General features: G+C 61.8%; 58 protein-coding genes and 1 riboswitch. Of the genes, 19 read left to right on the forward strand and 39 right to left on the reverse strand.

The features are described 5' to 3' along the window. From HGO38_RS03335 to HGO38_RS03400, 14 genes are all read right to left on the reverse strand, one after another. Positions 1-658, reverse strand: a 658-nt coding sequence (locus HGO38_RS03335) for a tyrosine-type recombinase/integrase (protein ID WP_250954520.1), incomplete at its 3' end; no start/stop codon positions are given. Between the two features lie 294 nt (positions 659-952). Further along, on the reverse strand, positions 953-2,515 hold the full coding sequence (gene guaA / locus HGO38_RS03340; protein ID WP_250954521.1) for a glutamine-hydrolyzing GMP synthase: 1,563 nt from the start codon (positions 2,513-2,515) through the stop codon (positions 953-955). An 84-nt stretch (positions 2,516-2,599) separates the two neighbouring features. Beyond that, positions 2,600-3,238 (reverse strand): 5'-methylthioadenosine/S-adenosylhomocysteine nucleosidase, encoded by a 639-nt coding sequence (locus tag HGO38_RS03345; protein WP_250954522.1) that lies wholly within the window; start codon positions 3,236-3,238, stop codon positions 2,600-2,602. Further along, on the reverse strand, positions 3,235-3,684 hold the full coding sequence (locus HGO38_RS03350; RefSeq protein ID WP_250954523.1) for a PaaI family thioesterase: 450 nt from the start codon (positions 3,682-3,684) through the stop codon (positions 3,235-3,237). Before HGO38_RS03350 ends, HGO38_RS03345 begins: the two co-directional genes overlap by 4 nt. Before the next feature lie 70 nt (positions 3,685-3,754). Continuing rightward, positions 3,755-4,207 (reverse strand): TspO/MBR family protein, encoded by a 453-nt coding sequence (locus HGO38_RS03355; protein WP_250954524.1) that lies wholly within the window; start codon positions 4,205-4,207, stop codon positions 3,755-3,757. Positions 4,208-4,247: 40 nt separating this feature from the next. Beyond that, complete coding sequence (locus tag HGO38_RS03360; RefSeq protein ID WP_250954525.1) at positions 4,248-5,336, reverse strand: DUF1513 domain-containing protein; 1,089 nt, start codon at positions 5,334-5,336, stop codon at positions 4,248-4,250. A gap of 4 nt (positions 5,337-5,340) precedes the next feature. Further along, entirely contained in the window at positions 5,341-6,441 is a 1,101-nt protein-coding gene (locus tag HGO38_RS03365) for an imelysin family protein (protein WP_250954526.1), read from the reverse strand. Continuing rightward, complete coding sequence (locus HGO38_RS03370) at positions 6,441-7,976, reverse strand: di-heme oxidoreductase family protein (RefSeq protein ID WP_502941489.1); 1,536 nt, start codon at positions 7,974-7,976, stop codon at positions 6,441-6,443. The genes HGO38_RS03365 and HGO38_RS03370 overlap by 1 nt, the downstream gene beginning before the upstream one ends. Positions 7,977-8,018: 42 nt before the next feature. Next, positions 8,019-9,299: an imelysin family protein gene (locus HGO38_RS03375; RefSeq protein ID WP_250954527.1), complete on the reverse strand. Its 1,281-nt coding sequence runs from the start codon at positions 9,297-9,299 to the stop codon at positions 8,019-8,021. A 154-nt stretch (positions 9,300-9,453) separates the two neighbouring features. Next, positions 9,454-10,743 (reverse strand): RsmB/NOP family class I SAM-dependent RNA methyltransferase, encoded by a 1,290-nt coding sequence (locus HGO38_RS03380; protein ID WP_250954528.1) that lies wholly within the window; start codon positions 10,741-10,743, stop codon positions 9,454-9,456. Between the two features lie 101 nt (positions 10,744-10,844). Further along, on the reverse strand, positions 10,845-11,177 hold the full coding sequence (locus HGO38_RS03385; protein ID WP_250954971.1) for a septal ring lytic transglycosylase RlpA family protein: 333 nt from the start codon (positions 11,175-11,177) through the stop codon (positions 10,845-10,847). Between the two features lie 351 nt (positions 11,178-11,528). After that, positions 11,529-12,419 (reverse strand): NAD-dependent epimerase/dehydratase family protein, encoded by an 891-nt coding sequence (locus tag HGO38_RS03390; RefSeq protein ID WP_250954529.1) that lies wholly within the window; start codon positions 12,417-12,419, stop codon positions 11,529-11,531. After that, positions 12,410-13,576 carry a tRNA epoxyqueuosine(34) reductase QueG gene (gene queG, locus HGO38_RS03395; protein ID WP_250954530.1) on the reverse strand — a complete coding sequence of 389 codons (1,167 nt, stop codon included), beginning with the start codon at positions 13,574-13,576 and terminating at the stop codon, positions 12,410-12,412. Before queG ends, HGO38_RS03390 begins: the two co-directional genes overlap by 10 nt. Positions 13,577-13,588: 12 nt before the next feature. Beyond that, on the reverse strand, positions 13,589-14,281 hold the full coding sequence (locus HGO38_RS03400; protein ID WP_250954531.1) for a glutathione S-transferase family protein: 693 nt from the start codon (positions 14,279-14,281) through the stop codon (positions 13,589-13,591). Between the two features lie 153 nt (positions 14,282-14,434). On the opposite strand from HGO38_RS03400, the gene HGO38_RS03405 reads away from it, so the two are divergent. Next, complete coding sequence (locus HGO38_RS03405) at positions 14,435-15,241, forward strand: undecaprenyl-diphosphate phosphatase (protein WP_250954532.1); 807 nt, start codon at positions 14,435-14,437, stop codon at positions 15,239-15,241. A 52-nt stretch (positions 15,242-15,293) separates the two neighbouring features. Here HGO38_RS03405 and HGO38_RS03410 read toward each other — a convergent pair whose 3' ends face one another. The 3 genes from HGO38_RS03410 to HGO38_RS03420 form a co-directional block, all read right to left on the reverse strand. After that, entirely contained in the window at positions 15,294-15,458 is a 165-nt protein-coding gene (locus HGO38_RS03410) for a hypothetical protein (RefSeq protein ID WP_250954533.1), read from the reverse strand. 188 nt (positions 15,459-15,646) lie between these two features. Further along, on the reverse strand, positions 15,647-16,627 hold the full coding sequence (locus HGO38_RS03415) for a complex I NDUFA9 subunit family protein (RefSeq protein ID WP_250954534.1): 981 nt from the start codon (positions 16,625-16,627) through the stop codon (positions 15,647-15,649). Between the two features lie 114 nt (positions 16,628-16,741). Then, positions 16,742-17,029: a DUF1330 domain-containing protein gene (locus HGO38_RS03420; RefSeq protein ID WP_250954535.1), complete on the reverse strand. Its 288-nt coding sequence runs from the start codon at positions 17,027-17,029 to the stop codon at positions 16,742-16,744. A gap of 168 nt (positions 17,030-17,197) precedes the next feature. On the opposite strand from HGO38_RS03420, the gene HGO38_RS03425 reads away from it, so the two are divergent. Beyond that, the gene (locus tag HGO38_RS03425) at positions 17,198-18,226 is read left to right on the forward strand and encodes a NosD domain-containing protein (protein ID WP_250954536.1); all 1,029 of its coding nucleotides are present in this window, start codon (positions 17,198-17,200) and stop codon (positions 18,224-18,226) included. Between the two features lie 16 nt (positions 18,227-18,242). Here HGO38_RS03425 and pyrF read toward each other — a convergent pair whose 3' ends face one another. The 4 genes from pyrF to dnaN form a co-directional block, all read right to left on the reverse strand. Continuing rightward, a complete protein-coding gene (pyrF, locus tag HGO38_RS03430) occupies positions 18,243-18,941 on the reverse strand; it encodes an orotidine-5'-phosphate decarboxylase (RefSeq protein ID WP_250954537.1) in 699 nt (232 codons plus the stop codon). Beyond that, positions 18,938-19,528, reverse strand: coding sequence for a histidine phosphatase family protein (locus HGO38_RS03435; RefSeq protein WP_250954538.1), 591 nt, complete (start codon positions 19,526-19,528; stop codon positions 18,938-18,940). Before HGO38_RS03435 ends, pyrF begins: the two co-directional genes overlap by 4 nt. Before the next feature lie 17 nt (positions 19,529-19,545). Next, entirely contained in the window at positions 19,546-20,139 is a 594-nt protein-coding gene (gene pmtA / locus HGO38_RS03440; protein ID WP_250954539.1) for a phospholipid N-methyltransferase PmtA, read from the reverse strand. 198 nt (positions 20,140-20,337) lie between these two features. Next, positions 20,338-21,456: a DNA polymerase III subunit beta gene (gene dnaN / locus HGO38_RS03445; protein WP_250954540.1), complete on the reverse strand. Its 1,119-nt coding sequence runs from the start codon at positions 21,454-21,456 to the stop codon at positions 20,338-20,340. Positions 21,457-21,700: 244 nt separating this feature from the next. On the opposite strand from dnaN, the gene rsmI reads away from it, so the two are divergent. From rsmI to HGO38_RS03490, 9 genes are all read left to right on the forward strand, one after another. Beyond that, positions 21,701-22,624 carry a 16S rRNA (cytidine(1402)-2'-O)-methyltransferase gene (gene rsmI / locus HGO38_RS03450; RefSeq protein ID WP_250954541.1) on the forward strand — a complete coding sequence of 308 codons (924 nt, stop codon included), beginning with the start codon at positions 21,701-21,703 and terminating at the stop codon, positions 22,622-22,624. Next, positions 22,621-23,019, forward strand: a complete 399-nt coding sequence (locus HGO38_RS03455; protein ID WP_502941490.1) for a YraN family protein — start codon at positions 22,621-22,623, stop codon at positions 23,017-23,019. Before rsmI ends, HGO38_RS03455 begins: the two co-directional genes overlap by 4 nt. A gap of 146 nt (positions 23,020-23,165) precedes the next feature. Continuing rightward, complete coding sequence (locus tag HGO38_RS03460) at positions 23,166-24,464, forward strand: extracellular solute-binding protein (protein ID WP_250954542.1); 1,299 nt, start codon at positions 23,166-23,168, stop codon at positions 24,462-24,464. 173 nt (positions 24,465-24,637) lie between these two features. After that, the gene (locus HGO38_RS03465; protein WP_250954543.1) at positions 24,638-25,519 is read left to right on the forward strand and encodes an ABC transporter permease subunit; all 882 of its coding nucleotides are present in this window, start codon (positions 24,638-24,640) and stop codon (positions 25,517-25,519) included. 11 nt (positions 25,520-25,530) lie between these two features. Beyond that, positions 25,531-26,373, forward strand: a complete 843-nt coding sequence (ugpE, locus tag HGO38_RS03470) for a sn-glycerol-3-phosphate ABC transporter permease UgpE (RefSeq protein WP_168471538.1) — start codon at positions 25,531-25,533, stop codon at positions 26,371-26,373. A 17-nt stretch (positions 26,374-26,390) separates the two neighbouring features. Next, positions 26,391-27,506, forward strand: a complete 1,116-nt coding sequence (locus HGO38_RS03475; RefSeq protein WP_250954544.1) for a sn-glycerol-3-phosphate import ATP-binding protein UgpC — start codon at positions 26,391-26,393, stop codon at positions 27,504-27,506. A 121-nt stretch (positions 27,507-27,627) separates the two neighbouring features. Further along, complete coding sequence (locus HGO38_RS03480) at positions 27,628-28,128, forward strand: cupin domain-containing protein (RefSeq protein ID WP_250954545.1); 501 nt, start codon at positions 27,628-27,630, stop codon at positions 28,126-28,128. A gap of 95 nt (positions 28,129-28,223) precedes the next feature. Beyond that, positions 28,224-29,171, forward strand: coding sequence for a glutathione synthase (gene gshB, locus HGO38_RS03485; RefSeq protein WP_250954546.1), 948 nt, complete (start codon positions 28,224-28,226; stop codon positions 29,169-29,171). A 193-nt stretch (positions 29,172-29,364) separates the two neighbouring features. Beyond that, positions 29,365-30,894 carry a YifB family Mg chelatase-like AAA ATPase gene (locus tag HGO38_RS03490; protein ID WP_250954547.1) on the forward strand — a complete coding sequence of 510 codons (1,530 nt, stop codon included), beginning with the start codon at positions 29,365-29,367 and terminating at the stop codon, positions 30,892-30,894. A gap of 43 nt (positions 30,895-30,937) precedes the next feature. Here the strand turns inward: HGO38_RS03490 and HGO38_RS03495 are convergent, their stop codons facing one another. From HGO38_RS03495 to HGO38_RS03505, 3 genes are all read right to left on the reverse strand, one after another. Then, positions 30,938-31,930, reverse strand: a complete 993-nt coding sequence (locus tag HGO38_RS03495) for a DUF4118 domain-containing protein (RefSeq protein ID WP_250954548.1) — start codon at positions 31,928-31,930, stop codon at positions 30,938-30,940. A 252-nt stretch (positions 31,931-32,182) separates the two neighbouring features. Continuing rightward, the gene (gene cysK / locus HGO38_RS03500; protein WP_250954549.1) at positions 32,183-33,151 is read right to left on the reverse strand and encodes a cysteine synthase A; all 969 of its coding nucleotides are present in this window, start codon (positions 33,149-33,151) and stop codon (positions 32,183-32,185) included. Positions 33,152-33,286: 135 nt separating this feature from the next. Beyond that, the gene (locus HGO38_RS03505) at positions 33,287-33,904 is read right to left on the reverse strand and encodes a LysE family translocator (protein ID WP_250954550.1); all 618 of its coding nucleotides are present in this window, start codon (positions 33,902-33,904) and stop codon (positions 33,287-33,289) included. 175 nt (positions 33,905-34,079) lie between these two features. Here HGO38_RS03505 and HGO38_RS03510 point away from each other — a divergent pair, with 175 nt between their 5' ends. Continuing rightward, positions 34,080-34,712, forward strand: coding sequence for a LysE family translocator (locus tag HGO38_RS03510; protein WP_250954551.1), 633 nt, complete (start codon positions 34,080-34,082; stop codon positions 34,710-34,712). Here the strand turns inward: HGO38_RS03510 and HGO38_RS03515 are convergent. Together HGO38_RS03515 and HGO38_RS03520 are read right to left on the reverse strand one after the other, a co-directional pair. Then, complete coding sequence (locus tag HGO38_RS03515) at positions 34,709-35,011, reverse strand: NIPSNAP family protein (protein WP_250954552.1); 303 nt, start codon at positions 35,009-35,011, stop codon at positions 34,709-34,711. The genes HGO38_RS03510 and HGO38_RS03515 overlap by 4 nt on opposite strands. A 12-nt stretch (positions 35,012-35,023) precedes the next feature. Then, positions 35,024-35,923, reverse strand: coding sequence for a DMT family transporter (locus HGO38_RS03520; protein ID WP_250954553.1), 900 nt, complete (start codon positions 35,921-35,923; stop codon positions 35,024-35,026). Between the two features lie 108 nt (positions 35,924-36,031). On the opposite strand from HGO38_RS03520, the gene HGO38_RS03525 reads away from it, so the two are divergent. Then, the gene (locus tag HGO38_RS03525) at positions 36,032-36,496 is read left to right on the forward strand and encodes an Lrp/AsnC family transcriptional regulator (protein ID WP_250954554.1); all 465 of its coding nucleotides are present in this window, start codon (positions 36,032-36,034) and stop codon (positions 36,494-36,496) included. Between the two features lie 4 nt (positions 36,497-36,500). On the opposite strand, the gene HGO38_RS03530 is transcribed toward HGO38_RS03525, so the two are convergent. Together HGO38_RS03530 and dut are read right to left on the reverse strand one after the other, a co-directional pair. After that, the gene (locus HGO38_RS03530; protein ID WP_250954555.1) at positions 36,501-37,388 is read right to left on the reverse strand and encodes a GNAT family N-acetyltransferase; all 888 of its coding nucleotides are present in this window, start codon (positions 37,386-37,388) and stop codon (positions 36,501-36,503) included. After that, positions 37,388-37,861, reverse strand: a complete 474-nt coding sequence (dut, locus tag HGO38_RS03535) for a dUTP diphosphatase (protein WP_250954556.1) — start codon at positions 37,859-37,861, stop codon at positions 37,388-37,390. The genes HGO38_RS03530 and dut overlap by 1 nt, the downstream gene beginning before the upstream one ends. A gap of 90 nt (positions 37,862-37,951) precedes the next feature. On the opposite strand from dut, the gene HGO38_RS03540 reads away from it, so the two are divergent. Then, positions 37,952-39,535: a peptide chain release factor 3 gene (locus HGO38_RS03540; RefSeq protein ID WP_250954557.1), complete on the forward strand. Its 1,584-nt coding sequence runs from the start codon at positions 37,952-37,954 to the stop codon at positions 39,533-39,535. A 12-nt stretch (positions 39,536-39,547) separates the two neighbouring features. Here the strand turns inward: HGO38_RS03540 and HGO38_RS03545 are convergent, their stop codons facing one another. Continuing rightward, on the reverse strand, positions 39,548-40,222 hold the full coding sequence (locus tag HGO38_RS03545) for an HAD-IA family hydrolase (RefSeq protein ID WP_250954558.1): 675 nt from the start codon (positions 40,220-40,222) through the stop codon (positions 39,548-39,550). A 140-nt stretch (positions 40,223-40,362) separates the two neighbouring features. After that, a riboswitch (TPP riboswitch) is annotated at positions 40,363-40,459 on the forward strand. A 139-nt stretch (positions 40,460-40,598) separates the two neighbouring features. On the opposite strand from HGO38_RS03545, the gene thiD reads away from it, so the two are divergent. Further along, positions 40,599-41,411, forward strand: a complete 813-nt coding sequence (gene thiD / locus HGO38_RS03550) for a bifunctional hydroxymethylpyrimidine kinase/phosphomethylpyrimidine kinase (protein WP_250954559.1) — start codon at positions 40,599-40,601, stop codon at positions 41,409-41,411. A gap of 14 nt (positions 41,412-41,425) precedes the next feature. Here thiD and HGO38_RS03555 read toward each other — a convergent pair whose 3' ends face one another. From HGO38_RS03555 to HGO38_RS03570, 4 genes are all read right to left on the reverse strand, one after another. Beyond that, positions 41,426-41,956, reverse strand: coding sequence for a flavin reductase family protein (locus HGO38_RS03555; protein ID WP_250954560.1), 531 nt, complete (start codon positions 41,954-41,956; stop codon positions 41,426-41,428). 126 nt (positions 41,957-42,082) lie between these two features. Beyond that, a complete protein-coding gene (locus HGO38_RS03560; RefSeq protein ID WP_250954561.1) occupies positions 42,083-42,661 on the reverse strand; it encodes a tyrosine-protein phosphatase in 579 nt (192 codons plus the stop codon). A gap of 95 nt (positions 42,662-42,756) precedes the next feature. Beyond that, positions 42,757-43,161: a GFA family protein gene (locus tag HGO38_RS03565; RefSeq protein WP_250954562.1), complete on the reverse strand. Its 405-nt coding sequence runs from the start codon at positions 43,159-43,161 to the stop codon at positions 42,757-42,759. 90 nt (positions 43,162-43,251) lie between these two features. Then, the gene (locus HGO38_RS03570; RefSeq protein WP_250954563.1) at positions 43,252-44,163 is read right to left on the reverse strand and encodes a pirin family protein; all 912 of its coding nucleotides are present in this window, start codon (positions 44,161-44,163) and stop codon (positions 43,252-43,254) included. A 251-nt stretch (positions 44,164-44,414) separates the two neighbouring features. Here HGO38_RS03570 and HGO38_RS03575 point away from each other — a divergent pair, with 251 nt between their 5' ends. Next, a complete protein-coding gene (locus HGO38_RS03575) occupies positions 44,415-45,230 on the forward strand; it encodes a class II glutamine amidotransferase (protein WP_250954564.1) in 816 nt (271 codons plus the stop codon). 16 nt (positions 45,231-45,246) lie between these two features. Here HGO38_RS03575 and coaBC read toward each other — a convergent pair whose 3' ends face one another. The 6 genes from coaBC to ubiE all read right to left on the reverse strand — a co-directional run bounded on the left by coaBC (position 45,247) and on the right by ubiE (position 52,173). Continuing rightward, positions 45,247-46,467: a bifunctional phosphopantothenoylcysteine decarboxylase/phosphopantothenate--cysteine ligase CoaBC gene (gene coaBC / locus HGO38_RS03580; RefSeq protein WP_250954565.1), complete on the reverse strand. Its 1,221-nt coding sequence runs from the start codon at positions 46,465-46,467 to the stop codon at positions 45,247-45,249. 107 nt (positions 46,468-46,574) lie between these two features. Next, positions 46,575-47,609 carry a sensor histidine kinase gene (locus HGO38_RS03585; protein ID WP_250954566.1) on the reverse strand — a complete coding sequence of 345 codons (1,035 nt, stop codon included), beginning with the start codon at positions 47,607-47,609 and terminating at the stop codon, positions 46,575-46,577. A gap of 15 nt (positions 47,610-47,624) precedes the next feature. After that, positions 47,625-48,062: a response regulator gene (locus tag HGO38_RS03590; protein WP_250954567.1), complete on the reverse strand. Its 438-nt coding sequence runs from the start codon at positions 48,060-48,062 to the stop codon at positions 47,625-47,627. 4 nt (positions 48,063-48,066) lie between these two features. Beyond that, positions 48,067-49,554 carry a sensor histidine kinase gene (locus tag HGO38_RS03595; RefSeq protein ID WP_250954568.1) on the reverse strand — a complete coding sequence of 496 codons (1,488 nt, stop codon included), beginning with the start codon at positions 49,552-49,554 and terminating at the stop codon, positions 48,067-48,069. 205 nt (positions 49,555-49,759) lie between these two features. Continuing rightward, positions 49,760-51,334, reverse strand: a complete 1,575-nt coding sequence (gene ubiB / locus HGO38_RS03600) for a 2-polyprenylphenol 6-hydroxylase (protein ID WP_250954569.1) — start codon at positions 51,332-51,334, stop codon at positions 49,760-49,762. 62 nt (positions 51,335-51,396) lie between these two features. Beyond that, positions 51,397-52,173 carry a bifunctional demethylmenaquinone methyltransferase/2-methoxy-6-polyprenyl-1,4-benzoquinol methylase UbiE gene (ubiE, locus tag HGO38_RS03605; RefSeq protein ID WP_250954570.1) on the reverse strand — a complete coding sequence of 259 codons (777 nt, stop codon included), beginning with the start codon at positions 52,171-52,173 and terminating at the stop codon, positions 51,397-51,399. A gap of 149 nt (positions 52,174-52,322) precedes the next feature. Between ubiE and mutM the strand changes: the two genes are divergently transcribed. The 3 genes from mutM to rpsT all read left to right on the forward strand — a co-directional run bounded on the left by mutM (position 52,323) and on the right by rpsT (position 54,488). Then, the gene (mutM, locus tag HGO38_RS03610) at positions 52,323-53,213 is read left to right on the forward strand and encodes a bifunctional DNA-formamidopyrimidine glycosylase/DNA-(apurinic or apyrimidinic site) lyase (RefSeq protein ID WP_250954571.1); all 891 of its coding nucleotides are present in this window, start codon (positions 52,323-52,325) and stop codon (positions 53,211-53,213) included. A gap of 37 nt (positions 53,214-53,250) precedes the next feature. Next, entirely contained in the window at positions 53,251-54,024 is a 774-nt protein-coding gene (locus HGO38_RS03615) for an enoyl-CoA hydratase (protein ID WP_250954572.1), read from the forward strand. A gap of 197 nt (positions 54,025-54,221) precedes the next feature. Further along, positions 54,222-54,488 (forward strand): 30S ribosomal protein S20, encoded by a 267-nt coding sequence (rpsT, locus tag HGO38_RS03620; RefSeq protein WP_250954573.1) that lies wholly within the window; start codon positions 54,222-54,224, stop codon positions 54,486-54,488. Positions 54,489-54,697: the final 209 nt, after the last annotated feature.

Here is a 54,697-nt window from a genome sequence, read left to right on the forward strand (position 1 = left end):
CCCTATCACCCGCACCTGGTTCGCCCTCTGCAACCCCGGCCAGCGCCGGGCGATCCAGGTGCTGATCGTCAACATGGGGGTCAACATTGGACGCCGATATCGGGTCAAGTTTGCGTGCCGATTGACAGAGAATGGCGAAGCCGTAAATTTGCTTCAGGATATCCCTCACGTGGATGGCAGTCGCGGGCGCACCCCGTTCGACGATCTTGCCGCAGTGAGCGCGCAAGTCGTCAGGTGTGATCTCTGTCAGGAGACGATTCCGCCAGACGGGCATGAGTTCGCGTTCGAAGATGGAGCGACGCATCGCGCGAGTGCTGTCGGCCATGGTCGCATTGGTCAGCCATTTCTCGCCGAATTCGCCGAAGCTCTTTGCTTCCTTGATCCGTCGCTTCTCCCCCTGCTTCTCGATGGCGGGGGACCGCCCCTCGGCGATCGCCCGGCGCGCATCGATGCATAGCTCTCGAGCCCTGGCGAGCGATATCCCGTCACGAGCATACCTTCCGAGATAGACGGTCTCTCGCCTGCCGTTGAGCCGATAGTCGAGCCTGAATGAGATGGCACCCGACGGTGCGACGCGCACATACATGCCGTCACGATCGCTCACCTTGTACATTTTGGCTTTTGGTTTCAAGCACTTGAGTGCTGCATCGGTCAACATTTCGGGCCTCCTCGCGGAAAAGTACCGTCACGCGGTTTCTGGAGGCTAGCGGCGTCGAAAACACTTTTAGTTCAGCGCCTTAGATCAAAAAAAGTACCGTCACGAGCCTCGTTGCTCCTGACGGTACTTTCGTTTTTCCAGTTGATCAATGGGGGCGGGGGCCGTCAGCGAGGCCGCCGAACGCGATCTATGCCCACCGATAGATGTCGATAGGCATAGAAAGAATTTATTTTTATTTTCAGTGCGTTAGGTCGTAGTGCAGCGTGAATTCGGCGGCGTTCGGATGGGCCTGAATCACTCCCACTCGATGGTGCCCGGCGGCTTGCTCGTGACATCATACACAACGCGGTTGATGCCGCGGACTTCGTTGATGATGCGGGTGGCGGCGCGGCCGAGGAATTCCATGTCGTAATGGTAGAAATCGGCCGTCATGCCGTCGACCGAGGTGACGGCGCGCAGCGCGCAGACGAATTCATAGGTGCGGCCATCGCCCATCACGCCGACGGTCTGCACCGGCAGCAGCACGGCAAAGGCCTGCCAGATGGCGTCATAGAGGCCGGCCTTGCGGATTTCGTCGAGATAGATGGCATCGGCTTCGCGCAGGATGTCGAGCTTCTCGCGGGTCACGCCGCCGGGGCAGCGGATGGCAAGGCCGGGACCCGGGAAGGGATGGCGGCCGATGAAGCTGTCGGGCAGGCCCAGTTCCTTGCCGAGAACGCGCACTTCGTCCTTGAACAGTTCGCGCAGCGGCTCAACGAGCTGCATGTTCATGCGATCCGGCAACCCGCCGACATTGTGGTGCGATTTGATGGTAACCGAGGGGCCGCCGCTAAACGAAACGCTTTCGATGACGTCAGGATAGAGCGTGCCCTGGCCGAGGAAATCGGCACCGCCGAGCTTCTTGGCCTCGTCCTCGAAGGTCTCGATGAACAGGCGGCCGATGATCTTGCGCTTGGTTTCCGGATCGGACACGCCTTCCAGCTCGCCGACGAAGCGATCGATCGCATCGACATGGATCAGATGCAGATTGTAGTGTTCCTGGAACATGGCCACCACATCGGCCGCCTCATTCTTGCGCATCAGGCCGTGGTCGACAAGAATGCAGGTCAGCTGGTCGCCGACCGCTTCATGGATCAGCAGCGCTGCAACCGAACTATCGACGCCGCCCGACAGTGCGCAGATGACGCGCTTGGTCCCGACCTGGTCGCGGATCGCCTGGACGGCCTTGGCGCGATAGGCCGACATCGTCCAGTCGCCCTTGATGCCGGCGACATTGTGGACGAAATTGGCAATCAGCTTGGCGCCGTCCGGCGTGTGCACCACTTCCGGATGGAACTGCACGGCGTAATATTTGCGGGCTTCGTCGGCGATGAAGGCAAAGGGCGCGTTCGACGAGGTGGCCAGCACCTTGAAGCCCGGTGGGATGGCGGTGACGCGGTCGCCATGGGACATCCACACCTGGTGGCGCGAACCGACGGACCATAGCCCTTCGAACAGCGCGCATTCCTGTTCGATTTCCAGGAAGGCCCGGCCGAATTCGCGGTGATGGCCGCCTTCGACCTTGCCGCCGAGCTGCGCGCAGATGGTCTGCTGGCCGTAGCAGATGCCGAACACCGGCACGCCGCTGTCGAAGATGATCTGCGGCGCCCGCGGGCTGCCGTCCTCCAGCGTCGAGGCTGGGCTTCCCGACAGGATGATCGCCTTCGGCTTCAGGCGGTGATATCCCTCTTCGGCGGACTGGAAGGGGACGATCTCGCAATAAACGCCGGATTCGCGAACGCGCCGGGCGATCAGCTGCGTCACCTGGCTGCCGAAATCGATGATGAGAACACTGTCTGGAAGAGCTGTCTGGGTCATGACGAGCCTTTAATGAAATGTGCCCGGTCTGGCAATCTCAGAATTGTACCGATGCAATAATTTCAGCCGGTCCCTGGATGAGGATCAGAACCAGAAGACGCCGTCTTCAAGCGCGGTGAAGAGATTGTCGACGGCAAAGGACAGCTTGCGGTCGACGACATGCAGATATTCCTTCCAGTCGTCGATATGGTTGAGCGCGCTCTGCCCGTCGGAAATACCCCTGAGACCGATCAGCGGCAGGCGGTGCATCTGGCAGGCGCGCAGCACCGCAAAGGTTTCCATATCCACCATGTCGGCATCGATCGCCTCATAGGCGCTGCCCGAGATGATGTTGGCGCCGGTCGAGAGGCTCGCATCGGGAATGCCGGGAATGCGCAGCGGCAACTCGACCGCGGCCGGCAGGTCGAGAAACGGTGTGCGTCCCTTTTCAAAGCCGAGCGGCGAGGCATCCATGTCCCGGTAGGAGACGGAGGAGACCTGATAGACTTCGGTCTGCGCCAGGCGGGCGGAACCGGCCGAGCCGAGCGACACGACGAGGTCCGGCAGCTCGTCTTCCGCTTCGAGCTTGGACAGCGTGCGGGTCACCGTCACGGCCGCCTCGACCGGGCCGACGCCGGTGATCAGCGGTGCGATGCGCGAGCGTAGAAACGTGCCGTATTCCGCGTCCACCGCCATGATGAACAGGATGGATTTTCCCGAGATCGATTTCTGTTCGAATTTCATCCGCTGATGCCTTCTCGTCCGCGTATGACCATCATGGTGCTTGTCATGGAAGCAATGAGCTTTGCCGGCCCGTCGCTGATCGCATAGCCGCGCCCGTCGGCAACGATGATGGTGGATCCTGGCTTGGTGATTTCGCCGCGAAACAGAAAGCGTTCGCCACGGCCCGGCGACATCAGGTTGACCTTGAACTCGATCGTCAGCAACGATGCCTCCGGTTCGATCACCGTGTAGGCGGCATAGCTGCAGGCGGTGTCGAGGGCTGCGGAGATCACGCCCGCATGCAGGATGCCATGCTGCTGTGTGAGTTTCATGTCGAAGGCGAACTCGATTTCCACGACGCTCTGGCTGACCCGCGTCAGCTCCGCCCCGATCGTCTGCATGGCACCCTGGCGCGCAAAACTCTGGCGAATCCGCTCGTGAAAATCCCCGTAACTGCTCTCGTTCATGCCTGCTTCCCTCTGTCAGCGGGAAATTGGCATGCCGTTCAGGCTTCGGCAAGCAGGTGGCGCGGATAAATCAATTGAGCATGAAGATTGCCGCGTTCAGCATGGTCGCAAAGGTGACCCAGCCGGCATAGGGCACGAACAGCAGCGCCGCCATCTGGTCGATCCGGCGGGCCTTGACGATGAAGACGAGGATCATGGCCAGCATCGGCAGGATGACCGCCAGGCCCAGCGCCGGACTTTCCAGCCCGAAAAAAGAAGGCGACCAGAGCAGGTTGAGCGCCCATTGCGCAAACCAGATCTGCATGGCGACGGACGAGGGCGCTTTCAGCCAGATCCGTGCCCCGGCAATGCCGATCAGCACATAGAGCACGGTCCAGGCCGGCCCGAAAACCCAGGCCGGCGGGTTGAACCACGGCTTCTGCAGGGATTGATACCAGTCGCCTGGAATGTTGGTGATGCTCGCGAGCAGGCCCATGCCTGTGACGAGGACGATGAAAACGGTATAGACGATCACATTGCGCATTCCGGCAAGGTAGGGCCGTTTCGCGGAAAGCCAAGGCGTTTTATGCTTTTGCCAGCAGAACGATGTGCTGGTCAAAGGCGACATCGCTTCGGGTTTGGAGAAAGCGGCCGTCATAGGACGAGACCGCGAACCCGTGCGCTCCCGGTGCAATGCCGGCCGCATCCGGCACAGCCTCTTGGCCCAGCACGGCCCCCGTCCGGCCGTCCAGCGTCACAGCAAGTCCGCCCTTCGGCGAGGTGATGCCGACCAGGCCGTCCTGCCGGTTGACGGCGATCGCCCCGACATAGTTGGCAAGGCCCGCGGTCATGTCGTCGGGCAGCGGCACGAAGGTCAGGTCCTCGCCCTTCGCGAAATACCCGGCCAGCGGCGGCAGGTCGTTACGCGGCCCTTCATACTGGCAGGCAAACCAGATCCGGCCATCGGCGGCGGTGTCGATATGACGGGTCGACAGCTGCCGCAATTCGGCCGGCAGCCCGTGCCGCTCAATGAGGCTGCCGTTTTTGGCGTCGAGCAGCACCAGCGACGGCTCCATCCGGTCAAGGTTGAGCTTGGTTCGGCCGAAATCCGGATGGGTCTCGATGCCACCGTTGGCGATGATCAGGGTCTGTCCGTCATCGCTCACCGACATGTCATGGGTGCCGACGCCATGGGCGTCGAATTCGCCGATGCGCTGGAATCCGGCCTGCGCATCATAGAGGCCGATCATGCCACGATTGCCGTCGAAATCGTTCTCGCTGGCATAGAGCACACGGCCGTCCGGCGAGAAATGGCCATGCCCGTAGAAATGCCGGCCGGCCGGCGTGGCAATGATCACCGGTTCGGATCGGCCCTTCGGGTCGAAGACCACGGCAAAGGTTCCAGGCCGGCGGGCAAAGGCCACCGCCCGGCCGCTGACGGCGTCAAAGCTCAGGCCATGGGCGCGGTCTGGCAGGTCGATTTGGCTCAAGATCTCGCCGCGCTCGCTGATCAGCCCCACCCCATAGGATCCGTCGGGTGCGCGCAGACCCGAGGCATAGACGGCGTCGGCCCGCTCAAGGGCAGCTCCTGACCGCGGCGTCAGGCTGGCCAGAAATCCGACACCGGCGGCTTTCAGGAAATCACGCCGGTCGATCAGCGCGCTGCGCGGCATGGCATCAGTCCCCGTCGGAAAAGGAAAAACCGGCGCCAAGGCCGATGGCGCCGCCATAGCCGTCGTTGAGGCGCATGATCAGGTCCTTGCCGTTCAGCAGCAGGAAGTCGAGCTTGGAGCGCTCCTTGGCGTCGGTGACGGCCAATTCCACATCGGGCGAGACATTGTCGGCGACGCGGATCAGGGATTTTTCGACGAAATCGATCGAGGCCACCACGGAGCGCACGTCGTCATTCAGGAGTGACACCATGTCGGACTGGTGCATCAGGGTGCGCAGGCCCTCCAGATTGTCGGCAACCGAGACGAAGGTCAGACCCGAGCGCCAGTAGATCGCCTGACGCGGAAAGGTGTTCTTCTCTTCGCCCTTGTAGAAGGTCTCGATGCGCTGGTCGCGCACCGCTTCGGCACCGTGTACCAGAATGCCGAGCAAGGCGGTAATCGCCTCGCGACCGTCCCTGAATTCCGGATTGTCGGGACCGGGATGCTTCCAGGCATCCTGAATGCCGCCCGGCCGGTCCCACTCCGCGGTCAATTCTTTTGCCAGGCGCTCCAGATTGCCGGCAATGGCAGCACCATAGCGGCAGCGATGGCTGTCCTTCTCCTGGCCAAGCGTTTCGGCTCCGCTGCCGTAAAGCACGAATTCCAGAGCCCCAAGGCCCTGCATGGCAACGCTCTTGTCTTTGAGGCCGTCAACCGTGGTGGCGCTCTCGTCCTTGGTGGCAATGGCGGCCTGCACCTGCTTGAGACCGGTACTCTTGCGATCGGGATAAAACAGGATGCGCTCGAACCGGTTGCCCTCGATCACCGGGCCGACACGGACTACCTCGATGTTGGACCAGGCCGCAACCGTATCGCGGAACGCAGCCTCGGCGGCCTCGGTCGCCTCTGGCGAAGGAGCAGCGCACAGGGCGCTCATTGTCGTCTGCAAAACCGTGGTCGATTGGTGGAAGCGCTGATAGCCGGGGCGGATAAAGCCATCCACGGCCTTTTCCAGCACGGCCGGCACGGCGTCCAGGTGAAGGGTTGGCGGCGACAGGGTCGCATCCTGCGCGGACACGCTGAGGGCAAGGCCGAGGAAAGAAGCGAGAAACGGCAAGATCCGCATCAAAGGGACTCCAGGAATGTGATCAGCGACTGGCGATCGGCAGAGGGCAGGGCGGCAAAGGCGTCGCGGGCGTCTTGCGCTTCGCCGCCGTGCCAGAGAATGGCTTCGGTCAGATTGCGCGCCCGTCCGTCATGCAGGAAGAACGTGTGGCCGTTGACGGTTTCGGTCAGGCCGATCCCCCAGAGCGGTGCCGTGCGCCATTCGCGCCCGTCCGCCAGGCCGACCTGCTGCCCGTCCGCCAACCCGTCTCCCATATCATGCAGGAGAAAGTCGGAATAGGGCCAGATCAGCTGGAAGGAATGCGCCTTGTTGGCCGCATCCCGCCGCGTCACATATTTCGGCCGATGACAGGAGATGCAGCCGATCTCGTAAAAATGCTGCTTGCCGGAAAGCACCGCGGCATCGCCGATGTCGCGCCGCTGCGGCAGAGCGAGATTTTCCGAATAGAAGGTGACCAGATCCATCACCGGGTCAGGGGCTTCCGTCTCGCCGAGGCGTTTTTGCACGCCGGTCGGCATATCGAGGCATCTGGTCTGGGCAGGCGTGCAGTCGCCCCAGTGGCGCGGAGCATCGGGCGAGGAAATGCCGATGTCGCCGGCAAAGGCGCTGGCGCTCTGGTCGCGCACCGAAGCATTCTGCGCTTTCCAGCCGAAGCGGCCGATTTTTAGGTCGCCGGTTCGGTGGTCGCGGGCCTTGGCGACCTTGCCGGAAATGCCGTCGGCATCGCGATCATCCGGGTCGGCATTGGCGAGAATATCGTCGTCATGGATCGCCTCGACCAGACCGAGGCCCGGCATCGGGTTGGCGATGCGTGGCGAGAGCACCGTCTCGGGATCTAGCGGGCCATATTGCGGATCGCTGACCGCATACCGCGGCTTGCGCAGGCTGACGGTTTCGCCGCCGGCCAGCACGACCGGCTCCTCCGTATAGGTGACTTCCATCCGCCCTTCGGCGGCCATGCCGGGCACGGCCAGATCCTGCAATTGCGCGCCATAGACCGGATCGGGAAAATTGACGACCTTCAGATCGGCGAGTGCCTGACGCTCCGCATCGGTGCGCGCCGGCCGCGCCAGCCTGAGAAACATGGAGGTGGCATCGGTTCCGCCTTCCGGAGGATGACCCCGCCCGTCTTTCAGGTGACAGCTCTGGCAGGCCCGTGCGTTGAACAGCGGACCAAGTCCGTCGGAGGCTTGCGTGGAAGAAGGGGAAGACACCCAGAATTTTCGAAACAGCGCATTGCCAAGCTTGAAGGTCTCTTCTTCCTGAAAGGTGATGTTGGCCGAGAAATGGGAAAAGGCGTCGGCATTGATCGGTTGGGTCGAGGTGGCGGCGCCGCCCTGCATCACCTCAAAAAGTTCGGGCTTCGAAAAATCGCTGGCCGGCCGGGTGACCATCTCCACCCGCCTCCGATCCTTCGGCGTCAGGTCCGCTCGTTCACCGGCCGCGTCGCTGCCGTTTGCGGCAGTGAGGGTCATCATGCAGACCAGGGCCGGCAGAAGCGCCAGCCGCACAGGACGAGGAAACAGGGGATTCATCAGAACTCGGGCCGCCGGAGATGTCCGACGGCCCGCCTTTTCTCATTGGAAGACAGCGTTAGGATTATCCAGGCTGTCGGAACCTTCAAGCTCGATTGTGCCGAGATCCAGCGACGCAATGACGCGCTCGATGGTCTTGGTCTGGTCGATCAGCCCGTCGATGGCGGCCTGCACCGTGGCATTGCCCTCGGCATTGCCTTCGCCGATCATCTGGTCATAGGCCTCGACCGTTTCGGCTCTGCTGACCATGGCCGACATGGCGTCGATCGTCTTGCCGAGCTTGGCCTTCATTTCCGTGTCGAGTGCCGCATCCTTGGCCGCCACCAGTTCCGACAGCGAAGGGCCGGTCAGCTTGGTGCCGTCCGTGCGGGTGTATTCGCCGGTATAGGCCGAGACGATGCCGACGGCATCGTTGAAATGCGAGGCATGGGTGTTGTCGGAGAAGCAATCATGCTCTTCTTCCGGATCATGCAGCAGCACGCCGAGCTTCATGCGCTCACCGGCCAGTTCGCCGTAGGACAGTGAGCCCATGCCGGTCAGGATCGCGGAAATTCCGGCCTTGGGATCGGCTTCCACCGTCTTGGTGGCTTCGCCGGAGGGCTGCCAGGCAGCCACCATTTCCTGGAGATCGGCAACCAGCAGCGACGAGGCCGCCTTCAGATAGTCGGCGCGGCGGTCGCAATTGCCATTGGTGCAATTCTTGGTGTCGTAATCCGTATAGGAACGCGCGCCGGCGCCCTTGCCGGTGCCGTTCAGGTCCTGGCCCCACAGCAGGAATTCGATGGCGTGGTAGCCGGTCGCCACGTTGGATTCGACTTCGCCGGCTTCATGCAGGGTTTCGCCCAAAAGTTCCGGGGTGATCTTGGTGGCGTCGATCTCCTTGCCGGCGATCTTCAGCTTGGGATTGGCAATGACATTGGCGACATACAGCGCATTGCTGTCGCTCTCGGTGCCATAGGCCGGGTCGACATAGTCGATCAGACCTTCGTCCAGCGGCCATGCATTGACCTTGCCTTCCCAGTCGTCGACGATGGCGTTGCCGAAGCGGTAGACTTCCGACTGCTGGTATGGAACGCGCGCCTTGATCCAGGCGGCCTTGGCGGCCTTCAGCGTCTCGTCGCTGGGCGTGGCGATCAGCGCGTCGATGGCCTTGTCGAGATCCTTGGCGGTTGCCAGCGAATCCTCGTATTTTGCCTGGGCGAGCGCCGCATAGTGCTTGACGACGGCGGCAGCATCGGTCGCTGCATGAGCGGGAGCCGTCGTGAAGGCTGCAGACGCAACCAGAAGCGCCATGGCGGCGCGGATAATGGTTTTCCGGGACATTGCCTCTCCTCTGACGCCGCGGCGCCATTCCTTGAAACGAACAGGCCTGTCATGGAGCAAAAATAAACTGGTGTCAAACAATCCAGTATCGCTTGCCTTGACGGAAATTGGCTTCCGTCAAGATGCGAAGTTCGGCGGGTTTCCGGACTGCCGTTCAAGCCTTGCGGCGCATCCGGCAAAAGAAGAAACCGTCCGTATCGGTGCTGGCGGGGCTGAGGGTCAGGGTCTTGCCGTTCCTCGACAGAGGCCGCGCGCTGCTGGCGCCGAAAAGCTTGTCCCAGGTATCAAGGGCCGTGACGATTTCAAACTCAGGATGCGCCTCGCAAAAGGCATCGACCTGACGGTCGTTTTCCTCAGGCAGCACGGAACAGGTGACATAGAGCAATTCGCCGCCGGGCCGCACATAGGTGCAGGCATCGGCAAGTACGGCCTGCTGCTGCGCAATGCGCTCATCGAGATTGCGCTGGGTCAGCCGCCATTTCGTGTCCGGACGCCGGCGCCATGTGCCGGTGCCGGTGCAGGGTGCGTCGATCAGCACCTTGTCGATCTTTCCGACCAGCGACACCAGAGCCTTGGGATTGTCATGGACCTGGACATTGTGCGGGCCGGCGCGCTTCAAACGTTCGATGATCGGGGCGAGCCGCTTGCGATCGGAATCATAGGCATGCACCTGACCCTTGTTGTGCATGGCAGCCGCCAGCGCCAGGGTCTTGCCGCCGCCACCGGCGCAGAAATCCAGCACCTGGTCGCCGTCCTTCGGATCGACGAGTGCGGCCACGATCTGCGAGCCCTCGTCCTGCACTTCGAACCAGCCCTTCTGGAAGGACAGTTCCGCCGTCACATTCGGCAGCCGCGACGGTCCTTCGCCGGCAGGGATGCGGATACCGTTCGGCGCAATCCGGGCGGGCTGCACGCCGGAACGGTCGAGCGCTTTCAGCGTCTTGTCGCGGGTCGCCTTCAGCGTATTGACGCGAAGGTCGAGGCTTGGCCTTGCGCCAAGTGCCTTGGCTTCCTCAAGCCAGCTTTCGCCGAAGGCTTCCTCGAAGGAGGGTTGCACCCAATCCGGGATATCGCCCTGGACATGAAGCGGCGCCTCGTCGAGGCTGCGGCTCTGAAAGGCCGAGAGCTGGTCTTCCGACAGCGGCACGGGAGCGAAATGATCGCCCTCCAGCTCGGCCGCCAGCGTTTCAGGCGCCTGGCCCCACTGACGGAACATCACCGCATAGCCAAGGGCCGCCGGGCTGTCGTCATTCATCAGGTAGGCGTGCGACAGTCTTCTGCGCAGGGCGTCGTAGACGATATTGCCGATGGCCGCCCGGTCGCCGGAGCCGGCGAAACGGTGGGCAAGGCCCCAGTCCTTCAGCGCATCGGCCACCGGCCGCCGGCGTGTCTCGATATCGGCCAGAACTTCGATGGCACCGGCCAGACGTCCGCCCAAACGCATATGTCAAACTCCTTGAGGTTTCAGGTGTGCGTGGTAACGGCGAAAGTGCTCAAGAGCAAGCGTCCCGCCGCCTTAGGCGGCTGGGGAAGATCGTGCGGCGATCAGCCGATGATTTCGTAGCAGACCTTGGCGTGGCCGGAACGGACCATGCCGATGTCCTGGGCGGCGGCCTTCGACAGGTCGAGAACCCGGCCGCGGATGAAGGGGCCGCGATCGTTGATGCGAACGATGACGCTTTTGCCGTTGTTGCGATTGGTGACCTTCACCTTGGTGCCGAAGCGCAGCGACTTGTGGGCCGCGGTCATCAGCGACGGGTTCATGCGCTCTCCGGAAGCAGTCTTCGAGTAGAGGGCGTACCACGATGCACCGCCACAGGAAGAAGCGGCAAATGCTTGCAGGGGAGCCATCACGGAAACGGTCGATATAACTGCCATGGTGATAATAGAGCGGGTGGTGATCGCCAAGTTTAGTTTCCTCTATTCGCATATCCGGGATGGAATTTGCGTGAGGGGGCTTAAATCCGGCGAAAAGTGGCAAAAACGTGCCGATGGTGATCACGGAATGTTTCCAAGTGAAATATTCGTGATGCCAGGCATTTGAGACAAAGTGTACGTTCTTCGGAAGAATCTGTTTGGAATCAGGTATAAAAGGGAAAAATATTCCTGCCTGATCATGCAACATCAGTTCACGAAAATAATCGCAAAAAAATTGCGCAACACGCCATAATCGCTGCCACATCTGCGAAGATTTCATGGCAACGGGGTACGGTTTTGCGCTCAACGCTTCTAAAACGCTTGAGGCGGCCCTTTGTTCCAGGCGTTTTCGCTCCACATTTGGGCCAGCGAAACCCGATAATCGGGATAGCGGAAGACGAAGCCCAGAGCCGTCAGTCGGGCGTTCGCCACCCGCTTGTTTTCTCCATAGAAAGAGCGTGCCATCGGCGACAATTCGGCGGTCTCAAAGGCCTGTTCGGGCGGTGGCGCAACACCCATCAGCCGGGCCGCTTCGGTCACCACATCCTGCGGCGGACAGGGCTCGTTGTCGGTGACATTATAGAGCCCGTCCGCCAGCCGCGCGCCCAGAAACAGCGCCGCCGCGCCGATATCCTCGACACGGATGCGGTTGAACACCTGGTCCTTTTTGATCAGCCGGCGCGCCGTGCCGTTCGACAGGTTGACGAAGGCGTTGCGTCCAGGCCCGTAGATGCCGGACAGGCGCAGGATGGCCAGCGGAAGGCCGGCAGCCGCGGCCAAGGCCTGCCAGGCCTGTTCCGCCTCGACCCGCTCGACCGAGCGCACGGATACCGGCCGGCACGGCGTATCCTCGTCCACCCAAGCGCCGTCATGATCGCCATAGACCCCGACCGTGGAGAGATAGCAGATCCATTGCAGGCGGGGCATCAGGCTGCGGATGTCGCCGCCGGCCAGATGCACCAGCGGGTCGCCGTTCTGGCCCGGCGCAATCGACTGCACCAGATGGGTCACATCGTGAAGCGATGTTCTCAGCTCAGGCGATAGCGTCCCGCCGTCGAAGACGAAAGGCGTCAAGCCGACATCGGCCAGAGCCGACGCCTTATCCTTGGAGCGTGTCGTCCCGGCGACGGTGAAGCCTTGAGCGGTAAACTCGGCGCCAATCGCCTTGCCGGAATAGCCGGCGCCAAAAATCATCATCTGCATGCCGCATCTCCTGCCGCTGCCCACTCGAGGCGGACATCTGGATCTGTCTCGTCTTTATAATGGTCTGAAAGGCCTGCAAATGCCGGCGGGTCCATCAGCCGCGACAAAGCCCCCACGGCCATGCCGCGCACTTCGGCCGCCGGGGCGCCCCGCAGCGCGCTGCACGGCGCTACCAGTCCGGCTTCGCCCGAATTGCCGGCGGCAATCAGCGCATTGCGCACGAAGCGCACCCGGCCGATACGCTTGACGGGCGAGCCGCTGAAATGGGCGCGGAACTGGGCATCGTCCAGGGTCAGCAGGAAGGCGATGTCGGGCGCGCGCAGGTCGTCGCGGGCCTGCAGCTTCATTTCACGCGCCGCGGAGGCAAACTTGTTCCATGGGCAAGCCGCCAGACAGTCGTCGCAGCCATAGATCCGATTGCCGAAGGCGGGCCTGATGTCCCGATCGATCAGGCCCTTGTGCTCGATCGTCAGATAGGAAATGCAGCGCCGCGCGTCGATCTGGTAAGGCGCCGGGAAGGCATCGGTCGGACAGGCGTCAAGGCAGGCCCGGCAGGACCCGCAATGGTCCGGCTCGGCCTGATCTATCTCCAGATCGGCGGTGGTGAACAGGCTGCCGAGGAAGAGCCAGGAGCCGAATTCGCGGCTGACCAGATTGGTATGCTTGCCCTGCCAGCCGAGCCCGGCTGCCGCCGCCAGCGGCTTTTCCATCACCGGCGCCGTGTCGACGAACACTTTCACGTCCTCGCCGGAGCGGGCCGCAAAGCGCGTGGCGATCTCCTTCAGCCGGCCCTTGATCAGGTCGTGATAGTCGCGATTGCGCGCATAGACCGAAATCGCTGCCTTTTGCCGGTGCGCAAGGATCGAACGGGGATCGTCGTCTGGACCGTAGTTCATGCCGAACAGGACGATCGAACGCACCTCCGGCCAGAGGATGCGGGGATCGCTGCGCCGGTCGCGGGTCTCTTCCATCCAGGCCATGGTGCCATGGCGCCCGGCGGCCAGAAAGGCGTCGAGGTGGCCGGCTGCATCGGGAATGGTATCTGGCGTGGTAATCCGGCAGATGTCAAAGCCGAGGCTCGCTGCCTCTTGCTTGAGGAAACCGGTCAGCTTCGAGCGTCGCTTCGCTGCGGTATCGACGGCCTGCTTTTCGGGCATGGCCGCGCTCCCTCAGAAATCGAGATCGGCGTAGTGGGACACCGGCGTCATGCCGCGCACCCGCTCGGCCAGCAAAGGCCGGAACGACGGGCGTGACTTGATGCGCTGATACCATTCCTTGGCGATCGGCGATTCCGTCCAGTCGATCTCGCCCATATAGTCGAGAACCGAAATCGCCGAGGCGGCGGCAAGATCGCCATAGCTGAGCCGGTCGCCGGCCAGCCATTGCCGCGAACCGGCAAGCCAGGTCAGGTATTTCATGTGCTGGCGGATATTGCTGCGGGCGGTGCGCAGGATCTTCGAATCCGGTGCTCCGCCGCCAAGCCCGTTGGGGATCTGCAGCTTGTGGATACGCTCGCGCACCAAGGGCCGCGTCACATCCTGCTCCATCTTCTGCAGGAACCAGTCGATCAGTCGGCGGATCTCGGCGCGCTGGAACGGATCTTCCGCCAGAAGCCGGCGGTCGCGCTTCAGGACGCCGTGGGTCTCGTCGAGAAATTCGGAGATCACCGTCGCGCCGCACAGGGTGCGCATATTGTCATCGACATAGACGGGCAGGGTGCCGGCCGGGTTGAGCGTCAGGAAATCCCGGCGCTTTTCCCATGTCTGTTCCTCCACGAGGTCGACCTGGAATCCGTATTCGGACAGGATGAGCCTGATAAAGCGGGACGCGGTCGACATGGGGTGGTGATACAACGTGGGCATTGCTACTCGAATTCTGTGATCTTGGGATAGCCTCGTGTCGCAGGCCAAAGGCACATGCGACTGGTCACGGTGCCAGCATCCAAGCTATAGGTGCTTGGCCCCTTCAATACAAGCGAATCACTCGCCATTCCCCACGCTTGAAAAGGACTATCCATGGACGATCAATCGATTCTCAGCGCGCTTTTCCTTGGCCTGATCGAGGGATTGACGGAATTCATCCCCGTTTCCTCGACGGCCCACGTTCTGCTGGCCGGACATTTCCTCGGCTTCAAATCACCCGGAAACACCTTTGCCGTGCTGATCCAGCTCGGGGCAATCCTCGCCATCCTGACGGTCTATTTCCAAAAGCTTCTGGGCATTGCCCTGTCCTTGCCGACGGATGCCCGCAGCCGCCGCTTCGTGGTGGCGATCCTGCTGGCCTTCCTGCCGGCCGCCATCATCGGGGCGCTCGCCCACGATTTTATCAAGACCGTTCTGTTTGAAACGCCGGCGCTGATCTGTGTCGTACTGATCGCCGGCGGGCTCGTTCTGCTGTGGATCGACAGATTGAAGCTGACGCCGAAATACACCGACGTCATGGACTATCCCCCGTCGCTCGCCCTGAAGATCGGTCTTTGCCAGTGTGTTGCGATGATCCCCGGAACATCGCGCTCAGGCGCCACGATCGTCGGCGCCCTGCTGCTTGGTACCGACAAGCGGTCTGCGGCGGAGTTCTCGTTTTTCCTGGCCATGCCCACCATGGCCGGCGCTTTCGCGCTCGACCTCTACAAGAACCGCGATGCGCTGAGCTTCGATGACAGTGCGATCATCGCCATCGGCTTCATTGCAGCCTTCCTCTCAGCGCTGCTGGTGGTGCGGTCTTTGCTGGATTTCGTCTCGCGGCGAGGCTATGCGCCTTTCGCCTGGTGGCGTATTCTGGTGGGAACCGCCGGTCTGATCGGCCTCGCCCTGTTCGGGTAAGGCGACAGCCCATCCGGTCCGCACAACGGCGGGCCGGATGGCTGAAAAAACATTATTGTTTCGCGACGGCGCCGATCGAGCTGGTGCTGCAAGGGTCGACGCCATAGGCCGGAGCGCAATTGCCCTTGCGAGCGGCAACCGTGGTCGGCGCCATGAACGAACCTGCCAAAATCACCAGTGCCGCACACGCGAAAAACAGTGCGATAGACTTGCCCATGAACCGTAGCCCCTCAAGAAATGGTATGGCGTTCACACGCGCGGCACGGCGCAGGGAACGCCCGCAGTCTTTAACACCAGTGATAAAAACATCAATAGTAGATCTTGCTAAACCCGCGGTTAACGTCAGGAATTATGCGCCGCGTCTTTTGTGCAACGCTGGCACAGATCTACGATCGTGATGCTGGATCAGGCGGCCTTGCCGGTGCCGGTAAACTGGCCCTGCGGCCGGTAGTGGACCATGTAGGAGGGCAGGACCGAGCGCAGCTTCGTCGGCGTGATCCCCATGCCTTCCAGCGTGCGTCCCTCAGACCGGGCTGCATCCGAAACCACGTTGTCGCTCTTCAGCAAGGTCACCTGGTCGCTGGTCAACGGCGGCGCCACGAACGGGATGAGCGAGGCGATCTTGCCGATCAGCGATGCGATGCCGAAGGGCAGGCTGACCAGCGTGTTCTTGCGGCCGGTGATCTCCAGCATGGTCTCGAGACAGTCGCGGAATGTCAGCGTTTCGGCGCCGCCCAGTTCATAGGTCTTGCCGGGCACAAGCTTGCCGTCGACGGACAAGGCGACCGCCTCGGCAACATCTTCGACATAAACCGGCTGGAACCGGGTCTTGCCGCCACCGATCAACGGCAGAAATGGCATGGTGCGGGCCATGCCGGCGAATTTGTTGAAGAAGCCGTCTTCGGGGCCGAAGACGATCGACGGACGCAGAATGATCGCATCCGGCTTGATCTTGGCGATAGCTTCTTCGGCGTGACCCTTGCTGGCGGCATAAAGCGAAGCGGACTTGGCATTGGCGCCGATTGCGGAAACATGGGTGAGCGTGGCGCCGGCCGAGCGGGCCGCTTCAGCGACAGCGCGCGCGCCAAAATCCTGCACGGAATCAAAATTGTTGCGGCCGCTTTCAAACAGGATGCCGACGCAGTTGACGACATGGCTGGCGCCTTCGACAGCCTTGTCGACCGATGCCCGGTAGCGCAGGTTGGCCTGCACCAGCGAAATCTGGCCGAGATTGCCCAGCGGCAGCAGGAAACCAGCAAGATCGGGCCGCCGGACGGCCACCCGGATGCGAAAGCCGCGTTTTGCCAAAGCCCGCACCACATGGCGCCCGACGAAGCCAGACCCTCCGAACACGGTGACGAGCGGAGGAATATTGGACAAGGTCATGGCAGGCTCCCGGAGATAGGAATGGCGGATGGCATCTAGCTTGCTGTCTCTTAGCTGAATTGCCCCTCAAGGTGAAGTGCAATCACGCCGCAGCCGATGGGTTGAGCGCCGGGTTCACACGCCTTCCACAACCACCATTTCGGCATCGGCCACTTCCTGGCGGATTTTGGCGGCGATCTGGTATTCCGGCGAATTGTAGCAATCGACGGCGGCCTGCAGCGAGGGAAACTCGATGACCACATTGCGGCCGCGCACCTGGCCTTCAAGTGCTGTGAAATTGCCGCCGCGGGCGAGGAAATTGGCGCCGTATTTTTCAAAGGCGGGCTTGGCCGCCGTTACATAATCCTTGTAGCGTTCGGCATCGCGAACATCGACCCGTGCAATCCAGTAGCCCTTCGCCATCAAAACACCTCCTGTCGGATTGAAGCTGCCACGGTCATCCGGTAATTTCGCCAGCCGGTCAAGGTCGCCAGGGCGGGCCGAAGAGGAAACAGCACAGTGCAGGTCATGAACAACCGATCCCTATCCGTCTGTCGCCCGTCAGCCCTTGTTCTTGCAGCACTTGCATTCATGGCTGTCTGGGCATCGCTGTCTGGCCGGGCAGAGGCAGCCCCCTGTGGTCCCGAGATCTATCAAAGCCTCAGAGCACCGGCGGGCCAGATGCCGGAGGCGGTTCGGGTCACCTGTGATCTGGACCTCGATCCGTCCGACGTGATTGCCCGAAAGATCGTCTTTGCTGGCGAGCAGGCCTCCGGCAGCATGCTCGACTGCCACGGCGCCACCATCGGCACGGCGGACCTGAAATCGACACCGCGAGCCCCGACGATTGCCATCCGCTCCGTGCCGAAGGGCAGGGGCGAGGACCGGATCTGGAGCGCTCCTAGCGATATCACCATCCGCAATTGCACCATCGTCGGCAGCCTGCGGCTGATCGGATTGGGGCCGAATGGCGAAGCGGAGGCCGTGCGCCGGTCGTCGCTGACCAGGGATCACACCCGGAATGCGCAGAATGCTGCACCATCAGGGATCGTTCTCGACAGGCTCAAATTTCAGGCGACAGGCGGCATCCCGCTCTATTTCGGTCCCGGCGTCACACGAACGACGCTCCGTAATTCCCGCTTTCTCGGAAAGACCGCGAAGACGGCAATCTATCTCGACGCGGAATCGGCCAGCAACGATATCTCCGGAAATACATTCGCAATGAAATCGGTTGGCCGCGAACTCATCGCCGTCGACGGGTCGGCGCGAAACGTCATTGCCAACAATACGTTCCGCGATCCTGAGAACGGCGGAATCTATGTCTATCGCAATTGCGGCGAGGGCGGCACGATCCGCCACCAGAAGCCGCAATATAACGAGATCAGCGGCAATCGCTTCATCTATAAGGAAGCCCTGACGGCCCGTCCGGCGATCTGGTTGAACCAGCGGGATATCGGCAAGATCTTCTGCAGCACCGATCCCAAATATCCGTTCGGCAGCAGTCTTGATTCCAGCGATCAGGCCAAACACAACATCGTACGCAACAACCGGTTCGAAGGGCCGTGGTCGCTGCGCATCGTCAATTTCGACGACACCAACCGGATCGTCGGCAACAAGTGACCGGAAGGCCGCCGGCTCAGCCGCCGAGCGCCGCCGTCATCTCATCGAGGATCTGCCGGGCGGCGAGCTTGGGATCGGCTGCCTTGACGATCGGCCGTCCGACGACCAGATGGCTGGAGCCGGCCTTGATGGCATCGGTCGGTGTCATCACCCGCTTCTGGTCGCCCTTGTCCGCGCCGGCGGGACGAATGCCGGGTGTCACCAGGGCCATGTCGGGGCCGATGATTTTGCGCACGGCGGCCGATTCCTCCGCCGAGCAGACGATGCCGCCCATACCGGCTGCCAGCGCCTGTTCGGCCCGGCGCAGCACCAGCGTATGCGGATCGTATTCGTAGCCGGCGTCGATCACGTCCTGCTCGTCCATCGAGGTCAGTACGGTCACGCCGAGCAGGCAGAGACCGGAGCCTTTGGCAGCGGACACCGCGGCGCGCATGGCTTTCGGATAGGCATGCAGCGTCAGCATGGACATGCCCATCTTGACGATGTTCTCGACCCCGGATGCCACCGTGTTGTCGATGTCGAGCAGCTTCATGTCGAGGAAGATCTTCTTGCCATCGGCGGCCAGATCGCGGGCAAATTCCAGGCCGCCGGCAAAGGCCAGCTGATAACCGATCTTGTAGACCAGGATATCGTCGCCCAGCATCCGGACGATCGCTTCCGCCTCGCCAACAGTCGGAACGTCCAATCCGACAATGAGTTTGTCCCGTGCGCTCATGCTGCAAATCCTTGCCAGTCTTCGATGGGCGTCCAGTCGCACGAGACGGCGCGCCTCGCAAGATCGAAGGCGAAGAGATTTCCGCCGCCAGGGGCTTGGTCCCCAGAACGGGCGATCGGCCGACCTTCGAGATGGCATTTGAGCAGCGTGCCGACCCCGCCATGGCCGACAAATGCGATCGCTCCGGTCGGGTCGTGATCGGTAAGGATGGCCTCGACGGCGATGACAATGCGGGCTTGCGCATCGATCGCCCTCTCCCATCCCTGATAGCTCTGTTCGGGATGAGCAAAGAACCAGTCCGCGGCCTTCTCGAATTCCGGCGGCGGCAGGAATCCGGTCGCCGAACGGTCGTTCTCATGCAGAATCTCGACGGTCTCGAAGCCGATACCGGCGCCCTCGGCCAGAATGGCCGATGTCTCGATCGCCTTGACCTCGGCGCTGGAAACGATGCGCTTGAGCTGGCGAACCCAGTCCGCCCCTGCGGCTTTGCGGGTCCGCGCCGCGCCGAGATCCGACAGTCCCCATTGCGGAACGGGAACGGTTGCGTCGATCTTCACCTGCGGATGCGTGATGTAGACAGCGAACATCGCCGATCTCGAGGTTTCTAGCCGCGGCTATACGTCCAGAGCTGCGCCGGTGGGATATTGCGCACGATGAAATCGAAATGCTGGATGTGATAGCGATGCGGTTGCGCAATGATCGGCGAAACCGCGCCGTACGAGATCTGCATGACCGGTCGACCGGCCGGCAGGCGGTCGAGCAGGGACTCAAGCAGGCTGATGCGCTCCTCCATACGGAAATTCAGCAGTGGAACGGCTGAAATCACGCAGTCGAATGTCAGGTCTTTGAGGTCGCCGAGGGTCTTTTCAATGTCGAACGCATCGCCATTGATCAGTTGAACGCCCGGATAGGTCCGCTGCAGATGCTGGTAGAAGTCGGTGGAGTACTCGACGGCCACCAGACGTTCCGGCGGCAGGCCACGCGCCAGGATGGCCTTGGTGATGGCGCCTGTGCCCGGCCCAAGCTCCAGGACGGGCAGGCCAGAGCTGAGGTCGATGACGCTCGCCATCTTGCGCGCCGTGACGGAGGATGTGGGGATGATCGAACCAACGGTTTTGGGGCCGTCCATCATGCCCTTGAAAAACCGGATCTCGTCGTCGAACTTCTTTTCGAAACGCTGTTTCAGGCGAAAAACCATTGCCCGTCATCTCCACACGAGGTCGTAGACGCATATCATTTGCGTCCGATCATGTTGTCGAATTTTGCCGCAAAAACAAGGCAAAATGCCGTTTGCGACAAAAGTTTCGACACAGAGGCCCGTATTCGGCAATATTGGGCAATGCGGATGAAGGTCGAGCCTTTTGCCCTCCATCCGCACCAGGGGAGCCTTTGCGGGCTAGACCCGCATCGGCATCAGCACGTAGAGCGCGTCATCGCCGGAGGTCTCGCGGATCAGGGTCGGCGATCCGGCATCGGCCAGCAGGAAGATTGCATCATCGCCCGAAAGCTGCGCGGTAATGTCGAGCAGATACTTGGCGTTGAAGCCGATTTCCATCGCGTCGTTCTCGTAGCCGACCGCCACTTCTTCCGTCGCACTGCCGGAATCCGGGTTGTTGACGGTGAGTGTCAGGTGACCATCCGAAATCGCCAGCTTCACGGCCCGGCCGCGTTCCGAAGAAATCGTCGAGACACGATCGACCGCGCGGGCGAAGGACTGGCAGTCGACCCGCATTTCCTTGTCATTACCGGTCGGGATAACCCGCTGGTAATCGGGGAACGTCCCGTCGATCAGCTTCGATGTCAGGACGATCGAGCCGATCGTCATGCGGATCTTGGCGTCGGACACCTCGACAGTGACCACCATGTCGGGATTGTCGACCAGCTTCTGCAATTCGCCGACCGTCTTGCGGGGGATGATGATGCCCGGCATGCCTTCGGATCCGGACGGAGCCTCGACATCGGCGCGCGCCAGCCGGTGACCGTCGGTCGCCACGGCACGCAGTTTCAGCGCACCATTGTCCTCGATCGTGTGCAGATAGATGCCGTTCAGGTAGTAGCGGGTCTCTTCCGTCGAGATCGCAAACTGGGTGCGATCGATCAGCATCTTCAGGTCGGTGGCCTTCAGGCGGAAGGAATGGCTGAAGCTGCCGGCGGTCAGGTCCGGGAAATCCGTTTCCGACAGGCACTGCAGCGAGAATTTCGAGCGGCCCGAGGCAACCGTCATGGCCGCACCGTCCGGAGTAACCGCCAGCATCACTTCGGCGCCGTCCGGCAGTTTGCGGACGATTTCGTAGAGCAGATGGGCCGGAACGGTCGTCGCGCCGGCCTGCTCGACATTGGCGGGCGTCGCTTCGGTGATTTCAAGGTCGAGGTCGGTCGCCTTCATCGCAAGGCTGGCCCCTTCGGCCCGCAACAGCACGTTGGAGAGGATCGGGATCGTGTTGCGACGCTCGACCACCCGGTGCACGTGATTGAGGGACTTCAGAAGATTGGACCGTTCAAGAGTAATACGCATGGACGCTGCCGCTTTCGACCTTTGCGACCCGTGGCACGGGTCGGGCTATTCTCCTTCCGAGCCATAACATTGGCCGGACATTTGGGACGGGCAAAATGGCAGCAAACCGAAACAAAAAGCAAGGGCTTGGCGGGCGCAAGCCGCATCCTTTTGCGGGATTGTGCTGCGCTGCGCATAAATTGCGCCGCCCTTGCCCCCGGCGATGCGGTGAACCATAAAGAGACGCAGTCAGGAGAGCGTCCCCTTGGATAAAGTCACCGAAACACCGAAAAAGACCGATCCGGTGCCGCGCAGCTACCGGCTGAACGACCAGCCGGTGGTGGCACGACCGCTCGAGACCGCGCTCTATCTGGTCGCAACGCCGATCGGCAATCTTGGTGATATCACGCTTCGGGCGCTGGAAACCCTGGCCGGTGCCGATGTGCTGGCCTGCGAGGATACCCGCGTCACCCGTGTCCTGCTCGATCGCTACGGCATCGACAACCGGCCCTATGCCTATCACGAGCACAATGCCACCACGGTCGGCCCCAAGCTGATCGAGGCGCTTTCGCAAGGTCGGTCCGTCGCTCTGGTGTCGGATGCCGGCACGCCGCTGGTCTCCGATCCGGGCTATCGCTTAGGCCAGCTGGCGATCGAAGCCGGCTATCGCGTCGTGCCCATTCCCGGCGCCTCGGCGCCGCTGGCAGCCCTTGTCGGCTCCGGCCTGCCGAGCGACGCCTTCTTCTTTGCCGGCTTCCTGCCCACCAAGGACAAGGCCAAACGGGATCGGCTGGCGCAATTGCAGGCGGTCCCGGCGACCCTGATGTTCTTTGAATCGCCGCATCGCATCGGCGCGACACTGGCGGCTGCTGCCGATGTGCTGGGCGATCACCGTCCGGCCAGCGTCTGCCGCGAGCTGACCAAGACGTTTGAGGAATTCCGCCGCGGCGGATTGCGCGAACTGGCCGACTATTATTCTGACGACCGTGTCGTCAAGGGCGAGATCGTGCTGGTGGTCGGTCCGCCGGCCGCCCCAGAGGCGCCGAGCCAGGGCGATGTCGATACCGTCCTGCTAGCGCTTGCCGCCGCCCTGCCGATGGCCAAGGCCGCCACCGAGGCCGCCAGGCGCACCGGCCTGCCGCGCAAGGACCTCTACCAGCGCCTGCTGGAGCTGAAGGACGAGGGATGAAACCTCCGCCGCCGAGCGACAGCAAGCCGTCGGCCCGCATGCCGAATGCCGATCGGCGCAAGGCCGAACGCCGCGGCCGGATGTCGGAATATTGGGCGGCTCTCTACCTGCTGCTGAAGGGCTATCGCATTGTCGCGCTGCGCTACCGCACCGGCCTTGGCGAAATCGACATCATCGCCCGCAAAGGAGATCTGGCCGTCTTCGTCGAGGTCAAGGCGCGCCGCTTAGAGCGCGAGGCCGTCGATGCGGTGAGCTATACCGCGCAGGCGAGGATCCGCTCGGCCGGCGATCTCTGGCTGTCGCGCCAGAAAGACGCCCATCGCCTGTCGCTCAGATACGATATCGTCGCGGTCCAACCGGGCCGCTGGCCGCAGCATTTCAAGGACGCTTTTTAGAGCATCCGGCTCCGCCGCGCTTTTTCAAAGCAAGCCTTCTCAAAGCGTTATGAATTGTAATCTGTCTGTCACGAAAGGTTCAAGCCGGCGTCATATATCACGACTAATGCACTCCTCACCCCAATCTTGGTGGAGAGGATTTTACCATGTTCAAGAAACTTTCGATGGCCGCCCTGGCGGTCAGCTTCTCGGCCAGCTCGTCCTTTGCCGCGACCAACATCACCTGGTGGCATGGCATGGGCGGACGCAACGGCGAAGTGATCAACGAAGTCGCGACCAAGTTCAATGCAGCGCAGAGCGAGTGCAGCCTGACCCCGGTCAGCAAGGGCACCTATGAAGAAGCCCTGGCGTCCGGCATCGCCGCCTTCCGTTCGGGCGAACAGCCCAACATCCTGCAGGTTTTCGATGCGGGTGCTGCCACGATCATCAATGCCAAGGGCGCGACCATCGCTGCCGAGGACCTGATCAAGAGCGCCGGTTTCGATTTCAACCGCGACAACTTCATCGAGGGCGTCCGCTACTTCTACGCCGACAGCCAGGGCAAGTTCGTCGGCATGCCGTTCAACTCCTCGGCGCCGATCATGTATATCAACGACGAAGCCCTGAAGAAGGCTGGCGTCGAAGCTCCGAAGACCTGGGAAGAGTTCGAAGCCATCGCTCCGAAGCTGAAAGAGGCCGGCTTCATCCCGCTGGTTCAGTCGCAGCTCACCTGGGAGTTCACCGAGAACTTCTTCTCGCGCCACAACATCCAGTTTGCCTCCAACAACAATGGCTATGACAGCGTCATCGACACGACGATCAACGTCACCGATCCGAACCATGTCATGATGTATGACAAGCTCAAGGAATGGTATGACGCTGGTTATTTCGGCTATTACGGCGCCGGCTGGAGCGACAACCAGAAGCCTTTCGAAGAAAACAAGGTGGCTCTCTGGATCGGCTCGTCCGGTTCCTTCGGTGGCCTGCAGAAGACGGCCCAGATGCCTTTCTCGGCCACCTTCCTGCCTTACTGGAAGTCGGTCAACCCGACTGGCGTTCACACCTTCATCGGTGGCGCGGCCCTGTTCGCCATGTCCGGCAAGCCGGATGCTGAAAATGCCTGCACGGCAGCCTTCTTCAACTTCCTGACCTCGCCGGACCTGCAGAAGTTCTACCACCAGGCCACCGGTTACGTCGCCATCACCAAGGCTGCCTACGAGCTGGCCAAGTCGGAAGGCTATTACAAGGAAAAGCCGGCCGCCGAAGTCGGCATCCAGCAGCTGTCGCTGCCGGGCGGCGAATGGGACAAGGGCTATCGCCTCGGCTTCTATCCGCAGATCCGCTCGGTGATGGAACGCGAATACAACCGCATCTTCGCCGGCGAAACCACGCCGAAGGAAGCCATGGAAACCATCAAGAAGGAAGCCGACGAACTTCTCGCCCGCTTCGCCAAGACGGCCGGCTAAGCGTTCACGGGGCAATTGCCCCTCACCCCACCCTCTCCCCGCCAAGCGGGGCGAGGGAGTGCAGACGCTACGGACCCCCTCCCTTCTCCCCGCTTGGCGGGGAGAAGTTGCCGGCAGGCGGATGAGGGGCTTTCCTGATCCCCGAGAAAGCCGTCCTTTTAAATGAGACCATCATGAAGCGCGTCCAGTTTTCCTCGCCGATCCTGCCCTACCTGTTCCTGCTGCCGCAGTTGCTGGTGGTTTTCGTGTTTTTCTACTGGCCCTCGGTGCAGGCGATCCAGTCCTCTTTCTATATCGAGGACCCCTTCGGTTTCGGATCGAGCTTTGTCGGTATGGCCAATTATACCGACGCGCTGGCCTCCACCGAATATCAGAAGATTGCCCGCTTCACGGCTGTCTATACCCTTCTCGTCACCGGGCTTGCCCTGTCCATCGGTCTCGTCCTGGCGATGAAGGCAGACGCTGTCATTCGCGGCAGTTCTGCCTATAAAACCCTGCTGATCTCAGTCTATGCCATCGCCCCGCCGGTTGCCGGCCTGATTGGCATGATGTTTTTCGACCAGCATATCGGCCCCTTCGTCAAGTTCGCCGCGATGTTCGGCTGGCACATGAAGGTCGGCATCAACTATTTCGACACGGCGCTGGCGCTCGTCGTCGTCGCGGTCTGGAAACAGATCCCCTACAATTTCATCTTTTTCCTGTCCGGCCTGCAGGGCATTCCCATGGCCATCCGCGAGGCGGCGGCCATCGATTGCCGCTCGGGCACGCGCCGTTTCTGGACCGTCGTGCTGCCGCTTTTGGCGCCGACCGCCTTTTTCCTGCTGATCATCAACATCACCTATTCGCTGTTCGACACGTTTGCCGTCATCGACGTGATGGTGAAGGACAAGGCCGCCAACAATCCGATCACCCTGGTCTACAAGGTCTATATGGACGGCTTCCGCGGCAACGACCTCGGCAGTTCGTCGGCCCAGTCCGTCATCCTGATGATCGTGGTGTTTGTCCTCACCGTCATCCAGTTCCGCTTCATCGAGCGGCGCGTCCATTACGGCTGAGGAGAGCGACCATGTTCCGTACGAAATTCTTCGATCACCTCATCCTGATGCTGGGCGTGTTCTTCATGATCGGCCCGGTCGCGGTTGCCTTCATGACCTCGACCCATGCGGCTGCCGACATCCACAGCAATGGTCTGGCGCTGAGCTGGGGCGGCCATTTTGTCGAGACCTATGAAAAGGTGCTGACCCGCGAGGGCGGCTTCACCGGCCAGGTGACCGGCGCCCGCATGGTGCTGAACTCGCTGATCCTGGGGCTCGGCTTTGCCTCGGGCAAGATCGTGCTGTCGATGCTGGCGGCCTATGCCATCGTCTATTTTCGCTTCCGCTTCGCCACGCTTGCCTTCTGGATCATCTTCACAACGCTGCTGCTGCCGCTCGAAGTGCGCATCATGCCGTCCTACAAAGTGATGAGCGATCTCGGCCTGCTGAACACCTATACCGGCCTGATCGTGCCGCTGCTGGCCTCTGCCACCGGCACCTTCTTCTTCCGGCAGTTTTTCAAATCCGTGCCCGATGAGTTGCTGGAGGCGGCCCGCATCGATGGCGCCGGCCCGTTCAAATTCTTCATCGATATCCTGGTGCCCCTGTCGCGCACCATGATCGCCGCCGTGTTCATCATCATGTTCGTCTATGGCTGGAACCAGTATCTCTGGCCGATGCTGATGACCACGGACGAGAGCTTCTACACCCTGATGCGCGGCATCAAGCAGATCCTGCAGGTCTGGATCGGCTCGCAGATCCCCGATTACAACGAGGCCTTTGCCCTGGCGGTGCTCGCCATGCTGCCGCCCATTGTCATCGTCGTGGTCTTCCAGAGCTGGTTCATCAAGGGCCTGACCGAGAGCGACAAATAACTGAAGGTATTTTTCCCATGGCGTCCATAGACATCAACCAGGTTTCCAAGATCTACGACGGTAACGTCAGGGCTGTGAAGTCTGTCGATATACAGATCGAGGACGGCGAGTTCATCGTCCTGGTCGGTCCGTCCGGCTGCGGAAAATCGACGCTGTTGCGCATGGTGGCGGGGCTCGAGACGATCTCGGAAGGCACGGTCAGCATCGGCGGGCGCACGGTCAACGAGGTGGAGCCGGCCGATCGCGACATTGCCATGGTCTTTCAGAACTATGCGCTCTATCCGCATATGACGGTCTACGACAACCTTGCCTATGGCCTGAAGAACCGCAAGACGCCGAAGGCCGAGATCGAGGCGCGGGTCGCGGAAGCGGCCCGCATGCTGGAGCTGGAACCCTATCTGGCCCGCAAGCCGCGCGCCCTGTCCGGCGGCCAGCGCCAGCGCGTCGCCATGGGCCGTGCCATCGTGCGCAAGCCAGCCGCCTTCCTGTTCGACGAACCCCTGTCCAATCTCGATGCCAAGCTGCGCGTCTCGATGCGCGGCGAAATCCGCCGACTTCAGCGCCGCCTGTCGACCACCGCCCTCTACGTGACCCATGACCAGCTCGAAGCCATGACGCTGGCCGACCGCCTCGTGGTCCTGAACGGGGGCGCGATCGAACAGATCGGCACACCGCTCGAAGTCTACCATCGCCCCGCCTCCACCTTCGTTGCCAGCTTCATCGGCTCGCCCGCCATGAACCTGCTGTCCGGCAGCTTCGACAGCAACCGGTTGACCATCGGCCCGGCAACAATCGCTCTTGAAGGCGATGTCGCGGCCAGCGGTCCGGTGACCGTCGGCATGCGCGCCGAGGATCTCGACATTGCACGCGAGGGGGGCCCCTATCTGCCGTTTCGCGTCGAGGATGTCGAGGAACTCGGCGCTCATCGCCTCGTGCACGGCATGCTTGGCGACCAGGCCCTGACCGCAGTGCTGGGGCTCGACCGCGACATCACGACGGAGATGCGGCTGTCGATTGCCCCGGAGCGCCTGCACTTCTTTTCGAAGGACACCGGCCGCCGCGTCCAGACGTCGTTTGCCCAGCGGCCTGTCGCGGCCCCGGTGAGCCTCGCCCGGCCGGAACCGGTGGCATGAGCACCATTCCCGACGGGACAAAATCTGCCAGGTCGGCGCAATTTTAACGACTGAAATGACCAGGAAGTAACCGGCATTTGCTATCCCCTGACCGGAAGAAACCGGACATCGGGGGATACGTATGCCGTTGAAAATGATTTTCCTTGGCGTGGCGGGGGTCATGGCCGCGCGCAACGTCGACATGGCGTCGCCGGCGGCGGAACCGATGATAGCCTCCAACAGTGGCCATCTGGCCCTGAAGCCGGCGCCGATCGAACCCTCCTGGATCATCAGCGGCACGCCGCTTGCCCGTTTGGCTGATCATTCGAGAAGTGCGGACGAAGCCAGCTCGACCGCCGTGTGGGATTGCACAGCCGGCGAATTCCGCTGGTATTTCGGCTGGGACGAGACCGTCGTCATCCAGGAAGGCGAGGTGCATGTGACGGCTGAGGACGGCAGCGAACGATGGCTGCGGGCCGGCGACATCGCCTATTTCCGCGGCGGCACCTGGGCGACATGGCGGATCGACACTTACGTCCGCAAGATCGCCTTCCTGCGCAAGCCATTTCCAGCGCCGCTCGCCGCCGTCTATCGGCTGCGCAATGCCTTGAGGTCGCGTCCCAAGGGCGGACTTGCTGCCTGAGCTGTAGCAAGCATCAAAAAAATTGGATCGCCGCGCCGGTTGCCTTTGCGCCCCCGCCATCTTAAATCTCTGCTGCATTCAGCGAGGGGCAGACAATGGCGAACATCAAGAACGTGGCGATCCAGATGGACCATGTGTCCGGCATCAACATCGCCGGCGACAGCAGCTTCGCCATCAGCCTTGAGGCCCAGGCCCGTGGTTACAATCTCTTCCATTATACGCCCGACAAGCTGACCATGCGCGACGGCCGCATTTTCGCAATCGTCGAGCCGATGGAACTGCGCGACGTGAAAGGCGACCACTACACGCTCGGCGAACCGGAGCGCATCGACCTGTCGACCATGGACGTCATCCATCTGCGCCAGGACCCGCCCTTCGACATGGCCTATATCACGTCCACCCATCTGCTGGAGCGTATCCATCCCAAAACCTTAGTGGTCAACGATCCGGCCTGGGTACGCAATTCGCCGGAAAAGATCTTCGTCACCGAATTTGCCGATCTGATGCCGAAGACGCTGATCACCCGCGATCCCACGGAGATCGCCCGCTTCCGCCAAGAGATGGGCGACATCATCCTGAAGCCGCTCTATGGCAATGGCGGCGCTGGCGTTTTCCATTCCACCAAGGACGACCGCAACATGTCGTCGCTTCTCGAAATGTTCGGCCAGATGTTCCGTGAACCCTTCATTGCCCAGGAATACCTGCCGGCCGTGCGCAAGGGCGACAAGCGCATCATTCTGGTCGATGGCGAGCCGGTGGGTGCCATCAACCGGGTACCGGCCGAGCATGACGCCCGGTCCAACATGCATGCCGGTGGCCAGGCAACCCCGACGGAACTGACGGAGCGCGAGCTGGAGATCTGCGCCCGTATCGGCCCGTCCCTCAAGGCCCGCGGCTTCCTGCTGGTCGGCATCGATGTGATCGGCGACTACATGACCGAAATCAACGTGACCTCGCCAACCGGCATCCGCGAAGTGCGCAAATTCGGCGGTGCCGATATCGCCAGCCTGCTCTGGGACGCCATCGAGCGCAAGCGGCCGTAATCCCAAGCCGGTCTGCCAGACTCGATTTCCAGGCGTTTGTTCTCCTGCTGCAACCCGGTGCAACCTGACCACAAGAATAGCGGGCATTTGTTCCGTTATTGTTCTTGTTTGATTCCGCAACCTATGGCAGATTGCAATCTGCAACCCGCTGGAGATGTATCCGCGGGAGGGACTGGGTCACAAGGGGCGGGCAATGGTAGCGCGTGTCAGTACGGTTGCATTCCAGGGAATAGAGGGCGTTCCGGTCGATGTCCAGGTGATGGTTGCACCCGGCAAGATCGGCATGCAGATCGTCGGCCTGCCCGACAAGGCGGTGGCCGAAAGCCGCGAAAGGGTCCAGGCCGCCTTGCATGCCTCGGGGCTCGCTTTGCCGCCCAAGCGCGTCACCGTCAATCTCGCTCCGGCCGATCTGCCGAAGGAAGGCTCCCATTTCGACCTGCCGATCGCACTGGGGCTGATGGCAGCGCTCGGCGCCATTCCCGGCGATGCGCTTGTCGATTATGTGGTGATCGGCGAACTCAATCTTGACGGAACGATCGCGCCGGTCGCCGGTGCCCTGCCAGCCGCCATAGGCGCCAATGCGCTCGGCAAGGGGCTGATTTGCCCGGCCGAAAGCGGTTCAGAAGCCGCCTGGGCCGGTCCCGACCTCGATATCCTCGCGCCGCGCAGCCTGATTGCGCTGGCCAATCATTTCCGCGGCACGCAGGTGCTCGGCCGCCCGGCGCCCGCCATCCGCGCGGCACCGGCCAATCTTCCAGATCTGGCTGACATCAAGGGCCAGGAAAGCGCCAAGCGCGCCCTGGAGGTGGCAGCGGCCGGCGGCCACAATCTCCTGATGGTCGGGCCGCCCGGGTCGGGAAAATCCATGCTGGCGGCGCGTCTCGCCTCCATCCTGCCGCCGCTCTCGGCCGCCGAACTGCTCGATGTCTCGATGATCCATTCGATCGCCGGGCAATTGTCGGGCGGCAAGCTGTCGGATCGGCGGCCGTTTCGCCAGCCCCATCATTCCGCCACCATGGCGGCTCTGGTCGGCGGTGGGTTGCGCGCCAAGCCGGGCGAGGCGTCGCTTGCCCATCACGGCGTGCTGTTCCTCGACGAATTGCCGGAATTCGCGCCGCAGGTGCTGGATGCGCTGCGCCAGCCGCTGGAAAGCGGCACCTGCATCATCGCCCGTGCCAATCACCGCGTCTCCTATCCCGCCAGTTTCCAGCTGGTCGCCGCCATGAACCCCTGCCGCTGTGGCATGGCGGGCGAACCGGGACATAGCTGCCCGCGGGGTCCCCGTTGTGCCGCGGACTATCAGGCGCGGATCTCCGGTCCGCTGCTCGACCGTATCGATATCCGCATCGACGTGCCGGCGGTCTCCGCCGCCGATCTGATCCGCCCACGGCCGGCGGAAAAAAGCGAGTATGTCGCAAGGCGCGTGGCTTTGGCGCGGGACTGCCAGCGGGATCGGTTTCAAACCGAGGGTGGCGAACTGACCACCAATGCCCGCTGTTCGACGGCACTGATCGAGCGGCTCGCCGAGCCGGATGCGGCGGGCCTGCAATTGCTGCGCGACGCAGCGGAAAAATTCAAGTTTTCGGCCAGGGGCTATCACCGGGTCCTGAAAGTGGCGCGCACGCTGGCCGATCTCGAGGGCGCACCGCAACTGGGGCGCATCCATCTGGCCGAGGCGATATCGTATCGGATCGCCTCCGAGCGCATGACCGCTGCCGCATAAGGTCTGGCCAAGGCGGTGCTGAAACGGCCCGGCCACCGCCAAGTCAACCGGCAGCAACCGCGGGGAATGGCAATACGCTCGTCATCGGCAGAGTGATTTCCACCACGGCGCCGCTCGGCGGGTAGGTGGTCGTCGAGGTGCCTTTGAGGGAGCCAAGAACGCGCCGCATCAATGTCGAGCCAAAGCCGGCGTGCTCAGGCTCTTGCCGCGGTTGCGGTCCACCGGTTTCAACCCAGCGGAGCGTCAGGAGTGCCTCTCCGGTTTCCGGTCCGACAACGGTCCATTCGACATCGCCCCTTCCCGCCGGCACAGAGAAAGCGCCGTATTTGGCGGCGTTGGTGCCGAGTTCGTGCAGGATCAGGCTCAGCACCACGACCGCCTGGCCGCTGACGGCGATCTTGTTGCCAAAGGCCGAGAACCTGTTGCTCTCGTCAACGCCAAACGGTTCAAGCGCCTGCAGAAGGACGACATCAAGCGTCATCTCGTCTCCCGGCTTGAGGCCACGCAGCACCAGGTTCGAACGCGCCATGGCGTTCAGCCGCTGCCGCAGTTTGGAGGCCAGTTCCTCCGGTGTGGACGCATGCTTCTGCGACAGCATGATCACGGCATTCATCGTTGCAAACACGTTCTTCAGGCGGTGGTCGAGCTCGGTCGCCATCACTTCCTGATGCTCGACCATCTGCGTCATCTCATTTTGCGCTTCCAATTCGGCCGTATAGGCCCGCACCATGAGATGGATCAGCGTCAGATCGGTCACCACCACAAAGAGATACAGCGCCATGGCGGTGAGCGGGCCTGGCGAGAAAGAGAACGCGTAATACGGCGGAATAAAGAAATACCATGCCGCCAAGCCTGATAATAGCGCGACAAGGGCGCCCTGCTGAACGCCGAACACGAAGCCGCAAATGACGACGGCAGGGAAAAAGGTCAAGTAGGGAAAGCCCGGCGGAAGATAGGGATCGATCCAGAAACGAAGGGCAAGCACGCCGGCAAAAAACAGCAGCGATATTGCATATTCTGTTGTGCGACTGACCACAGGTGTCTCACCGCGGGCTCGCCGGAATGCCGGCAACCTTCCAAATACGCCTGATTTTTTGAGCATGGACGGATCCCAGCCTACGCTGTGGCAGCGACATAATCACAAAATTGTGAGGGTTACGGCATGGGACCCTAGGGGACGATCAAACGCCTTGCAACATAAACGAGGCTAATGGTCGAAAATAATGCGTCGAGGGCGGGAGGGCCGAACGCACGCCCCTCCCATATCGCACGACGGCTGGGATGCCTGTCAGCCGCCGAGACCGTCGAACAGCGCGGTCGAAAGATACCGTTCGGCAAAGGACGGGATGATGACGACGATGGTCTTGCCGGCATTTTCGTCCCGCTGGCCGACCTTGATAGCCGCGGCAAGGGCCGCACCTGACGAGATGCCGACCGGCACGCCTTCCAGACGCGCCACCAGGCGGGCATGCTCAAACGCTTCGTCATTGGTGATCGGCACGATCTCGTCATAGATCTTGGTATCGAGGATGGCGGGCGCAAAGCCGGCGCCGATGCCCTGGATCTTGTGCGGACCGGGCGCGCCGCCGGACAGAACCGGGCTGTCAGCCGGTTCGACGGCAATCACCTTGACGCCGGGCTTCTTGGCTTTCAGCACCTGGCCGACGCCGGTGATCGTGCCGCCGGTGCCGATGCCTGATACCAGGATGTCGACCGCGCCGTCGGTATCGTTCCAGATTTCCTCGGCTGTCGTCTTGCGATGAATTTCCGGATTGGCAGGATTTTCGAACTGCTGCGGGATCACCGCGTCCGGCAGGCTGGCGGCCAGTTCCTCGGCCTTGGCGATGGCGCCCTTCATGCCTTTCGGACCTTCGGTCAGCACCAGTTCCGCACCCAGCAGCGCCAGCATCTTGCGCCGTTCGATCGACATGGTCTCCGGCATGGTGAGGATCAGCTTGTAACCCTTGGCCGCCGCCGCAAAGGCCAGCGCAATGCCCGTGTTGCCGGATGTCGGCTCGATCAGCGTCGTCTTGCCGGGGGTGATCTTGCCCTGGGCTTCCAGGCTTTCGATCATCGCCACGCCGATACGGTCCTTGACCGAGGCGATCGGATTGAAGAATTCGAGCTTGGCCAGCAGATGGGCTTTCACACCCTTTTCCTTGGCCAGCTTGTCCAGCCGCACGATCGGCGTGTCACCGATCGTGTCGGTGATCGATCCGTAGACACGTCCGCGGCCCGGTTTCTTGGTGTCAGACATGGTTTTGCTCCCTGTGTTTCAAATTCGGGAGCAGCCTAGGCACAAACGCGGCCTCTGGCCAGAGTGCGATGATCTGCGCTTTGCCGGTTGCGTGGAAAAAAACCGTGCCGAAGCCGTTGGGTGGAAATGATTATTTCACGCCGCGCGGGTGGCGATGAAAGCGGCCATGCCCGCCAGAATTCCGGCCGCCGCGCGGTTCAAAAGCCGCAACGCCTGCGGTTTCTTCAAAAGCAGCCGTGCCTTCGAGGCCAGCAGGATATAGGGAAGCAGCACGGCCATCAGCACGACGACATTGGCGGCGATCAGCAGCCCGTAGTCCACCATGTCGATCGTTCTTGTGTCGATCAGTGTCGGCACCAGCGCCACGTAGAAGAGCATGGTCTTCGGATTGCCGAGCGTCACCAGCAGACCCGACAGAAAGGACAGGCCGAGGCCAGAGGATTTTCGCGCGGCGATATCCTGCGGCATGAGCCCGGCCGTCCAGAGTTTCCAGGCGATATAGGCGAGATAGAGCGCGCCGAGGATTTTCAGAACCATGAAGGTGGCGGTAAAAGTCTGGGCGATCAGGGCAAGGCCGAGGATGACGGCCGTCAGATAAACGATATCACCGAGAATGAGGCCGAGGCCCATGAAGAATGTCTCGCGGAACCCGGAGCCCAGCGCACGCGCCACGATTGCCGTCATTCCAGGTCCGGGAATTGCCGCTGCGATGAACAAAGCGCCGCAATAGGCGAGAAGCGTGGTCGGCGTCATCGGAGTCCTCCGTCGTGTGACGCATTGCTAGCGTTGTGCCGGAAAACTTGCAACGACGACCTGGCAGAAACATCTGCAGTCCTAAAGATTTGCCATGGTGACAAGATCGCCATTGCGCCACTGCCGCGGCTCCGGCTAGCTGAGGCAGCTCTGAACGTCAGCCGAGGCCTCCCCCATGCCAACCACCACGTCCTTGCTTGCTTTCGCGCTGATCTGCCTGGGCATGGTGCTGACACCGGGCCCGAACATGATTTATCTGGTGTCGCGCTCCATCTGCCAGGGACCGGCCGCCGGTCTCGTTTCGCTGGGCGGCGTGGCGCTCGGCTTCGTCTTCTACATGCTGATGTCGGCGCTCGGTATCACCGTGCTGATCATGGCAATCCCCTATGCCTATGATGCCCTGAAGTTTGCCGGCGCCGCCTATCTGCTGTGGATGGCCTGGCAGGCGCTGCGGCCCGGCGGCCGCTCACCATTCCAGGTGCGCGACCTGCCGGAGGACAGTCCGCGGCGGCTGTTTTCCATGGGGCTCGTCACCAGTCTGCTCAATCCGAAGGTGGCGGTCCTCTATCTGTCGCTGCTGCCGCAGTTCGTCGACCCCTTGGCCGGCAGCGTGCTGCCGCAATTCCTGGTGCTCGGCTCCATCCAGATCGTCATCAGCGTATCGGTTAATGCCACCATTGCCGTCATGGCCGGCTCCATCGCCGCCTTCCTGGCCGGCCGGCCCTTGTGGATGGTGGTGCAGCGCTGGCTGATGGGCACCGTTCTGGCGGCGCTTGCCCTTCGCATGGCAACCGAGGCGCAGCGCTAAAACACAGGCCGCATGAAGCTGCGCTCGTAGCTGACGATACAGCGGCTCTTTTCGGCCAGTGCAAAAGCCGCCTGGCATTCCGCGTCCTCGGCCATGCGCTGGCGATAGATCTCGTAGTCGGCAAGGCTCGGAAAGCTGAACAGCGCCAGCGCGATATTGTTGGCGCCTTCATGCGGCAGGAAATAGCCGTGATGCGTGCCGCCCAGCCGGTTCACCAGCGGGATCCACAATTTGGCATAGTCCTCGAAATCGGAAAGCTTGTAGGGGTCGATGACGTATCGAATGGTGCAGGTGATCATGGACAAATCCTCTTAAAGGCTCTTGGCAATACGAAATCCTGCTGGCAGGCGCCAGCCCAGGTTCATGCCGGCCGCTGCCAGCAGGATGATGGCGGACCCGGCGATCTGCAGGGGTTGCAATGCATGGCCGAGGGCCAGCCAGTCAACCAGGATTGCGGCGACTGGATAAAGGAAGGACAGCGCCCCGGACAGATGCGTCGGCAGTTTCTGGATGGCGCCATAAAGCAGCACATACATCAGGCCGGTATGCACAACGCCGAGCGTCATCAGCAGCGTCCATGTGCCGGCGTTGCTGGGCAGGCTGGCAAAATCGGCAAAGGGCGCCAGCATCACCACGCCGGTCATTGTATGGATCAACGCGATCAGATGCGGTGGTGTGCCCTTCAGTCCTTTGGCGGCGAGTGCGGCCAGGGCATAGAAAAACGCAGCCCCCAGCGAAAGCGCAATGCCGAAAGCATAGCTTTCGACGCTTGAGGCGCCAGCCGGCTTGGCCTGGACGATAGCAATCATGCCGGCAAAGGCCAGCAGCAGCCAGAACAGCTTCCGCACGGTGATCTTCTCGCCCAGAAACAGCGCTCCAAGGCCCATCAGCATGAAGGGCTGGGTATTGTAGGCGATCGTCGCAATCGAGATCGAGGCGCGCGGATAGGCTGAAAACAGCAACAGCCAGTTGGCAACGATCGCCACGCCGCCCAGCACGGCGATGGCAAATGACCGGCGCGACAGGATGCCCGGCCGCAGGTAGCCATGCACCTGGCAGATCATGGCCAGTGCTGCGGCGCCGAACAGGCAGCGCCAGAACACCACATTGGCGACCGGCTGCCCGGATGTGACGACGAACCAGCCGATCGTGCCGGAAATGAGCATGGCGGCGCTCATTTCCAAAGTTCCCCTGACCCGGTCGTTTTGCATGGCCTGCTCTCCGCTTCTGTAGTGGCAAGGATATTGCGGTGAGATCGGCGAATATATACTCTGGAGAAGGCCGGAGAAGGTTAAAGCCTAATTAATAGGGAGGAACGGATGGCTTTGCCTAATGGAGCGAGTGAACTGGATGGCGTGGACCGGCGCATGGTGGAGGTGCTGGCGACCAATGCCCGTATCTCGCTGAAGGAGCTGGCGGCCGAAGTCTCCCTGTCGTCTCCGAGCGCTGCCGAGCGCTTGCGTCGCTTGGAGGAGCGCGGCGTGATCGGCGGCTTCACCATCGACATCCGGCCGGAATCGCTCGGTTATCCCTTGCAGGCCATCGTCCGGGTGCGGCCGCTGCCGGGGCAATTGCATATCGTCGAGCGCATCATCCAGGACACGCCGCAATTCATCGAATGCGACAAGGTGACCGGCGACGACTGTTTCATCTGCCGGCTGGTCATCCGGTCGATGGGCGAGCTGGACACCATCCTCGACAAGATATCGGAGCGCGCCGAAACCAATACGTCGATGGTCAAGGCGACGCCGGTGCGTCGCCGGCTGCCGCCGCTCGTCGGTTAAGGTCTTAAAATTCCGCCATCGGCGACAGGCAGCAGGGCTCTGTCGGCAGCCGGTCGTCGGCACAGCGCATCATCAACACCAACGGCCCGTCGTCGCGCACCGGCTCGGCGTCGAAGGCAAGCCGATCGGGTGGAATGAAGGTCTCGATCGAGGCAGGCGTTAATTGGAGTGCGCCGAGGATCTCGGTCAACGAGGGCATCTGTTCGCCCACCACGTCGAGAAGCTCAAAAAGACCGCCATCGGTCATCCGCCAGGCAATGACGGTTTTGTCGTCGGGCATCAGCGACAGGCTGACATCATCCAGCAGATGGCAATTCAGCAGAAACATTTCAGCCTGCTGCGCCACGGCCAGCCGCTGCGACACGGCCAAGCGGTTTGCCAGGAGCGCCTGCAGCAGGCCAAGGTCGGTTTCGATCGTCAGGTGGCGAGCAGGCTTTTGCCCGCCCATCGGTTTTGGCGCATCACCCCGAAACGAAAACTGCGGCACGGTACGAAATCCGTGCGGCGCGTAAAGGCCCGGCTTGTCGGTATAGAGAACGACGGCTTCGAAACCCTGCTCTTCGCCGCGCCAAAGCGTGTGGCGGATCAGGTCGCCAAACAGGCCCTGGCCGCGAAAGTCGGGACGCACCGCACCCGATTGCCAGCCGGCCGCCTTGACCGGACGGCCATTGACGATCAGCGGCATGGCAAAGCCGCTGAGATTGGCGATGCAGCACCCGGTCTCGTCGAAGAATGCGGAGGGAAAGCTGGTCCGGTCGTAGCCGCCGACGGTGTCGAGCGGGTCAAGATCGACCGAGAAGATCTCGTAAAGCAGCGATTTGATGGCCGCCCAGCCGGCCGGGTCGTCGAAATAATCCTGCCGGAAATTGAGGCCGGCACGATCGGCTGGCATCAAGCCACGCCCGTGGAGCCGAAACCGCCGGCGCCGCGCTGCGTCTCACTGGCGGAGGAGACCTCTGCGACCTGCATCTGCGTGACCGGCGCCATCACCACCTGGGCGATCCGCATGCCGCGGCTGATCGTGAAAGGCTCGTCGCCGAGATTGATCAGCAGAACCTTCACCTCGCCGCGATAGTCGCTGTCGATCGTGCCGGGTGTGTTGAGGCAGGTCACGCCGTTCTTGAAGGCAAGGCCGGAGCGCGGCCGGATCTGCGCCTCGAAGCCGGCTGGGATCTCGAAGATCAGGCCGGTCGGCACCAGTGCACGTCGGCCAGGCTCCAGCACCATCGGTTGGTCTTCGTTGACTGCGGCGCGGATATCCATGCCGGCCGCGCCCGCTGTTTCATAGGCCGGCAGGTCGACGCCGTCGCCATGGGGCAGGCGCAGCAGGTGAAGGGTCGGTTGGATCTTTTGGGAAACGGTCATGGGGCATTAGTTTGTCCTTCGAACTGCAAGGTCAATTGCAATGCGGCGCTTTAGTCGCTAGATAGCCGGCAATTCCACAGGATTCACCACATGGCCGAAACGCTCGCAGAGGCGGTCTCCCGCCGCCGCACCTTCGCTATTATCGCTCACCCGGATGCCGGCAAGACCACGCTCACCGAAAAGCTGCTGCTGTTCGGCGGCGCGATCCAGCTCGCCGGCGAGGTCAAGGCCAAGAAGGACCGTATCCAGACCCGGTCCGACTGGATGAAGATCGAGCGCGAGCGTGGCATCTCGGTCGTCACCTCAGTGATGACCTTCGAATATGACGGCAATGTCTTCAACATCCTCGACACGCCGGGCCACGAAGACTTCGCCGACGACACCTATCGCACCCTGACCGCGGTCGATGCCGCTGTCATGGTGCTCGACGCGGCGAAAGGTATTGAGCCGCGTACGCTCAAACTGTTCGAAGTCTGCCGCATGCGCGACATCCCGATCATCACCTTCGTCAACAAGATGGACCGGGAAAGCCGCGACATCTTCGAGATCCTCGACGAGGTCGAGGAGAAGCTGGCGCTCGACACCGCGCCGATCACCTGGCCGGTCGGCCGGTCGAAAAGCTTCTGCGGCTCCTACAATCTGGTCGACAATACCTTCCGCGGCTCCGACAAGCAGGTCGAGGCCCTGGCGGTCAACAGCCCGCAGAACGTGGCGGAAAACCTGCCGGAAAACGAACGCGCCACCTTTATCGACGAGCTGGAACTGGCACAGGACGCTTGCCGCCCGTTCGACAGGAAGGCCTTTCTCGAAGGCCATATGACGCCGGTGTTCTTCGGCTCGGCGCTCAGAAACTTCGGCGTACGCGATCTGATCAATGCGCTGGGCGATATAGCCCCCCCGCCGCGCGATCAGGTGGCCGATATCCGCACCGTGCATGCCGCCGAAGACAAGATGACGGCCTTCGTCTTCAAGATCCAGGCCAACATGGACCCCAACCATCGCGACCGCATCGCCTTTGCCCGCATCTGCTCCGGCAAGCTGGAGCGCGGTATGAAGGCGAGGCTCGCCCGCACCGGCAAGCAGATCGGCCTGACGGCGCCGCAGTTCTTCTTCGCCGCCCAGCGCCAGCTGGCCGATACGGCCTTTGCCGGCGACGTGGTCGGTATTCCGAACCACGGCACCCTGCGCATCGGCGATACGCTGACCGAAGGCGAAAACCTGGTCTTCCAGGGCGTGCCGAACTTCTCGCCGGAAATCCTGCGCCGCGTGCGGCTGGAGGATGCGATGAAGGCCAAGAAGCTCAAGGAAGCCCTGCAGCAGATGGCCGAGGAAGGCGTCGTACAGCTCTTCTCGCCGGAAGATGGCTCGCCGGCCATCGTCGGCGTTGTCGGCGCCCTGCAGCTCGACGTGCTGAAGGAACGCCTGGCGGGCGAATATACCCTGCCGGTCAGTTTCGAAATGTCGCGCTTCTCAGTCTGCCGCTGGATCTCGTCCGACCAGCCGGCTGAACTCGACAAGTTCTTGACCGTCAAGCGCGGCGACATTGCCCGCGATCTCGACGGCGACCCGGTTTTCCTGGCCCAGGATTCCTTTTCGCTGCGCTATGAAGCGGAACGTTTTCCGGCCATCAAGATGGTCGCCATCAAGGAATATCACGTCGCCAAGGCGGCGTGATATCTGCCGGCGTCAGGCCATCCGGACGATCTGCATGTCGCCCATGGCATCGACATGCACCTGCAGGCCCTCGTAGCTTTCCAGCGTCGGATACCGGGTTTCCAGCAGGTGGCTATGGGTGGCCGTGATGACCATGACATCGGCTCCCGCCGCCTCGCCAGCCAGAACGCCGGCCATGACATCCTCGAACACCAGGCAACGGGCCGGATCGGCCTTGATGCGGCTGGCGCCGAGCCGATAGCCGGCGGGATCGGGCTTGCCGATCTTCACATCCTCGGCCGTAACGATCTCAGGCGGTTGCGGCAGGCCAGCCGCCTCGATCCGTGCCCGAGCCAGCTTGACCGGCGCCGAGGTCACGATCGCCCAGCGCTCGGCCGGCAGGCCTTTCAGAAAGTCGATGGCGCCGGGAAGTGCTACCACACCATCGACATCCTCGATCTCGCCGCGCTCGATCTCCAGCGCTTCTGCCTCCACATTGACGCCCGGCAGGCCGAGGCCGCGAATGGTGTCGATGCCGCGCTTGCCGTGCATGGTCGGCAGGAAGGCCGCCACATCCAGACCATGCCGTGCCGCCCATTGTCCCCAGACCCGCTCAGCGGCGGCAATGGAGTTGAGCAGCGTGCCGTCCATGTCGAAGAGAAAGCCCTGATAGCGTTTGTCGAAACCTGTGCTCGATGGGGAGGTCAATTACCGAATCCTGATTTGCATGAAGGGGACAGGAAACGGAATTAGCCATTTTTGACCGCCACCGCAAATGGTTCGCAAGCGTTGGTGCTGTGAACGGCTTTCCAGGTGACAGCGGCCGGGTCCTGATCTAAAACGGGTGCATCGAAAGACAGGGGCGTTCGTCGCGAGATGGACTGAGAAGCACCCTTAGAACCTGAACCAGATAATGCTGGCGGAGGGAGTCGTTCAGGACCGTGCTTTGAAGCACACGCTCCCTGATCGCTGCCCCGCTTGAAAGGGGCATGATGAGCAGATCAAATTCTCCGCGATCTCTTTGGGCGGCCATGGGGCAGGCACAGGTCGCTGCCCGCGAATGGGCGGCCGACAGGGTGCGATCATGATCCGCAACGTCCTCTCCATAGCCGGTTCCGACCCCTCGGGCGGTGCGGGCATCCAGGCCGATCTCAAGACCTTCTCGGCACGCGGCGTCTATGGCATGGCGGCGCTGACGGCGCTGACGGCGCAGAGTACCCAAGGGGTGACCGGCGTTCATGCCGTGCCGCCGGACTTTGTCGCGGCCCAGATCGAGGCGGTGTTTGCCGATGTCCGCGTCGATGCCGTCAAGATCGGCATGATCGCCAGCGCCGAGATTGCACTCGCCGTAGCCGAGGTGTTGGCGCGCCATCGCGGCATGCCGATCGTGCTGGATCCTGTCATGATCGCCAAGGGCGGCACCCCTCTGCTGGCTAAGGAGGCCGTGGCCGCGCTGACCCGGCATCTGTTGCCGCTCGCCACCCTGCTCACCCCCAATCTGCCGGAGGCGGCAGCCCTGCTGGGCGAGGCGGAGGCCACGGACCGCGCCATGATGCAGCAGCAAGCCCAACGCCTGTGCGCGCTTGGGGCTGAGGCCGTGCTGGTCAAGGGCGGGCATCTCGGCACGGACGAAAGCCCGGATGTGCTGGCAATCGGCCAGGAGATCCATTGGTTCGAAGGCAAACGAACGACCACGAAGAACACCCATGGCACGGGTTGCACACTGTCCAGCGCCATTGCAGCCGAGCTTGCCAAGGGGCATTCTCCGCAGCAGGCGATCACGATGGCAAAACTCTATCTGGCCGGTGCGGTGGCGGCTGCCGGTGACCTGACGGTCGGCACCGGACACGGCCCGGTTCATCATTTCCATGACGTCTGGATGCCGGTCGCGGGATAGCGGGGTCTGATCGTTTACGGCATTTTCGACGCGAGCGTGATGTCTTCGCCATCCACGGCAAAGGTGCCGTAGCCCTTGTGATGCAGCGTCTTTGGCGCCGCATCATGCGGTTGGTGCCAGGCGGCGACGACGTCCAGGACAAAGAGATTGTGGCGCTCGACGAAGTCGCGGTCGGTGACCTTGCATTCGAGGTTGGCGAAGCACTCGCCGATCAGCGGTGCGCCGACCTTGCCGGCGGGAAGGGCAGTCAGGCCGATCTGCGCAAATTTGTCCGTATCGCGGCCAGAGCAGTTGCCGACCGCCACGACCTTTTCTGCCAGGTCGGAGGAGGGTATGGCGATCACGCATTCGCCGGTCTGCGACAAGGCGGCAAAGCTATGGTCCGCGGAACTGACGATGCAGCCGATCCGCGGCGGCGTGAACTCCATCATCATGTGCCAGGACATGGTCATGACATTCTGCCGACCGTCGAGTGCCGTCGTCAAAAGGACGACCGGTCCCGGCTCGATCAACTGGTAGACCTTGTCGAGCGGGTAGGGTTTCATGGACCTGCCTCCTTGCCGGGCCGGTTGCCCCGGCGACAGCTGCCCTGGCATCATACGCCTCGGCATCGAGACTTGATAGTCGCCGCAAGACTTGCCGGTAAGAGCCGCCAGATGCAGCCGCCGGTTTTAGCCGCGCAGGCCAAACGTCCGTTCGAGATTCTCCCAGCTCTCGTCCATGGCAAAGCTCCGGCTGACATAGGGAATTGCGACATGGCCGTAGAGCACCGGCATCAGCTGTTTTTCTGCCGTGTGTTCGTCCATCAGGGCCACCTGGTTGAGATAGATCACCGATGCCAGGCCGCTGCGGTCCGCGCCCCCTTGGCAATGCACCAGGATCGGCTTTTGCGCCGTCTTCAGCAACTGTACCAGCTCCTGCGCGCGCTCCGGCGTCAAGGCGTGGGTTGCCGACATTTTGAAATCGATATGGGCAATGCCCAGGTCTTGCGCCGCGAGAATTTCGTCCTGATACCACTCGGCATCGCTCACACGGCCCCTGAGATTGACGATCGTCTTGATCTTGTAGCGATCGACATAATCGGCGATCTGCGCGGCGGATGGCTGGGCCGAGCGATAATATTCGCCGGGGATCACCTCGTGGAAATTGCCGGACAGATGGAGGTAGCCGATATAGAGGCCGCAGCCGACAATGCCTGCAGCACAGGTCGCCAGCAGTCGAACAAGCAGGATTTTTCCGGGAAAGGCCATTGGCGCGAGATCCGCTCATAAGAGGGTTTGGTATCTCGCGCCATGTAGAAGCGTTTGCTGACAGGAAGCTGAAAGCAGCTCTCTTCGGAAGGGATCTAGTCCTGTTGTGATGACGGCAAATTTCGGATGTCGTCTATCCAGGGGAGAGCGGACCGGCACCAGATTTGTTGGCGTGGTGCGAGTGCGGCGCGTTGTCGGATCGAGCCGACACGTACACCCCACACATCGGCATCCTTGCCTTCGCCGGTGGTGAACAGCGGCGATCCGCATTCCGGGCAGAAATACTGCAGCCGTTTTTGTCCGTTGTCGCCGGTCTTGGTGTAGAGTTTAGGCAGATTGGACGTCAGCCGAACATCCTGCCGACGGGCGATGGCAGTCACGCGAAAGGCCGAGCCGGTCAGCGTCTGGCAATCGCTGCAGTGGCAGATTGAAACGTCGTTGGGATCGACCTCAGCCTCATAGGTCACAAAGCCACAATGACATTGGCCATCGATCTGCATGTCCTTGCCTCCGGTTGTTATTCTCTCCAGAAACTAGCGCCGGTCCGCAGCTTGTCCAGGCCGGGCATCAGCCCGGCCCGTCGGAAACGATCAATGATTAGCCTTGATGAACGTGCCGTTCTGCAGCTCTTTCATCGCCTGCATCAGTTCTTCCCGTGTGTTCATGACGATCGGCCCGTGCCAGGCGACCGGCTCCTTGATCGGCTTGCCCGACACCAGCAGGAAGCGGATGCCGTCGTCGCCGGCCTGCACGGTGATCTCGTCGCCGCTATCGAACACGACGAGCGTCCTGTTGCCGGAGAGGTCGCGGATGTTCAGCTCCTCGCCCTGGTACTCCTTCTCAACCTTGACGCCGAATGGCTTGGAGGCATCGCGGAACGAACCGGAACCGGCAAAGATATAGGCAAACGCCGAGCGATAGGTATCGACGGGGAAGCTCTTGCGCTTGCCCGGTTGCACCGAGATGTCGAGATAGACCGGCTCGGCGGCAATGCCGTCGACGGGACCTGATTTGCCCCAGAAATTGCCGGATATCACCCTGACCACCGTGCCGTCGTCATCGACCACAACAGGAATGTCGCTGGCCTTTATGTCCTGATAGCGCGGTGCCGTCATCTTCAGGGACGAGGGCAGGTTGGCCCAGAGCTGGAAGCCGTGCATCTTGCCGGCAAAATCGCCCTTCGGCATTTCCTGATGCATGATGCCGCTGCCGGCCGTCATCCATTGCAGGTCGCCGGCGCCGAGCAGGCCGCGATTGCCGAGGCTGTCGCCATGCTCGACGGTACCGGCCAGCACATAGGTGATGGTCTCGATGCCGCGATGCGGATGCCAGGGAAAGCCCCTGATGTAGTCGGACGGATTGTCATTGCGGAAATCGTCCATCATCAGGAACGGGTCGGTCATCGAGGGGTCGCCGAATCCGAAGACGCGGTGCAGCTTCACGCCAGCGCCTTCCATGGCGGGCGTGGCGTGGCTTTCATGTTTGACGGGTCGAATGGACATCAGCTTTGCTCCTTTCGAGCGGATAGTCGGGTTGGGCTGAATATAATCGATCCTGGGCAATTCCGAAGGCCGCCCAAAAAAACGCACTGTTCACAAAACATCATGCCGCACTGCAAAAAAAGTGATTGCCGGGCCTGTCAAGATTCTGTCATGAATGATCACCTTGTTTAGACTTTGTTAGCCATTGAAGCAAAAACTGCTGACGAACGTCACCCCGCCGCACAGGGCGGGCGAACCGGAGTTGTGAACGCATGTGTCGCTGGGCCGCCTATCGTGGAGAACCGCTCTATCTGGAGGAGCTGGTGTCGTCACCCGCCCACTCGCTGATCGAACAATCCCACTGCGCCATGCGCGCCAAGACGGCAACCAATGCCGATGGCTTTGGCCTTGCTTGGTATGGAGACCGGCCCGAACCGGGGCGGTTTCGCGATGTGCTGCCCGCCTGGTCTGATTGCAATCTGAAGAGTCTCGCCCGGCAGATCCGCTCCCGCTTGTTTCTGGCCCATGTGCGGGCCGCCACCCATGGCGCGACGCGGCGCGACAATTGTCACCCCTTCGTGCATGGCGAATGGTCCTTCATGCACAACGGTCAGATCGATCACTTCGAGCGGCTACGGCGGCCGATGGAATCCATGCTTGACGACGAGCATTTCCACGCCCGCACCGGCACGACCGATTCCGAGCTTCTGTTCCTGCTGGCCTTGCAGTTCGGCCTGCGCGATCGGCCCTTGGCGGCAATGGCCGAAGCGATCGGCTTCGTGGAAAATCTGAGCATCCATTTGGTGGGAATGGCGCGGGTCCGTTTCACCTCGGCTTTTTCCGATGGCGAGACCCTCTACGCCGTGCGCTATTCGACCGATGCCCATGCACCGACCCTCTATGCAGCGCCCATGGGCGGCAAGGGCGGCTATTGCCTAGTCTCGGAGCCGCTCAACGACGATATCGATACCTGGGTGGAAATCCCGGCCCGCAGTGCCGTCATCCTGAACGGCAACGGCCTCGACGCCGCCGCCTTTGAACCTGTCATGGATCGATCGACGGCGCCGCGTGAAGCCATGGCGGTCTGATCAGCCGCCAACAGGCTTAAGGCTTTGTCGCCCCGTTGAGCCTGTCGGCGATCAGCAGGGCGAGGCGGGTGGCCACCGCATCCTTGTCCATGTCGGGCCAGTCCTCAATGCCGGCGGCCGAGATGATCTTTACCCGGTTGCGTGTGCCGCCCATGATGCCGGTCTCGGGCGAGACATCGTTGGCGACGATCAGGTCGGCGCCCTTGCGCTCCAGCTTGGCGCGGCCATTGTCCTCGACATTCTGGGTTTCCGCCGCAAAGCCGACGACGATCTTCGGCCGCTGCGCATGGTGGCCGACGGTCTTCAGGATGTCGGGATTCTCGGTCAGTTGCAGGGCAGGGGGGGCGTCGCCGGGCTGCTTCTTGATCTTCTGGCCGGAGGAGGACGCAACGCGCCAGTCGGCAACCGCTGCCACCATCACGGCGATATCGGCCGGCAGCAGCGACAGCACCGCATCGCGCATCTCTTCGGCCCGCTCGACATGGACCGTCTGCACGCCCTTGGGATCGGCCAGGGTGACCGGGCCGGAGACCAGCGTCACCTCGGCACCAAGCTTGGCAAGGGCCGCTGCTATGGCGTGGCCCTGGCGCCCGGAGGAACGGTTGGCGATATAGCGCACCGGATCGATCGGCTCATGGGTCGGGCCGGAGGTGACGATGGCTTTCCGGCCGGAAAGCGGCCTGGGCCTGTCGTCCAGCAGCGCTTCGACAGCGGCCACGATCTCCAGCGGCTCGGCCATGCGGCCAAGACCCTGTTCGCCGCTCTCCGCCATTTCGCCGGCCATCGGGCCGATGAAGCGGATGCCGTCGGCCTTAAGCATTGCAAGGTTGCGCTGGGTGGCCGGATGAGACCACATCTTCGGGTTCATCGCCGGGGCAACCAGCACGGGCCGGTCTGCGGCCAGAAGGACGGTCGAGGCAAGATCGTTGGCAAGCCCGTTGGCCATCTTGGCCATCAGGTCGGCGGTGGCCGGGGCAACGAGAATAAGGTCGCAATCGCGCGCCAGCCGGATATGGCCGACATCCTGTTCGTCCTCGCGGGAAAACAGATCCGTATAGACATGCGAAGCCGACAGCGCACCGACGGCGAGCGGGGTGATGAATTCCTGCGCGGCTTGAGTGAGGACCGGCCGCACCGTGGCGCCGCGCTCGCGCAGCCGGCGGATGAGGTCGAGGCTCTTGTAGGCGGCGATTCCTCCGGAAATGATCAACAGGATACGTTTTTCCGAAAGAACCATGCCCAGCTGTCCTCGATGAAGGGAAGGCTTCGATCCTATCCCGAAAGCGTCGTCATTCAAAACGGCAGATCCTGCCGGACCGGGCTTTGTCCCGACAGGCCCCTCTGTCAGGGGACGATCCGGATCGGCACTTCGGCAATCGTTCCATGATGTGTGTTGCGATACTGCAGGCCTGGCCCAAGCGCTGCCGACATCGACTTGACGATCCGGCTGCCGAGCCCTGTCCCTTTGGGCTTGGAATTGGGTTCGATGCCGATGCCGTCATCGGCAACGGTCAACAAGGCCTCGTTCCCGCCGACGGCCTTCAGAGTGACGCGGATCTCGCCGCAAAGCTCCAACGGATAGGCATATTTGAAGGCGTTCGTCACCAGTTCGGTGACGATCATGCCGACCGAGACGGCGCGATCGGCAGACAGGGAAATCGGATCGGCGTCGAAGCTCAGCTTGATCACCTTGTCCGGATTGCCCAGGGAACCGCCGATTTCGCCGAGCAGATTGGAGAGATAGATGTTCATCTCGACACGGCTGACATCGTCTGATGTGTAGAGGCTGCGATGCATGCCGGCAATGGCGGTGATGCGGGCCTGGGTCTCAGAGAGTTCCGCCTTCACCTGATCGTTTTCCGAATTGCTGATCTGCAGGCGCAGAAGGCTAGCGACCAGCGCCAGGCTGTTGGCAACTCGGTGGTTGACCTCGGCCAGCAGGGCCTCGGCCCGCTCCTTGGCCAGCCGTGTCTCTTCGTCGGCCCGCTCCTTGGCCAGGCGAAGTTGGGCGTTGGCGACCGACTGCTCGATGGCACTGGCCAGCAGCGGCATGAAATCGTCACCGACGGTCTTGATGACATAGTCGGAGGCGCCGGCCTTGATGGCCTCGATGGCGATCTGCGCTTCGTTGGAGCCGGTGACATAGACCACCGGCAGAACGATACCTTCGGCGCGCAGCCGGTTCAGCACGTCATGGCCCGTCATGTTGCTCAGGTAATGATCGAGCACGATGGCATCGAATGCGTCATTGCCCAGATGCTGCAAGGCAGCATCCAGGTCTTCCGCATGGATGACTGTATGTCCGCTTCGACCAAGCGCCTTTTGCACGAGCCGCACAATGGCCGCATCGTCATCGAGATAGAGAATGCGGACATTCATGGGTAAGGGCTCGTATCAGGGGATTTGCATGACGGCAAAAAACAATCCAAGCTGCCGGATGGCATTGGCGAAATTGTCGTAGTCGACCGGTTTGGTGATATAGACATTCGCTCCGAGATCATAGCAACGTTGAATTTCGCGCTCGTCATCGGTCGTCGTCAGGATAACGACCGGCAGGCGACGCGTGTGAGGATTATTCTTCACCTTTTCAAGGATATCGGTGCCCGACATATCCGGCAAGTTGAGATCGAGCAAGATCAGAAGATATCGGTCGGCCGAGACCTCGCCGCTGCGGTCCGGCCCGAGGATGTAGTCGAGCGCGGCGGTGCCGTTGGTAAACGGGATGATCTCGTTGTTGACGCCCGCACGGCGCACGTTCTTTTCGATGAGACGGGCATGACCCTCGTCATCTTCGACCATCACAATGGTGACTTCTTTTCCCACAGCTTTCATCGTTTCAACTCCGTACTAATTTCGATAGATCTGTTGGCAGGCGCAATATGAACGTCGATCCGCGGTTAAAATCCGACTTGACGGTAATCTCGCCACCGAGATTTCGCGCCAGCGAGCGGACATGGGCAAGACCGATGCCTTCACCCACCTGGTTCTGCTGGCCGGACCGCCTGAACAATTCGAAGATTCGCTCGTGGTCTTCCTCCGCTATGCCGCGGCCATTGTCCCCGACTTCGATCCGCACCATACGCTTTCCATCGGCAATAGCACGCACGGACAGGACCAGGGGCCGTTCCGGATGTTTATATTTCACAGCATTGTCGAAAAGGTTACCGAGAATCTGTTCGAGCGACAACCGATCCGAGACGATGGCCGGCACCTTGACATCCATCTCGATCCGCCCGTCGCCCTCGCTGATCTGGTGGTGAATGCTGGCGCCGGTGGCCTCCAGCAGCGCCTTAACGTCGATCGGTTCCGGCTTCAACTGGCGCCGGCCGTCACGTGAGATTTTCAGGATCGCGTTGATCAGTCCATCCATCTTCTTGGTGGAAGAGCGGATGAAGCCAATAGCTTCCGGCAGGTCTTCGGACGCCGCAAGCCGCGCCTCCTGGATCTGCTGATCGCTTAAGGCCTGCCCGTCGGCCAGCACATAGGCCTGAAGGGCTTTTAACGACGTATCGAGTTCGGCCGTGAAGCCCATGACATTGACCAGCGGCGCGCGCAGGTCATGGGTGACGATATAGGCGTAGCGCTGGATCTCCTGGTTCGCCTTCATCAGGTCTTCCGTGCGCTCGTTCACCCGTTCTTCAAGGTTGGAATTCAGCTGCTCGACTTCGCTGCGGGCGATGGAGAGATCGCGCACATGCTGGCCGATGATCAGGATCGCCCCGCCGACGACGAGCACGATGGAAATCGCCCCGCCGATCGTGAACCACTGCAGATGGCTCATGGCCTCGACCTGCTCGGCAACGCCCGTCTCGATGTTCACGTCGGATTGTTTCTTGTAGGAATCCAGGATCTGGCGGATCTCGTCCATCAGTTCACGGCCGACTTCGCTGCGCACGGCGGCTATTGCTTCGGCTTGTCGGCCGCTTTGGGCAAGCGCAAGGGTCGCCGACATTTCTGCCTGCTTGGTTTCGATCAGGCGCTGCAGTTCCGGCATCCGCTCTTCCTTGACTGGCCGGCCATTGACCAGCTTTGCCAGGCGCTCCAGATTGCTGCCGATCTGCGATGTCGCTTCGTTATACGGCTGCAGAAAGCTTTGATCGAGGGCGATCAGGTAGCCGCGCTGGCCGGTTTCGGCGTCGACAAGGTTCTGAAGCAGATCGGCACTGGTGCTGCGGATATTTCGTTCCTGGACGACGTAGTTGAAGGTGGAACGGGTCTGGTCGACCAGCCACAGGGACGACAGAATGATACCGAGCAGGATGGCCGCTCCGACGATCAGCATCAGCAAGGTGGTGCGGATGAAGGAGGCATTGTTTGTCGACATGAACCGATCCCAGGCTACCGAAGTTAAGCCCTTATATGTCGGTCATCAACGGGATCTCAAGGGCAGCGCAGAATTATCGGCCGCACGCTACATATGGGAGGTCAGGAAAAGCACGAGCAAGGAAGCCCATCAATCCCGCGGCCGCCCGCTTGGCAAGCCGCAGTGCCGCAAAAAAAACGCGCATGCCCGAAAGTGGACGATAGCCTCAGGTGATCTGCCAGGCGAGATAGACCAGCGTTGCGGCAATGATCCACAGCGCCAGGCGACCCGACCGCGTATGGCGGGCTTCCGCCTTGCCGATCGCCTGCGCCGTCTCGGCATCGAAGCGAAGCCCGTGCTCGGTCATGTGCATCAACTGGCTGTGGAACTTCTCCGTCTTGACGGCGATCTCAGGTGCTGCCTCCGCCAGCCGAAGGGCCGCCTTCAATCCGTCCTTGATATCGGTCGCAATGCGCTTCGGCCCGAGATTGTCGCGGATCCAGCTGGAGACGACGGGTTCCGACGCCTTCCACATGTTGAAGCGCGGATTGAGAATGCGTGCCACGCCTTCGACGACCACCATGGTCTTCTGCAGCATGACGAGTTCCGGTCGCGTCTGCATGTCGAACAGTTCGGTGACCTCGAACAGCAGCGTCAGCAGCTTGCCCATGGAAATGGTCTCGGCCGGCTGTCCATGGATCGGCTCGCCGATGGCGCGGATCGCCTGGGCGAAACTCGCCACATTATGGTGGGACGGCACATACCCCGCCTCGAAATGGACTTCCGCCACCCGCATGTAGTCGCGGGTGATGAAGCCGAACAGGATTTCGGCGAGGAACCGGCGTTCCTTCTTGCCCAGCCGTCCGGCAATGCCCATGTCGACGGCGACGATCATGCCCTGGTCGTCGACGAACAGATTGCCGGGATGCATGTCGGCATGGAAGAAGCCGTCGCGGAGCGTATGGCGCAGGAAGGACTGGATCAGCGTGTCGGCCAGAGCATTGAGGTCGTGGCCGGCGGCCACAAGCGCCTCGACATTCGACATCTTGATGCCGTCGATCCATTCCATGGTGACGACATCGCGGCCGGTACGCACCCAGTCGACCTTCGGCACCCGGAAACCCGGGTCGTCCTTGGTGTTTTCCGCGATCTCGGAAAGGGCTGCGGCCTCCAGCCGAAGATCCATCTCCAGCTTTGTGGTCTGCTCCAGCGTCTTGGTGACCTCGACGGGCCGCAGGCGCCGCGTATGGGGCAGGAAGCGTTCCTGCAGGTGGGCGACCAGAAACATCGCTTCCAGATCGTCGGCAAAGCGCTTGCGCACGCCGGGGCGGATCACCTTGATGGCGACCTTCTGCCGGCCTTCCGCGGTTTCCACTTCACCGGGATGCACCTGCGCGATCGAGGCGGCGGCGATCGGCTCGCCGAATTCGGCAAACAGCTCCTCGATCGGCCGGCCGAGCGAGTCGCGCACCGAGGCTTTCGCAAGGGCGGTCGGGAAAAAGGCCATGCGGTCCTGCAGGCCGGCCAGGTCCTCGGCAAAATCGGGGCCGACCACATCAGGGCGGGTCGCCAGGAACTGGCCGATCTTCACATAGGAGGGTCCAAGCCGTTCGACGGCATTGGCCAGCCGGTCGGAGCGCTCGCGCTTCAGGGCGCGATTGCGGGTGAGAAGGCTCACGGTCGATTTGGCAAAGGCTGCCATCGGCGGCAGGCCTTCCGACGGCAGGGCCGCCACGACGCCTTCGCGAACGAGAACCCAGCCGACCCGCGCCAGCCGGAAATATGCGCCGATCATGCTCATCGTTGAGGTTCAATCCTTGGGCGTGCGGGGTCGTGATGCATCCTGCAGCGTTGCGCCATGCGTCAGAGCTTCCAGCCGGAATGAAGGGCGGCGATGCCGCCGGAATAGTTGGTAAAATGGACCCGCGAGAAACCGGCTTTGCCGATCATCGCGGCGAAGTCCCGCTGGTTGGGAAATTTGCGGATCGATTCCACCAGATACTGATAGGGCTCGGCGTCGCCGGTAATCATCTTGCCGAATTGCGGAATGGCCTTGAACGACCACTGGTCGTAGAATTTGTCGAGCAGCGGCATTTCCACGTCGGAGAATTCCAGCACCAGCAAGCGGCCGCCGCGTTTCAGGACCCGGTGGGCCTCCGAAAGCGCCGCGTCGATGCGCGGCACGTTGCGGATGCCGAAGGCGATCGTATAGGCGTCGAAACTGTTGGCCTCGAAGGGCAGTTCCTCGGCATTGGCCTCGACGAAGGTCAGGTTGTCCGAAAGGCCTTTCTTCTCGGCCCGCTCAGATCCGACGCCCAGCATCGAACCGTTGATATCGAGAACGGTCGCATGCGCCAGCCGGTTCGAGGCCTCGACGATGCGAAAGGCGATATCGCCCGTGCCGCCGGCCACGTCCAGGACCTTGTAGGCCGCGTCCTTGCGGGGATTGAGCGCTGCCACCATGGCGTCTTTCCACAGCCGGTGCAGGCCGGCCGACATCACATCGTTCATGATGTCGTAGCGCTTGGCCACCTTGTGGAAGACCTCGTTGACCAGGCCCTGCTTCTCGCCTTCAGCAACGTCGCGGAAGCCGTAGGAGGTTTCCATGCCGCCTTGGGCGGACGTGCGGCTTTCGGCCATCTGATCAACTCCATCGTCTGTTTTGGTCCGGTGACCATAGCGAAATCGACTATGCTGCGCTATCTCTGCGACATTATGGCAATGACGCCTGCTTTCGCGCCGTCTATAGACCACTCGCGCTGGGACTGAAACAGAAAGATGGAGCGGCAATGCCGGAATTGCCAGAGGTGGAAACCGTAAAGCGCGGGCTGGCGCCGTCCATGGAGGGCGCGCGGATTAAGCGTCTTGAACTCCGTCGCCCGGACCTGCGCTTTGCCTTCCCGGCAGGCCTTGCCGAGCGTGCCAGCGGACAGCGCATCCTGTCCCTGTCACGCCGCGCCAAATATCTGCTGATCGATCTGGAGGATGGCGCCACCGTGATTGCCCATCTCGGCATGTCCGGCTCGTTCCGCATCGAGAGGGCAGGCGATCATGAGGTTCCCGGCGATTTTCACCGGCCGCGTTCGAAGGATGAGAAGCACGACCACGTCGTCTTTCACCTGGAGGGCGAAGCCGGCACCCTTCGGGTCATCTATAATGACCCGCGCCGCTTCGGCTTTATGGATCTGGCGGAGCGGGTCGATCTCGATCTCTATCCGGCCTTTCGCGATCTGGGGCCGGAACCGGTCGGCAATACGCTGAGCGCCGATTATCTGGCCCGGCGCTTTGCCGGCAAGGCACAGCCTCTGAAGATGGCGCTTCTCGACCAGAAGACCATCGCCGGCCTCGGCAATATCTATGTCTGCGAGGCGCTGTGGCGCTCCCACCTGTCGCCGGTCCGTCCGGTCGGCACGCTGGTCACGGCCACGGGCAAACCGACCAAGGCGCTGCTGGCCTTGACCGACGCGATCCGCGCCGTGATCGTCGATGCCATTGCGGCGGGCGGATCCTCCTTGCGCGATCATATCCAGACGGATGGATCGCTTGGCTATTTCCAGCACACCTTCTGTGTCTATGATCAGGAAGGCGAGCCCTGCCGTACGCCGGGCTGCACCGGCACCATCGAGCGGCTGGTTCAGGCAGGACGCTCGTCCTTTTATTGCCATCGCTGCCAGAGATAACCGGACACCACAACGATTCAAACCAGGGGAGAGAGACATGACATTTGAAACGCTGCTCGTCGAGACCAGGGGCCCCGTGACCATCATCACGCTGCATCGTCCGCAGGCGCTGAACGCCCTCAACGCGACGGTGATGGCTGAACTAACCCAGGTGCTGTCCGCCTGCCAGGGGGATGCTGCCGTCAAGGCCGTGGTGCTCACCGGCTCGGAAAAGGCCTTTGCGGCGGGCGCTGATATCAAGGAGATGCAGTCGCTCGATTTCGTCGATGTCTATCTCGCCGACTTCATCAGCGGCTGGGATGCCGTGACAAACTTCCGCAAGCCGCTGATCGCGGCCGTCTCCGGTTTTGCGCTCGGCGGCGGTTGCGAACTGGCGATGATGTGCGACTTCATCATTGCCTCCACCACCGCCAAGTTCGGCCAGCCGGAAATCACGCTCGGCATCATTCCGGGCATGGGCGGGACGCAGCGCCTGGTACGTGCCATCGGCAAGGCAAAGGCCATGGATCTCTGCATGACGGGCCGCATGATGGATGTCACCGAGGCCGAAAGTTCGGGCCTGGTGGCGCGTGTCGTGGCGCCGGAGCGCCTGCTCGACGAGGCTGTGGCAGCGGCGACGAAAATCGCCTCCTTTTCGCAGCCGTCCCTCAACATGGTCAAGGAAGGCGTCAATCGCGCCTTCGAACAGACCTTGAGCGAAGGATTGCGCTTCGAACGCCGCCTGTTCCATTCGCTTTTTGCAACGGCCGACCAGAAGGAGGGGATGGCCGCCTTTGTTGAAAAGCGCAAGCCGCAATTCCAGGACCGCTAGCCCCGGTTTTCGTGGGTTCCAGCGCAGAATGATTCAGAATCCGCGTTGACGGACGTGTTCTTTCGGGCTATATGCCCGCCCACAGTTAGGAAAGCTTCTGGCTTTTCCACGATTGCTCCCGAATTGCTGGATTGACAGGTCGCAACGACCCGACGCGGCGAAGGCGGAGTTTGGTTTGATTTCGAAGAGAGGCATCCATGGCCAATACATCGTCGGCGAAAAAGGCGACCCGCAAGATCGCGCGCCAGACCGCAATCAACAAGAACCGCCGTACACGCGTACGTGGCTTCATCCGCAAGGTTGAAGAAGCAATCGCGACCGGCGATGCCACAATCGCAAAGACGGCTCTTCAGGCCGCCCAGCCCGAGCTGCACCGCGCTGCCACCAAGGGTGTCCTGCATGCCAACACGGCATCGCGCAAGATCTCTCGCCTGGCACAGCGCGTGAAGGCCCTTTCGGCCTAATTTAAGACAAAATTAAATTATTCTATGAGCCTGGCATCATGTGCCGGGCTTTTTGCGTTTTTCTCACGCTCTACGCCGCTATGTTGTATTTCTGACAATTGCATGTCAGGGACGTGACATAAAAATGATATAAAAATCAATAGCTTATGCGGGTATTTGGTTTGTTCTCAAGCTTCACTTTACGGCAGGTGACCCCAGTTTTGAGTCAA

Origin of the sequence: Rhizobium sp. CG5, from assembly GCF_023701945.1 — a bacterium.
GTDB lineage: Bacteria > Pseudomonadota > Alphaproteobacteria > Rhizobiales > Rhizobiaceae > Allorhizobium.

What these genes read in the sequence shown, in the direction of transcription:
- guaA (WP_250954521.1), bottom strand. Translation starts at nt 2,515, where the DNA reads ATGACCCAGACAGCTCTTCCAGACAGTGTTCTCATCATCGATTTCGGC.
- HGO38_RS03345 (WP_250954522.1), bottom strand. Translation starts at nt 3,238, where the DNA reads ATGAAATTCGAACAGAAATCGATCTCGGGAAAATCCATCCTGTTCATC.
- HGO38_RS03350 (WP_250954523.1), bottom strand. Translation starts at nt 3,684, where the DNA reads ATGAACGAGAGCAGTTACGGGGATTTTCACGAGCGGATTCGCCAGAGT.
- HGO38_RS03355 (WP_250954524.1), bottom strand. Translation starts at nt 4,207, where the DNA reads ATGCGCAATGTGATCGTCTATACCGTTTTCATCGTCCTCGTCACAGGC.
- HGO38_RS03360 (WP_250954525.1), bottom strand. Translation starts at nt 5,336, where the DNA reads ATGCCGCGCAGCGCGCTGATCGACCGGCGTGATTTCCTGAAAGCCGCC.
- HGO38_RS03365 (WP_250954526.1), bottom strand. Translation starts at nt 6,441, where the DNA reads ATGCGGATCTTGCCGTTTCTCGCTTCTTTCCTCGGCCTTGCCCTCAGC.
- HGO38_RS03370 (WP_502941489.1), bottom strand. Translation starts at nt 7,976, where the DNA reads ATGAATCCCCTGTTTCCTCGTCCTGTGCGGCTGGCGCTTCTGCCGGCC.
- HGO38_RS03375 (WP_250954527.1), bottom strand. Translation starts at nt 9,299, where the DNA reads ATGTCCCGGAAAACCATTATCCGCGCCGCCATGGCGCTTCTGGTTGCG.
- HGO38_RS03380 (WP_250954528.1), bottom strand. Translation starts at nt 10,743, where the DNA reads ATGCGTTTGGGCGGACGTCTGGCCGGTGCCATCGAAGTTCTGGCCGAT.
- HGO38_RS03385 (WP_250954971.1), bottom strand. Translation starts at nt 11,177, where the DNA reads ATGGCAGTTATATCGACCGTTTCCGTGATGGCTCCCCTGCAAGCATTT.
- HGO38_RS03390 (WP_250954529.1), bottom strand. Translation starts at nt 12,419, where the DNA reads ATGCAGATGATGATTTTTGGCGCCGGCTATTCCGGCAAGGCGATTGGC.
- queG (WP_250954530.1), bottom strand. Translation starts at nt 13,576, where the DNA reads ATGCCCGAAAAGCAGGCCGTCGATACCGCAGCGAAGCGACGCTCGAAG.
- HGO38_RS03400 (WP_250954531.1), bottom strand. Translation starts at nt 14,281, where the DNA reads ATGCCCACGTTGTATCACCACCCCATGTCGACCGCGTCCCGCTTTATC.
- HGO38_RS03405 (WP_250954532.1), top strand. Translation starts at nt 14,435, where the DNA reads ATGGACGATCAATCGATTCTCAGCGCGCTTTTCCTTGGCCTGATCGAG.
- HGO38_RS03410 (WP_250954533.1), bottom strand. Translation starts at nt 15,458, where the DNA reads ATGGGCAAGTCTATCGCACTGTTTTTCGCGTGTGCGGCACTGGTGATT.
- HGO38_RS03415 (WP_250954534.1), bottom strand. Translation starts at nt 16,627, where the DNA reads ATGACCTTGTCCAATATTCCTCCGCTCGTCACCGTGTTCGGAGGGTCT.
- HGO38_RS03420 (WP_250954535.1), bottom strand. Translation starts at nt 17,029, where the DNA reads ATGGCGAAGGGCTACTGGATTGCACGGGTCGATGTTCGCGATGCCGAA.
- HGO38_RS03425 (WP_250954536.1), top strand. Translation starts at nt 17,198, where the DNA reads ATGGCTGTCTGGGCATCGCTGTCTGGCCGGGCAGAGGCAGCCCCCTGT.
- pyrF (WP_250954537.1), bottom strand. Translation starts at nt 18,941, where the DNA reads ATGAGCGCACGGGACAAACTCATTGTCGGATTGGACGTTCCGACTGTT.
- HGO38_RS03435 (WP_250954538.1), bottom strand. Translation starts at nt 19,528, where the DNA reads ATGTTCGCTGTCTACATCACGCATCCGCAGGTGAAGATCGACGCAACC.
- pmtA (WP_250954539.1), bottom strand. Translation starts at nt 20,139, where the DNA reads ATGGTTTTTCGCCTGAAACAGCGTTTCGAAAAGAAGTTCGACGACGAG.
- dnaN (WP_250954540.1), bottom strand. Translation starts at nt 21,456, where the DNA reads ATGCGTATTACTCTTGAACGGTCCAATCTTCTGAAGTCCCTCAATCAC.
- HGO38_RS03455 (WP_502941490.1), top strand. Translation starts at nt 22,621, where the DNA reads ATGAAACCTCCGCCGCCGAGCGACAGCAAGCCGTCGGCCCGCATGCCG.
- HGO38_RS03460 (WP_250954542.1), top strand. Translation starts at nt 23,166, where the DNA reads ATGTTCAAGAAACTTTCGATGGCCGCCCTGGCGGTCAGCTTCTCGGCC.
- HGO38_RS03465 (WP_250954543.1), top strand. Translation starts at nt 24,638, where the DNA reads ATGAAGCGCGTCCAGTTTTCCTCGCCGATCCTGCCCTACCTGTTCCTG.
- ugpE (WP_168471538.1), top strand. Translation starts at nt 25,531, where the DNA reads ATGTTCCGTACGAAATTCTTCGATCACCTCATCCTGATGCTGGGCGTG.
- HGO38_RS03475 (WP_250954544.1), top strand. Translation starts at nt 26,391, where the DNA reads ATGGCGTCCATAGACATCAACCAGGTTTCCAAGATCTACGACGGTAAC.
- HGO38_RS03480 (WP_250954545.1), top strand. Translation starts at nt 27,628, where the DNA reads ATGCCGTTGAAAATGATTTTCCTTGGCGTGGCGGGGGTCATGGCCGCG.
- gshB (WP_250954546.1), top strand. Translation starts at nt 28,224, where the DNA reads ATGGCGAACATCAAGAACGTGGCGATCCAGATGGACCATGTGTCCGGC.
- HGO38_RS03490 (WP_250954547.1), top strand. Translation starts at nt 29,365, where the DNA reads ATGGTAGCGCGTGTCAGTACGGTTGCATTCCAGGGAATAGAGGGCGTT.
- cysK (WP_250954549.1), bottom strand. Translation starts at nt 33,151, where the DNA reads ATGTCTGACACCAAGAAACCGGGCCGCGGACGTGTCTACGGATCGATC.
- HGO38_RS03505 (WP_250954550.1), bottom strand. Translation starts at nt 33,904, where the DNA reads ATGACGCCGACCACGCTTCTCGCCTATTGCGGCGCTTTGTTCATCGCA.
- HGO38_RS03510 (WP_250954551.1), top strand. Translation starts at nt 34,080, where the DNA reads ATGCCAACCACCACGTCCTTGCTTGCTTTCGCGCTGATCTGCCTGGGC.
- HGO38_RS03515 (WP_250954552.1), bottom strand. Translation starts at nt 35,011, where the DNA reads ATGATCACCTGCACCATTCGATACGTCATCGACCCCTACAAGCTTTCC.
- HGO38_RS03520 (WP_250954553.1), bottom strand. Translation starts at nt 35,923, where the DNA reads ATGCAAAACGACCGGGTCAGGGGAACTTTGGAAATGAGCGCCGCCATG.
- HGO38_RS03525 (WP_250954554.1), top strand. Translation starts at nt 36,032, where the DNA reads ATGGCTTTGCCTAATGGAGCGAGTGAACTGGATGGCGTGGACCGGCGC.
- HGO38_RS03530 (WP_250954555.1), bottom strand. Translation starts at nt 37,388, where the DNA reads ATGCCAGCCGATCGTGCCGGCCTCAATTTCCGGCAGGATTATTTCGAC.
- dut (WP_250954556.1), bottom strand. Translation starts at nt 37,861, where the DNA reads ATGACCGTTTCCCAAAAGATCCAACCGACCCTTCACCTGCTGCGCCTG.
- HGO38_RS03540 (WP_250954557.1), top strand. Translation starts at nt 37,952, where the DNA reads ATGGCCGAAACGCTCGCAGAGGCGGTCTCCCGCCGCCGCACCTTCGCT.
- thiD (WP_250954559.1), top strand. Translation starts at nt 40,599, where the DNA reads ATGATCCGCAACGTCCTCTCCATAGCCGGTTCCGACCCCTCGGGCGGT.
- HGO38_RS03555 (WP_250954560.1), bottom strand. Translation starts at nt 41,956, where the DNA reads ATGAAACCCTACCCGCTCGACAAGGTCTACCAGTTGATCGAGCCGGGA.
- HGO38_RS03560 (WP_250954561.1), bottom strand. Translation starts at nt 42,661, where the DNA reads ATGGCCTTTCCCGGAAAAATCCTGCTTGTTCGACTGCTGGCGACCTGT.
- HGO38_RS03565 (WP_250954562.1), bottom strand. Translation starts at nt 43,161, where the DNA reads ATGCAGATCGATGGCCAATGTCATTGTGGCTTTGTGACCTATGAGGCT.
- HGO38_RS03570 (WP_250954563.1), bottom strand. Translation starts at nt 44,163, where the DNA reads ATGTCCATTCGACCCGTCAAACATGAAAGCCACGCCACGCCCGCCATG.
- HGO38_RS03575 (WP_250954564.1), top strand. Translation starts at nt 44,415, where the DNA reads ATGTGTCGCTGGGCCGCCTATCGTGGAGAACCGCTCTATCTGGAGGAG.
- coaBC (WP_250954565.1), bottom strand. Translation starts at nt 46,467, where the DNA reads ATGGTTCTTTCGGAAAAACGTATCCTGTTGATCATTTCCGGAGGAATC.
- HGO38_RS03585 (WP_250954566.1), bottom strand. Translation starts at nt 47,609, where the DNA reads ATGAATGTCCGCATTCTCTATCTCGATGACGATGCGGCCATTGTGCGG.
- HGO38_RS03590 (WP_250954567.1), bottom strand. Translation starts at nt 48,062, where the DNA reads ATGAAAGCTGTGGGAAAAGAAGTCACCATTGTGATGGTCGAAGATGAC.
- HGO38_RS03595 (WP_250954568.1), bottom strand. Translation starts at nt 49,554, where the DNA reads ATGTCGACAAACAATGCCTCCTTCATCCGCACCACCTTGCTGATGCTG.
- ubiB (WP_250954569.1), bottom strand. Translation starts at nt 51,334, where the DNA reads ATGAGCATGATCGGCGCATATTTCCGGCTGGCGCGGGTCGGCTGGGTT.
- ubiE (WP_250954570.1), bottom strand. Translation starts at nt 52,173, where the DNA reads ATGGCCGAAAGCCGCACGTCCGCCCAAGGCGGCATGGAAACCTCCTAC.
- mutM (WP_250954571.1), top strand. Translation starts at nt 52,323, where the DNA reads ATGCCGGAATTGCCAGAGGTGGAAACCGTAAAGCGCGGGCTGGCGCCG.
- HGO38_RS03615 (WP_250954572.1), top strand. Translation starts at nt 53,251, where the DNA reads ATGACATTTGAAACGCTGCTCGTCGAGACCAGGGGCCCCGTGACCATC.
- rpsT (WP_250954573.1), top strand. Translation starts at nt 54,222, where the DNA reads ATGGCCAATACATCGTCGGCGAAAAAGGCGACCCGCAAGATCGCGCGC.